Origin of the sequence: Halomonas sp. PAMB 3264 (genome assembly GCF_031954245.1) — a bacterium.
In the GTDB taxonomy this organism is placed as follows: domain Bacteria; phylum Pseudomonadota; class Gammaproteobacteria; order Pseudomonadales; family Halomonadaceae; genus Vreelandella.
Map to the genome: position 1 here is coordinate 171,541 of NZ_CP134866.1, position 56,533 is coordinate 228,073.

Sequence of the window (56,533 nt, forward strand, 5' to 3'; positions counted from 1 at the left end):
GGGCGGTGATTGGCACCCGTCTTGACCCGGTCAAGTCAGCGCGCTAGCCTCAAATTAAGCTATTTTTGAATAACGCATGGCGTGTGATCCGACCGTGCCCGCTTCAAACGTAGCGGGTAAGGCATCAACGCTGCGCTAGCCGTTATTTAAAAATGGATTTGTGCGCTTTATGTGACGCGCTTACCACTTCAAGGGGAACTCTGCATGAAAGCTTACAAGGCTTTATCGACGCGTTCGGTTACGTCCAAACTTCTTACCTCGGCAAGCGTTGGCGCGCTGCTGTTCGGCATGAGCGCCGCGGCCCAGGCAGATAACTGGCGTTACGCCCACGAAGAGTACGAAGGCGACGTTCAGGACGTGTTTGCCCAAGCGTTCAAGGGGTACATCGAAGAGAACTCCGATCATACCGTTCAGGTGTATCGCTTTGGCGAGCTGGGCGAGTCCGACGACATCATGGAGCAGACCCAGAACGGCATCCTGCAGTTCGTCAACCAGTCCCCCGGCTTCACCGGCGCCTTGATTCCCGAAGCGCAAATCTTCTTCATTCCCTATCTGCTGCCTACCGACGAAGAGACCGTTCTGACGTTCTTCGATGAAAGTGAGGCGATCAACGAGATGTTCCCCGAGCTCTACGCCGAGCAGGGGCTCGAACTTCTCCAGATGTATCCGGAAGGCGAAATGGTCATCACCACCGACGAGCCGATCAGCTCGCCGGAGGACATGGATAACAAGAAAATCCGTACCATGACCAATCCGCTGCTCTCCGAGACCTACAGCGCGTTTGGCGCAACGCCCACGCCGCTGCCCTGGGGCGAAGTGTACGGCGGCCTGCAGACCGGCATCATCGACGGCCAGGAAAACCCGATCTTCTGGATCGAGTCCGGCGGTCTTTATGAAGTGTCGCCCCACCTGACCTTCACCGGCCACGGCTGGTTCACCACCGCGATGATGGCCAACCAGGACTTCTACGACGGTCTGTCCGAAGAGGACCAGCAGCTGGTTCAAGACGCCACCGACGCCGCCTACGAACAAACCATGGAGCACGTTCAGGGCCTGGCCGAGGCGTCGCTGGAGAAAATTCAGGAGGCGTCCGACGAAGTCACCGTGACGCGTTTGGACGACGAGCAGATTGCAGCGTTTCGCGAGCGTGCCCCGCAGGTCGAGGAAGCCTTCCTCGAAATGACCGGCGAGCGCGGCAGCGAGCTACTCGAGCAGTTCAAGGCCGACCTTGAAAACGTTGAAAACGAGTAAGCGCGTCGTCGTCGGTGGGACGATGATCCCACCGGCCTCGCCGCACGCCTATCTCGAGTAACGCAAGGGGCAGCCACGGCTGCCCTTTTTAGTGCCCTTGGGGATGCGTTTTTTGCATGCACTTTATCCGCGCCTTTTGACCGCAATGCCGCTCGTTTTAGCGAGCGAAGCGCGGCGCTGACAGGAGAATAGCCATGACCGAAGAGGAAGCAGAAGCCAACTACCGCTCGGGGCTGCCCGGCGTTTTGGGGGTGGTCGACACCGCAATTAGCAAAGTCGAATCAGTGATTCTGGCGCTGGGGGTTTTGCTAATGGCGCTGAATACGGTCATCAACGTCGTTGCCCGATTCGTGTTCGGCAACAGCATCATGTTTTCCGGCGAGCTCAACCGGATTCTCATCATCATGATCACCTTCGCAGGGATCGGCTACGCCGCTCGCCACGGTCGACATATCCGCATGTCGGCCATTTACGATGCGCTGCCGGTGGGCGGGCGCCGCGTGCTAATGGTCGTGATTTCGCTGTTCACCTCGCTTGTGATGTTCTTTTTGCTCTACTACTCGGTGATCTACATCCTCGATCTCTACAGCAAGGGGCGGGTGCTGCCGGCGCTCAGCCTGCCGGTGTGGATGATCTATGTGTGGGTGCCGATGGGGTTTTTGATCACCGCCATTCAATACCTGCTGACCGCCATCAAGAACCTGACCAGCCACGATGTCTATCTCTCGACCGGCGTGGTGGATGGGTACAAGGATACGGAAACGGAAGTTTAACCAGGGCCACGCGAGCTTAGGGGAACACGATGACGACGATAATGGTAGTGACCATGATCGCCCTGCTGCTGCTGGGCTTTCCCATGATGATTCCGCTAATCACCGCCGCGGTGATTGGCTTTTACATGATGTTCAACGGCTTTGGCCAGATGGATACGCTGATTCAGCAGATGATGGCGGGTATCCGGCCAGCCTCGTTGATTGCGGTGCCGATGTTCATTCTCGCCGCCGATATCATGACCCGCGGCCAGTCCGCCAACCGCTTGATCGAAATGGTGATGTCCTTCATCGGCCATATCAAGGGCGGGCTTGCGGTCAGCACCGCGGCGTCGTGCACGCTGTTTGGCGCGGTGTCCGGCTCGACCCAGGCAACGGTCGTGGCGGTGGGCTCGCCGCTTCGCCCTAGGATGCTGAAAGCGGGCTACTCGGACTCGTTTACGCTGGCGCTGATCATCAACGCAAGCGATATCGCGTTTTTGATTCCGCCGAGTATCGGCATGATCATTTATGGCGTTATTTCCGGCACGTCGATCGGCGAGCTCTTCATCGCCGGTATCGGGCCAGGACTTTTGATTCTTTTCATGTTTTCGGCGTACTGCATCGTTTATGCCATCGTCAGGGACGTCCCCACCGAGCCGCGCTCGAGCTGGAAGGCTCGGGCGCTTGCGGTGAAGGATGCGCTCTGGCCGCTGGGCTTCCCGGTCATCATCGTCGGCGGTATCTACGGCGGCGTGTTCAGCCCCACGGAAGCGGCGGCGGCCTGCGTGCTTTATGCGGTGCTTCTGGAGTTCGTAGTGTTTCGCTCGCTGAAAATGAGCGATATCTACACCATCGCCAAGTCCACCGGGCTGATCACGGCGGTGGTGTTCATTCTGGTGGCGGTGGGCAACGGCTTCTCCTGGGTCATCTCGTTTGCCCAGATTCCCCAGGCCATTCTCGAGGCGGTGGGCGTCAACGACGCCGGGCCGACCGGCGTTCTGATCGCTATCTGCGTATCGTTTTTCGTCGCCTGCATGTTCGTCGATCCGATCGTCGTGATTCTGGTGCTTACGCCGATTTTCGCGCCGGCGGTAGCCGCGACCGGCCTCGACCCGGTGCTGGTAGGTATTCTGATCACGCTGCAGGTGGCGATCGGTTCGGCGACGCCACCGTTTGGCTGCGATATCTTTACCGCGATCGCGATCTTCAAGCGCCCATACTGGGACGTGATCAAGGGCACGCCGCCATTCATCCTGATTTTGATCCTCGCCGCGGCGCTTTTGATCATGTTCCCGCAGATCGCGCTGTTTCTGCGCGACGTGGCCTTTCGCTAGGTGACCGGGTCATAAAAAGGGGAAAAACCCATGTTTCATCGTATTCTGGTACCGGTGGATGGCTCGAAGGGCGCGGTCAAGGCGCTCGAGAAAGCGGTAAGCCTGCATTTGTTGACCGGCGCGGAGCTCTACATGCTCTGCGTCTTCAAACATCACAGTCTGCTCGAGGCGTCGCTTTCCATGGTGCGCCCGAGCAAGCTCGATATTCCCGACGACGCGCTCAAGGAGTACGCCACGGAAATCGCCGTCTACGCCAAGGCGCTCGCGGTGGAGCTTGGTGCCGACGCCACCCGAGTGCGCGCTTTCGTCAAGGGTGGGCGCCCATCGCGCACCATCGTGCGCTTTGCGCGAAAGCGCGAGTGCGATTTGACCGTGATTGGCGCCCAGGGCACCAACGGCGACAAGAACCTGCTGCTGGGCAGCGTGTCACAGCGCGTTGCCGGGGCATCGCACTGTCCCACCCTGGTGGTGTAATCTTGAACCTGCAGTCTTAAACCTTTGGCCCGCAACGGGGTCTTAGCCCGACAGGCGTCGCGTACGCGTTTGCGACCCAGAATTTTCCAGCCGGCGCACAGCGTCTTGAAGAAGGTTTACATATGAAAGCAATGGTCTCTACAACGTTCAAAACCGCGGCTTTGACCGGGCTTCTTTTGGTGGCGCCGTTCGCCGCCGCCGAGCCGGAAACCGACGAACAGCGCCTGGCCTACAGCCTTGGGGTGACGCTTGGCGAAAGCATGCAGGCGGATATCGAGGATCTCGATATCGATACCTTCACAAGCGGCATGCGCGACGTGTTCGAAGGCAACGAGCTGGCGCTTTCCGAAGAAGAGATGATGGAAACCCTGGTCGCCTTCCAGCAGCGCTCCATGCAGGAGCGTGAAGAGCAGGCGGCGGAAATTGCCGAGATGAACCAGCAGGAAGGCGAGGAGTACCTGGCCGAAAACGCCGAGCGTGACGATGTCGAAGTCACCGAGTCTGGCCTTCAGTACGAAGTGCTCGAGTCCGGCGACGGCGAATCGCCCGGCCCCGAGGACACCGTCGAGGTGAACTACGAAGGTATGTTGCTCGATGGCACCGTGTTCGATAGCTCCTTCGAGCGCGGCGAGTCGGTCACCTTCCAGGTCAACCAGGTCATCGAAGGTTGGCAGGAGGCACTGCAGATGATGAGCGTCGGCGATAAGTGGATGATCTACATCCCCTCCGAGCTCGCCTACGGCGAAAACGGCCAGGGTCCGATCGGTCCCAACGAAATGCTCACGTTCCGCGTCGAGCTTTTAGGCATCGAGTGATCCCTTCCGCGCCTTGACCGCACTGCGCCGCCCTCGGGCGGCGCTTTTATGGCTGAAGGCTCAGTCAACGCCGCAGGCTAACCCGTGCCCCGCTCGAGCTCGCGATCCAGTGCCGACACCAGCGCCGACGGCGTGGGTGAATAAAGCACTCGCTCAAGAATCACTCCCTCCCGATTGACGAGAAAGAGCCCGGCGGTGTGATCCACGGTGTAGGCCATGGTGGAATCAGTCGCCTCCCTTCGCTGCCACACCACGCCGTAGCGCTTGGCGACATCTTCAAGCTCGTCGGGCGTGCCGACCAGGCCAATGAACTCGTCGCCAAAGGCGCTGACGTACTCGCGCAGTCGTGCCAGCGTATCGCGCTCGAGATCCACAGTGATCATCACCGGAACGATACGCTCACGGATCGACTCGTCGAACTGCGCCAGCGCCTGACGCTTCATCGCCAGCGTAATGGGGCAGACATCGGGACAGGACGTGTAGCCAAACGACACCACGGCGATCTGATCCTCGGTCAGGTGCGAAAGCGAGAAGGCGCCATCGGTGGAGGCCATGGTGATCGGTCCGCCGCGCGGCGCCTCACTGTTTTGCCCGGCGCCTGTCAGTAGTAGCGCCAGCGCGCCAAGCCCGACAAGCGCCAAAAGCAGCGCCGCGATCACACCGCGGCGTCTGAGAAGTGCGTGCATGCTAACTCCGGGTAACCTCGAAATCGAACCAGCTGCCGATTTTGCCGCCAGGCGTGGTCACTACCACCCGCGCCCGCCAGGCCATGACGGCCTGAGTGCAGAGCCCGACCTGCCCCTGGCCGTGGAAGTGGCCCGGCGCGGTGGTGATCAGATCGAAATGGTGGCGCCCCATCGCCATGTCGCGGCCGATGAATTCAACGCTTGCCTGGCGCGCCGGCACGCCCTGGACGATCACCTCGAGCGGCAAAACGTTGAGCGCCTCGATGGGGCCGTCCACGTCCACCGCGAAGCTCAGCACACCGTCATTCAACTGCGCCGAGCAGGCGCTGGTGTGCAGCTCGCACCCAGGGTCGGGCGCGAACCAGGTAATCTCGCTGTCGTCGCGCAGCCAGCTGTTCAAGCCGTACGCCAGGCACGCCATCAGCGCCAGGGCGGTGACCAGCATGAGGACGTTGAGCAGCGGAAAAGCGCGAGAAGGTTCCGACGGGGTTGGCTTGTTCATGGCAGCGTTGGCTTGTTCATGGCAAAAGCGTCACGATACGACCACAGGGCAGAGAAGATACTGCATGGTAGCAGCTAAGCGTTGCCGGCGAGCGGTCAGGATGTCGCACGTCGTGCGTAAATTGAAGGAGCATCGATGAACAGCATTACCGGAGCGCTGGGGCCGCTCTTTCTCTTGATTCTTCTGGGCGGGGTCATCGGCTACCGGCGCTGGCCGAGCCTTGAGTTCTGGGCGCAGATGGAAAAACTCATCTATTTCGTGCTGTTCCCCGCCATGCTGGTGGCAACGCTTGCCACGGCGGACGTAAGCCAGGTACCCGTGGCAAGGCTTGCGGCGGTGCTGCTTGGGGCGATTGGGCTCATGACAGGGCTGCTCTGGGGGCTGCGCTCGTGGATTCGACTGGACGCACCGGCGTTCACGTCCGTGTTTCAGGGCGCGATTCGCTTCAACACCTACGTGGGGGTGGCCGGCGCCGGAGCCCTGCACGGAAGCGTCGGGGTGACCACCGCGGCGGTCGCGGTGGCGGTCATGGTACCGGTGGTCAATATTCTCTGCGTGGCGAGCTTTATCCGCGCCGGCACGCTAGGGCAGGCGAGCCTTGGCCAGAGCGCGCTGACGCTTTTGAAGAACCCGCTGATTCTGGCCTGCCTGGCGGGAATCTTTTTAAACATGAGCGGCATTGGCCTGCCCGGCTGGAGTGGCAGCGCCGCCGAGCTATTGGGCCGCGCTGCGCTGCCGCTGGGGCTGGTGGCGGTAGGCGTGGCGCTTCGCCCGGCGGCGCTGTGGCGCCTGGACCGCGGCACGTTGACCACCAACGTGGCCAAGCTGTTGCTCATGCCGCTGGTCGTGTTGCTGCTCGCCTGGGTTCTGGGCCTCGACCCCTTGAGTCGCGACGTGGCGCTTTTGTTTGCCGCGCTGCCCACGGCCACCTCGGCCTATATTCTGGCCCGCCAGCTGGGCGGCGACGCGGAGCTGATGGCCGCGATCATCACCGGACAAACGCTTTTAGCCATGCTGACGCTGCCGCTGTGGCTCAAACTGGCTGGCGTGTAAAAATAAATAAAAAGTATTCGCATTTGTGTTGACGGGGTAAATGAGAATTATTATATTGTCCTTGCTGGCGTTTGATGAGACGTCACAACCAGGACAGCGGGACTTTTTCTGTCATGGTTTCTCCCTCTCATTGCTAGTCACGGTCTTTTGCCACTCCTCGGGAGTGGCTTTCTTTTTTGGTGCCTCCCGAAAATTTTAAGCGCTGACTGCCCCGTCGGCGGGTGCAACGTGTCTAGACTGAGGCGACACCCCGTACGCGAGCCCGCTTTCTCATGGCCCATAAAAAGCCCCACCTTCCGACCAAGATCTGCCCCGTCTGCCAAAAACCCTTCACCTGGCGCAAGAAGTGGGCACGCGACTGGGACAACGTCGTCTACTGCTCCGAGCGCTGCCGGCGTCAGGGCGTTTAAACCCTTCCCGCCTCGATACCCGTTTTTTTCGAGTGGTGTGCTCACTCAAGAGTTATCTATCCATCAAACACTTGCGTGCTCATGGCGTTTTTAGCGCGCCTTGGGCGCAGGCGGCTACGGCGATATCGTTTGACGGTGTAAAATGATCGTTTTACATTGAGTGTGTGGTTCCATTCAAAGGAGACGCACAATGGACATAATGAGCAAACTCGTTGCCGCCTCGGAAGCGCTGTTCGACCGCCACGGTTTTACCGCCACCGGCATGGATAAGTTGACCAAAAGCGCGGGTATCTCGAGCCGCACGCTCTATAAACACGCGGGCAGCAAGAATGCGTTGATTGCCAGTGTGCTTGGCGAACGTGACAAGCGCTTTGCCCGTCGGCTGGAGGTCGATAGCATCGATGCGCTGTTCAAGGCGCTGGAAGATTGGGCGCGGGTGGAAGGGGTGCGCGGCTGCCTTTTCCTGCGCGCTTATGGAGAGACCGGCGGCGACTCCCCGGAAATCGTCGAGGCCGTGCTGGCTCATAAAGCCCGCGTGGCGGACAAGATCGCCGAGCTGGTCATCGTGGAAACGCGCCAGAGCGACAACGCTGATCTAGTCGAGCAGATCATCGTGCTTTTTGAGGGGGCGACGGCCGCTGCGATCTATCGCGGTGAGCAATCGGTAGTCGCCGCGCGGATGGCGGCCGTTACGCTGCTCGAGCGTCACCGCTTGTGAGCCCCGCACTGACGCTCGGCGCATGCGGCTTTGGCTTGATTGCGGTGTGCTACGGCTTTGCGCGCTTTGCTTTCGGGCTGTTTCTTCCGCAAATCGATGCCGAGCTTTCCCTTTCCACAAGCCTCAGCGGGTTCATTTCCGGCGGCGCTTTTCTTGGCTACTGTGTCGCCATCGTCGCGTCTGCCTACTTGACCGAGCGGCTGGGGCCTCGGCTTGTGGCCATCGGCGCGGCGCTGGTAGCAGGGATTGGCATGCTAGGAATTGTCATGGCGACGTCGGCCTGGTGGTTAGCCCTGGCGGTGATGCTGGCGGGCTCGAGTACCGGGCTTGCCTCGCCGCCCATGGCTGCGGCGGTGGACAGGGTCGTAGCGCCCAAACGTCAAAGCCTGACCAATACCGTGATCAACGCCGGCACCGGGGCGGGTGTGGTCCTGTCAGGCTCGATGGCACTCTGGATGGAGGATTGGCGTCTGGCCTTCGCGGGATTTGCCGCGACGGCGCTTCTGCTTTCGGTGGCGGTCGCGTTCAGCGTACCCGGTGGCAAGCACAAGGCCGGTGCGAAGGTGGGGAAGGTGTCGCTCAATGCGCTGCTAATCCGCTTGATCATGGCATCGTTTTTGATGGGAGCCGCCAGTACCGCGGTGTGGTCGTTCGGCGGCCAGCTTTTGGCGCTACGCCTCGATTGGGGCCATACCGGCAGCGGACTCTTGTGGATCGCGATCGGCGGTGCGGGAATGGCAGGCGCATTTGCGGGGGCGCTGATCACCCGATTCGGGATCAACCCGATACACCGGATCTTCCTAGCGGCGCTTGCGTTGGGAGTATTCATGGTGGGAATGGTCAACACGACGCCGGCGATGGCGCTCATCGGCGGGCTGCTCTTCGGCATGGCTTATATCATGCTGACCGGCGTCTATCTGGTATGGGGCATTAACGCGCTGCCCGAGCGCCCTGCCACTGGGCTGATGGTCGGTTTTCTGACCATCGCGGTCGGGCAAACGGCGGGCGCGCCGGTGTTCGGGATGATGATGGATCAACTGGGCGCCACCACCGCCGTTGTGGCATTTGCAGGTCTTACGCTGACCGCGGCTTGGGCGCGGGGCTAACGTTCAGGCCGCAGGCCCTGGCCACTCACTTTTGGTTCAAGGCGTTTTTCGGTAAATCAGATCCCACACGCCGTGGCCGAGCTTCTCGCCGCGCGCTTCGAACTTGGTCAGCGGGCGGAAATTGGGGCGTGGCACGAAAGGCGCGGTATCGGCGTTGGCGGTATTGGCATAGCCGGGCGCGGCTTCCATCACCTCGGCCATCCACTCGGCGTAGGCTTCCCAGTCCGTGGCCATGTGGAAAAAGCCGTTCGGCTTAAGCCGGGTGCGGATTAGCTCCACAAACGCGGGTTGAACGATGCGCCGCTTGTGATGCTTCTTCTTCGGCCAGGGGTCGGGGAAGAAGAGCTGCACGGTATTGATCGACCCCGCCGGCAGGCACTCTTCCAGCACGCGCAAAGCATCTTCGCGGTAGACGCGCAGGTTGGTGAGCCCCAGCTTGTCGGCTTCATCGAGCAGCTTGCCCACCCCCGGCGCGTGCACCTCGATACCGATAAAATCGGTGTCCGGGTGGGTTTTGGCCTGTTCGATCAGAGAGTTACCCATGCCAAAACCGATCTCGACCACGCAGGGGGCTTTCCTGCCGAACAGCGCATATAGATCCTGCGGGCCGTCTTCCAGCGCGAGGCCAAGGCGCGGCCAGACGTCTTCGAGGCCGCGGGTCTGGGCCGGCGTCATGCGCCCGGCGCGAATCACGTAGCTTTTAATGCCGCGGCGGTGAAGCGGCGCGTCCTGACTTTCGGGCCCGGTGGTGCCAGCGTTATCGGACGGGGTGGCGTTGTTCTCGGTCATGGGGTCTCGGCAAGGGTTCTCGAATAGGGCATCAAACTAGTTCTTGAAAATAAAGCGTCGAATCAGCCGTTGATACGGCCGGCAAAGGGCGTGGACGCCTCGGCGGCGCCTCGGCGTGCCATGCGACCGGCCAGAAAGGCGTCGCGGCCGGCCTCGACGGCAAGCTTCATGGCGCGGGCCATGCGCAGCGGCTCGCGGGCGTGGGCGATGGCGGAGTTGAGCAGCACGCCGTCGCAGCCAAGCTCCATGGCGATCGCCGCTTCCGAGGCGGTACCGATGCCGGCGTCCACCAGCACCGGCACGCTCGACTGCTCGACGATCAGGCGAACGTTGTAAGGGTTCTGGATGCCGTGGCCAGAGCCGATCAAGGACCCCAGCGGCATGATCGCGCAGCAGCCGATCGCCTCGAGCTCGCGGGCAACGATCGGGTCATCGCTGGTGTAAACCATGACGTCGAAGCCGTCGTCGATCAGCGTTCTGGCAGCGGCGAGCGTTTCCACCACGTTGGGGTAGAGCGTGGTGTCGTCACCAAGCACTTCAAGCTTGACCAGGTTGTGGCCGTCGAGCAGCTCGCGAGCGAGGCGGCAGGTGCGTACCGCGTCTTTCGCCGTGTAACAGCCGGCAGTGTTGGGCAAAAGCGTATAGCGGCTGGGCGGAATCACGTCCAACAGGTTCGGCGCATCGGCGTTTTGACCCAGGTTGGTACGGCGTACGGCGAAGGTGACGATCTCGGCGCCGCTTTCGGCGACGGCCTGGCCGGTTTCCGCCATGTCCTTGTACTTGCCGGTACCGACCAGAAGGCGCGAGCCAAACGTGCGCCCGGCGACGGTAAACGGCGTATCGTGGTGTGTAGTCATGGGTAATCCTTGAGCGCGAAAAAGAGCTAGCCGCCGCCGATGGCGTGGACGACTTCGATCTGATCGCCTTCGTTGAGCGCGGTGGCGTCGAGCTGGCTTTTGGGTACGATCTGCTCGTTGATCTCGACGGCGATGCGCCGCCCGGTCAAGCCCAGCTGAGCGATCAGATCCGCCGCCGTCTGCCCTTGATTAATGGCGTAAGGTTCGCCGTTGAGCCTAAGCTCTATGGGTGCATTAGGGGTAGACATGAACGATGAGTATCCCTTGATAAGCCAAATATCCCCTATTGTAGCGGTTTAGCGCCGTGCAAGGTATGTCACCTGTGATATGAAAGGGGTCGAACCGACAACGGTAAGGAGCGTTACGTGCAGCAAGCCGATAAAGCATGGTGGTGTTGGGTCGCAGTCTCCGGTGCGCTGATGGTGGCGCTCGGCGCTTACGCCGCCCACGGGCTGGCCGCGCGGGCCAGCAGCGACATGGTCAGCGCCGTGGAAACCGGCGTGCGCTACCAGGCCTGGCATACGCTGGCGATGCTGGCGGTGCTGGTGTGGCGCGCCCAGCGCCCGCGTGCGGGCCAGCGGCTGGTGCTCACGCTCTGGCTGCTGGGCACGCTCGGTTTTTGCGGCTCACTCTACGCCATGGCGCTTTTCGGCCTGAATGTGGGGGTCGTCACGCCCATTGGTGGAGTGGCGCTGATCGGCGGATGGCTGGCACTTTTGCTGGTGGTGGCGATCGCGCGGGATTAGCGCGCTTTTCAAATAACCCCAGGCCGGGCGGTACTTTGGCGCACGATCAGGCGGGTCTCCAGCACCTGTTGGCGCTCGACCGGCTCATCACGAATGAGCCCAAGCAGCAGCTGCATCGCCTTTTGCCCGATGTCGGGGCGCGGCTGGCTGATGGTAGTGAGTTCCGGGTCGCAGTACTCGCTCAGACGAATGTTGTCGAAGCCGACAATCGACAGATCTTTCGGTATCGCAAGACCGAGTTGGCGCGCCGCCTTGAGCACGCCGATGGCCATTTCATCGCTGTGGCAGAAAATCGCCGTGGGCCGGTGCCTGGACGGGGTCAGCAGTTCAAGGCCCTGGGCATAGCCCGAGTGGACGCCAAAATCTCCGGCCTGGGTGCGCGCCGTGTTCAACAGGTCGTGGGCGGTTAGCGTATCGCGGTAGCCACGTTCGCGCTCGAGGCAGATCGGATTGTTAGCGGGCCCGCTGATCGTCGCGATGTAGCGATGGCCCAGCGAAATCAGGTAGTCGATCGCCTGACAGGCGGCCCGGTAGTTATCCACCGTGACGGTGGGCAGATCGATATCGCTGAAAAATTCGCAGGCCATGACCAGCGGAAAGCGCGCCTGGCGGCAGGCACTTTCCACCAGTGTTCGAGGCACGTCAGCGGTGAGCAACAGCACGCCGTCGGCCTGGTTGGCGGGGAGCAGATCGAAGTAGGCCTCGGCGCGGCCAGGGTCGCGCTCGCAGTCGCCGATCAGAATCTGATACCCGGCCTGATGGGCGACCTCTTCGATGCCGTTGATGATCTCGGAGAAAAAGGGGTTCGAGATATCCGGCAGCAGCGTGACGATGGTTTTGGACTCCCGGCGGCGCAGGCTGCGCGCGGCGCCGTTGGGCGTATAGCCCACCTGAGCGATCGCGCGGGCAACACGGGCGCGCGTCGCCTCGCTGACCTTTTCCGGGGTGGCCAGCGCTCGCGACACCGTAGCGGTGGAGCAGCCGGCCACACTTGCGACTTCCTTGATCGTACTCATGGCAGGTATCTGGATAAAGGGGCGGTAGCTTAACGCAGCTGGGCGCCTGGCGGTAACGTCTGCTGTCACCTGGCCGCGCCTTTGCCCTTCAGCGCGCAAGCGCGAGCGTGTGTCACTGTAAACGATTGCACAAAAGCGCCAAGTGAGACAGCCGTTTTCAGGATAAAGACGAGCTGAAAACGGCTTTTTCCTTTTTAAAGCTCATACTTTGGTCGCTATGGCGTTTCGGGTTTTACTCGATTATTTGTTACTAATCATAAAGTTATAAATTAATTTCGCCATTCAACGAACAATGGTCTGACTTGACCGGTAAAAAGGCCTTTGCTGCAATGTAATCCATTACATCGAGTCGTCACATCGGACGTTTATAACGACAATAAGTCAGGAAGCCGCATGAAAACGATCAAGGGCCCCGCCCTCTTTTTGGCGCAGTACGTCAGCGACGAGCCGCCCTTCAATACGCTGGACGGTATCGCGGGCTGGGCGGCCTCCATGGGATTCAAGGCGGTGCAGGTTCCGAGTTGGGACACGCGGCTGATCGATCTTGCAAAAGCCGCCGGCGATCTCGGCTACTGTAACGAGATCAAGGCGACGCTAGCGCGTCACGGTCTGCACATCAGCGAGCTCTCCTGTCATCTGCAGGGCCAGCTGGTGGCGGTACATCCGGTGTACGACACGCTGTTTGACGGCTTCGCGCCTAAAGCGCTGCACGGTGACCCGGACGCTCGCCAGGCCTGGGCGGTAGAGCAGCTCAAGCTGGCCGCTCGCGCCAGCGCCAATCTTGGGCTCGACGCCGTCGGCACGTTTTCCGGCGCGCTCCTGTGGCCGTTTCTTTACCCCTGGCCGCAGCGCCCGCCGGGACTGGTCGAAGAGGGGTTTGATGAACTCGCCCGGCGCTGGCGTCCGATTCTCGATGTTTTCGATACCGAAGGGGTGGATCTTTGCTTCGAGATTCATCCGGGCGAAGATCTGCACGACGGCGCCACCTTCGAGCGCTTTCTCGAGGCCGTCGATCATCATCCGCGCTGCCATATTCTCTACGATCCTTCGCACCTTTTGCTTCAGCAGCTCGACTACCTCGCCTTTTTGGATCGCTACCACGCGCGCATTCGCATGTTTCACGTCAAGGATGCCGAGTTTAATGCGACGGCAAGCCAGGGTGTGTACGGCGGCTACACCTCCTGGGTCGAGCGCGCCGGGCGTTTTCGCTCGCTGGGTGACGGCCAGGTCGACTTCAAGGGCATTTTCACGAGGCTCGCCCAGTACGATTTCGAGGGCTGGGCGGTGATCGAGTGGGAGTGCGCGCTCAAGCATCCGGAGCAGGGGGCGCTGGAAGGGGCGCGGTTTGTGGCCGAACACATCATTCTCGTCACCGATCGGGCATTCGACGACTTCGCCGATGCCAAAACCGATCAAGGCGCCAACCGCGCGCTGCTCGGCCTCGGCGCCGTCCAGGCCGCCCGCCATGAGTGATTCAATGCCAGGACGCCTGCGCGTGGCCATGATGGGCGGTGGCCCGGGTGCGTTCATCGGCGCGGTGCACCGCTCGGCGCTGCGTCTGGACAATCGTTTCGAACTGCTCGCCGGCGTGTTTTCGTCGAACCATGAGCGCAACCGGCAAAGCGCTCGAGCGCTCTATATCGACCCGGCGCGCTGTTACGCCAACGTGAGCGCGCTGATTGCGGGCGAGGCGGCCAGAGAGGACGGCGTCGAGGCGCTCATCATCGTGACGCCCAATCATCTGCACTTCGACGCTGCGATGGCGGGCCTCGAGGCGGGGCTTCACGTGATATGTGAAAAGCCCATGACCATGACCGCCACCGAGGCTGTGGCGTTGAAAAAGGCGGCCTCGCAAAGCGCGGGGCACTTTCTGCTGACCCACACCTATGCGGGCTATCCGATGATACAGCACGCCCGCGAGCTGGTGGCGCGCGGCGAGTTGGGCGCGCTGCGTCACGTGCAGGTGGAGTACGTGCAGGAGTGGCTGAGCGAGGCCCAGGGGGAGGAGAACCGCCAGGCGAGCTGGCGAACGGACCCGGCAAAGGCCGGCGCGGCCGGGTGTCTGGGCGATATCGGCGTTCACGCCTTTCAGCTGGCGCAGTTCGTCAGCGGTCTGAAAGTAGCGGATGTAAGCGCCTCGCTCACCACCGCCGTGGCCGGACGCGCGCTCGACGACAGCGTGCAGGCGCTGCTGCGCTTTGAGTCCGGCATCAGCGGCATGCTCTGGGCCAGCCAGTGCGCCCCGGGTTTCGAGAACGAGCTGAGCATTCGCGTCGTGGGCGAGAAGGCGAGCCTTGCCTGGGCCCAGGAGAGTCCCAACGAACTCTGGCTCAAGCCACTCAATGCCCCGGGCCAACGCCTGACCCGCCGCGATGATGCGGTAAGCGAGCAGGTGGCGCGCAGCGTTCGCCTTCCCGGCGGCCATCCGGAGGGCTATATCGAAAGCTTCGCCAATCTCTACCAGCGCTTCGCCGACGGCATACAGGCAGGCGCCCCGCCGGAGTGGCTTCCGGGTATCGAGGACGGCGTCGACGGTATGCGCTTCATCGAGGCGACGATCGCCTCCAGTCGAAAGGACGGCGTGTGGACTGCGCTTGGCGGGGGTGAGAGCGATGGCTGAGCCGCTTTTGCGCCTTGAGGGAATCGGTAAGTCTTTCGGGCCCGTGACGGTGCTCGACGATATCAACCTCGACATTGCCCAGGGCGAAGTGCTGGGTATTCTGGGCGAGAACGGAGCCGGCAAGTCGACGCTACTGAAGATCATCAGCGGCATTTACACGCCAAGCGTGGGGCGTATTCACATGGGCGGAAACGCGTTCGACGCGCTGGATCCCATCAGTGCCCGACGCCTGGGCGTGGCGATGATTCCCCAGGAGTTCAATCTGGTGGCCACGCTCAAGGTGTACGAGAACGTGTTTCTGGGTCAGGAGCTTCGCCGCGGCGGTTTTCTGGACCACACCCGTATGCGCGCGCAAACGCGCGCGCTGCTCGACTCGCTCGAAGTACACCTGGACCCGAACCAGACCATCGAGCGCCTGAGCGTAGCGCAAAAGCAGATGGTCGAGGTGGCCCGGGTGCTCGTCAACGACGCGCGGGTGGTGATCCTTGACGAGCCCACCACGGTGCTCACGAGCCACGAAACCGCGGTGCTGTTTCGCGTGGTGAAGGCGCTGGTCGACAAGGGTGTGACGGTGCTGTTCATCTCCCACAAGCTGCGCGAAGTAAAGGCCCTTTGCGACCGCCTCTTGATTCTGCGCGATGGCCGCCAGGTCGAGCACTGCGCCGTGGCGTCCATGAACGAAGAGGATATGGCGCGCAAGATGGTGGGCCGCGAGCTGGCGCAAATCTTTCCCGACAAGCCGGCCGGCGACGTGCCCCACCAAGCGCCGGCGCTGGCCGTGCGCGGGCTCTGTGTGGAGGGTGTACTGCACGATATCGATTTCGAGGTGCACCGGGGCGAAATACTGGGCCTCGCCGGACTGGTCGGCGCCGGGCGCACCGAAATCGCCGAGACGATCATGGGGCTTCGTCGTAAAAGCGCAGGCGAGCTTCTCATCGATGGCGAGCCGGTCACGCTCAAATCCCCCCGCGACGCCCACGCCCGCGGGCTTGCCTATCTTTCCGAGGATCGCCAGGGCAAGGGCCTGCAGCTCTCCTTTAACGTGATGCAAAACGTGACCGACCTGAGCCTGGCGCGCTACGTACGCGGGTTGATTCGCCACGGCCAGGAGCGCAAGCGCGCCGAGGAGTATCAGGCACGGCTGTCGATCAAGGCGGCCCACCTGGCCGCTCCGGTGGGGCTTTTGAGCGGCGGCAACCAGCAGAAGGTGTATTTTGCCAAGCTGCTCGATATCGAGCCGGATATTTTACTGCTCGACGAGCCCACTCGCGGTATCGATATCAGTGCCAAACAGCAGATCTATCGCCTGATTCGCGAGCTCACCGCCCAGGGCAAGGCGGTGGTCGTGATCTCCTCCGAGCTCGAGGAGATCATTGGACTGGCCGACCGGGCGCTGGTGATTCGCCAGGGACGTGTGGCGGCCACGCTGGAAGGCGACGACATCAACGAGGAGCGCATCATGCTCTACGCCGCCGGCGCCTGGGAGGCGGACACCGAGCGCCGGGCAGATAACGCATTATCACAAGGAGTGCGCCCATGAATCCGCTACCCCAACGCACCACGCCGCTGGCCCAGCGGTTTCGGCGCCTCCCCTGGAACGCCGCGATTCTGGCGCCTTTGGTGGCGCTGATCGTTCTGTTCGTGGTCTCGTCCTTTGCCAGCGAGTACTTTCTCAATACGCGCAACCTCTCCAACGTGCTGCGCCAGGTCTCTTATACCGGGATCATCGCCATCGGCATGACCTTCGTCATCATTGCCGGCGGTATCGACCTTTCCGTGGGCTCGATGGTGGCGCTGGTCGGGGTGGCGGTACTTTATGTGCTCAATACCATCACCGACCCGCTACAAGCGGTGATTCTCGCCATGCTCGCCGCAGTGGTGGGTGGCGCGCTATTGGGGCTGTTCAACGGGCTTCTGGTGACGCGCGGGCGCATCGCCGCCTTCGTGGTGACGCTGGCCACCATGTCGATCTTTCGCTCGCTGGCGCTTTACTTCACCGACGCCGCCGAGGTCACCACGCGCAACCCGCTGTTCTCGGAGGTGGGCGGCGGCTTCGTACTCGGGATACCGATTCCGGTATGGACGTTTTTCCTGCTGGCAATGGTCTCGCACGTGCTGCTGTTTCATACCGCGTTTGGTCGCCACGTGTGCGCTGTAGGCGCCAACGCGCAGGTTGCGCGCTACTCGGGCATTCGCGTCGAGCGGATGGTGCTCTCGACGTTTTTGATCGCTGGGGTGTGCGTCGGGCTCTCTGCCATCATGCTGACCTCGCGGCTCAATTCGGTGAGCCCGAGCGACGCGGGCTATTTTTACGAGCTCGATGCGATCGCCGCGGTGGTGATCGGCGGCACTGCGCTTTCCGGCGGGCGGGGCACCGTGTGGGGCACAGTGATCGGTGCTTTGATTCTCGGCATCATCAACAACATGCTGAATCTCACCGGCGTTTCGCCCTACCTTCAGGGGTTGGTGAAAGGCGCGGTGATCCTGCTGGCGGTGCTTCTACAGTACAAGCGCGCGCCCTAGATCAGACCCGGCTTGGGCCGGTTTATAACGGGCAAGGCGGTGTCTTGCTCACTTCGCATGCAGACGGGGTTATAACAATGAAACTGACACGCGTACTACAAAAGACAGCGCTGGCAACGGCTTTGATGGGAACCGCACTCAGCGCCAGCGCTCAGGAGTACCACATCGGGGTGACCGTGCCCGCCGCCGAGCATGGCTGGACCGCCGGGCTTTCGTGGTGGGCCCAACAGGCCACCGAAGAGCTTGCCGAAAAGCATCCGGACGTGAGCTTCACCGTGCTGTCCGCCAACTCCGGTACGGCCCAGGTCGCCAACGTCGAGGATTTGATGATCCGCAACCTGGATGCGCTGGTGATCCTGCCCTACAACCCGGCCACGCTGCAGGCGGTGATTAGTGAGGCGTACGAGGAGGGGATCTACACGGTGGTAGTCGACCGTGAGCTTGAAACGCCGGCGCAGAACGTCTTTATCGCCGGTGACAACCCGGGCCTTGGTGAGCAGGCCGCGCGCTATATTGCCGAAGAGCTTGGCGGCGAGGGCAATCTTTTGGTGCTCGAAGGCCCGCCGATTCCCATCAATAGCCAGCGCGTCGATGCCTTCAACCAGGTCATGGAGAACTACCCGGGCATCAATATTCTGGCCTCACAAAATACCGACTGGAACGCTCAGCAGGCGCTCAGCGTGACCGAGGATCTGTTGGGCAGCAACCCGGAGGTCGATGCCATCTGGGCCGGTGACGACGATGTGCTGGTCGCCGCGCTTCAAGCCATCGAAGAGAACAGCCGCGACGATATCCAGCTCGTGGTAGGCGGCGGCGGCTCGCAGCGAGTGATCGAGATGATTCGCGACGACCATCCAATGGTCAAGGGCACCGTGACCTACCCGCCGAGCATGATTGCCTCGGCGATCGCGCTGGCCGTGCACGGCGTGAAGGGTGAGCGTTTGGGCGATATGTACCATGGCGTGCCGTCGCGCATGATTCTCGCCGCGGACTTGATCACCGCCGACAACGTCGAGGAGTATCTTGAACCCGACGCCGCCTATTGATTCGCGATAATGGTTGGTCGTCGCCCCGTTCGCCTTCGCGGATGGGGCGTACGCGTCATGAACGAGGCAAATCCGCCGGGCAGTCAATATCCATTGCAATGCCGGCATCATCGACCGGCAATACCCGATGATGCGCCGCGTTGGCTTGTAGCACGGCTCTCGCGCCCTCGCCGCCGGAAAGCCGGGCCAGCGCCGGCCAGAAGTCGCGACCGAACAGTACCGGGTGGCCCGATCTCTCGTTGAGGCTGGGGGAGACGATGATATTCGGCGCACTCATGTCCATCAGCGCGGTAAAGGTGCCGCGCTGGATATAGGGCATATCGCCGAGCAGCACGGCAGCGGCCTGGATGTCCGACACGGAAGGATCCTCGAGCAGCGCCCCGAACGCCTCGCCGATACTCGCCCCCAGGCCGTGACGGGCGCTTTTCACGCGAATCAGCGCGCACTCCTCGATGCCGGTGGGCGCATCCTCCTCGCGCACCACGACCCTAAGGCTTGAAAACGTGCCCCGAGCGTTGGCCAGGCTTGCGATCAGCAGCGAGCGGCCGTCACCGAGCACCGCGTCGCGTTTGTCCGCCGCGCCAAAGCGGCGCGAGTAACCCGCCGCCATCATCAGCGCCATGATCTTGTCTCGCTGCACGTTTCAAGGCTCCTTGATCAAAGCGCATCCATCGTTTTCCCATGCTGCACGCGCACGATATCCGCCATCACCGCCAGCGCGATCTCGGCAGGCGTCTTGCTGCCAAGTGCTAGCCCAATGGGCATATGGATACGGGCGATCTGCGCTTGACTCAAACCGCCGGAACGCGCCAAACGCTCGGCGCGGGCGTTGGAGGTGCGCTGTGAGCCCATCACGCCGATATAAAACGCTTGGGTGCGCACCGCTTCCATCATCGCCAGGTCGTCGATGCGCGGGTCGTGGGTGAGTGCCACCACCGCGGTAGCGCCGTGGCAGGTCTGGCTCGAGATATAGGTCGAGGGCAGGGTGGTTCTGACCTCGGCGCCGGGCACGTTGAACGCTTGGCAGGCGGCCTCATTCGGGTCGCAGACGATCACCTCGAAACCCAGCGTGACGGCAAAGGACGCGCAGGGCGCCGTAATCGGTGAAACCCCTGCGATCACTAGCCGGTGCGCCGGCGAGACACGCAGGTGGATGACGTCATCCTCGATTTCGACCCGCGGCCCGACCGGCGGGGCTGGGTGAAACGCGTGCTCACCGCGTTGAGTATCGACCCGGCGAATTAGCGGCTCGTGGCCCTGGAGCGCCTCCCGGAGCCTGACCAGGTGTGCGCGGGTGTCCGGCGTCGGCGCCAAGCGCTCGATGAGCACGTCCAGCGCCCCGCCGCAGGGCAGCGCCACGTTGGGCACGGCGTTTTCGCCGTCGCCGTAGCGGGTCAGGGTGATCGGGGCATCAAAAGCGCCGCGGCCCAGGCGTTCGAGAAAATCCTCCTCCACGCAGCCGCCGGAGAGCGAGCCTGCGTGCTCGCCGCGCCCGTTCGCACAAAGCCAGGACCCCGGCGACCGCGGGGAGGAGCCGAAGGTGTCGAGCACCGTGCAGAGCCATATCGTCTCGCCTTCATCGCACCACGCAAGCGCTTGCTCGATGACCTTCAGATCCAGATGTTGCATGAAAGGATGCGTTCCTCGTGAAGCGGCGCCGGGCCGCGCGGGTGGGAGTCGTTAGTGTAGCGTAGACCAGTCAACGATCCTTGATGTGGGTTATCGGATGCGTTGGGCCGAGCGCGCCGATTGTGACTATGCTTAACCGGTCATGACCGTGACCCGGCATCGGAACATAATTAAAGGCAATGAAAAATGACCTCTACGACGACGTTCGAGAAGCCACGTTTGAGCGCTCAAACGCGCTCAAACGTTGCTTTGACCATCAACGGCCAGCGCCACGCGCTAACGCTTGATAATCGCACCACGCTGCTGGACGCCCTGCGCGAGCATTTGAATCTCACCGGCTCCAAGAAAGGCTGCGATCACGGCCAGTGCGGCGCGTGTACGGTGAACATCAACGGCGAGCGGGTGAACGCCTGCCTGACACTGGCCGTCATGCACGAAGGTGACGAGATCACCACCATCGAAGGCGTCGGCGACGTCGAGCATCTGGACCCGATGCAGCAGGCGTTCATCGATAATGACGCCTTCCAGTGTGGCTACTGCACGCCGGGCCAGATCTGCTCGGCGAAAGCGACGCTCGAGGAAATTCGCGCGGGTATCCCGAGCCACGTCACCGATGACCTGGCGGGACCCATCGAGATCACCGACGACGAAATTCGCGAGCGCATGTCCGGTAATCTTTGCCGCTGCGGCGCCTACGCCAACATTCTCAAGGCCATTCAACAGGTTGCCAAGGAGCGCGCATGAAAGCCTTTTCCTTTGAGCGCATCGACGATGCCGCCCAGGCGGCGGCGCGCGCCTTCGAGGTGCCGGGCAGCAAATTCATCGCCGGCGGCACCAACCTGCTGGATCTGATGAAGCACGAAATCGAAGTGCCGCCGCACCTGATCGATATCACCCACGCGGGACTCGATGCCATCACCGCCACCGACGACGGCGGGCTCAAGATCGGCGCGATGGTCAGCAACACCGCGCTCGGGGCAGACGAGCGCATCAAGCGCGACTATCCGGTGCTCAGCCGCGCGCTCTTCGCCGGCGCCTCCAGCCAGCTGCGTAACAAGGCCTCGACCGGCGGCAACCTTCTGCAGCGTACTCGCTGCCCGTACTTTTTCGACCCAAAAATGCCCTGCAATAAGCGCGAGCCGGGCGCCGGCTGCGCCGCCCTCGACGAGGGCGCCGACACCCGCCAGCTTGGCGTGATTGGTACCTCGGATCACTGTATTGCCACCCACCCGTCGGACATGGCGGTCGCCCTTCGCGTACTCGACGCCGAGGTGGAAACCATCGACCCCGAGGGCCAGACTCGGCGGCTGAGTCTCGACGAGTTCTATCAGCTTCCTGGCGACACGCCGGAGGTGGAGAACGCGCTCACGCCCGGCGAGATCATCACCGGCGTGGTGCTGCCCGCCCCAGTCGGCGGCAAGCAGCGCTACTTCAAGGTGCGCGACCGCGCGTCTTATGCCTTTGCGCTGGTGTCGGTGGCGCTGATCGAGCAGGAAAACGGCGAAGGGCGCGTGGCGCTGGGTGGGGTGGCGCCCAAACCCTGGCGGCGCGAGAACGCCGATGCCGAGCTTGCCAACGGCGCCAAAGCCGTCATGGAGAAGCTGCTGGAAGGTGCCCGCCCAACCGAAGACAACGCCTACAAATTGACGCTTGCCGAACGCACGCTGGCGGCTCTGCTGGCCAAGGAGTGATGTATGGATTTTAACCAGTCAGTCGACGAGAACCTGTTCGACCGTGCGCGCATCATCGGCAAGCCCCACGCCCGCATCGACGGCGCGCTGAAGGTCACCGGCACCGCGCCCTACGCCTACGAGCGCAACGACGTGGTAGAGAATCACCTGGTGGGCTATCCGCTGGGCGCGAGCATCGCCAAGGGGCGCATTACCCGCATGGACGCCACGGCGGCGCGCAACGCCGACGGCGTGGCGGCGGTAATCACCGCGCTCGACATCGACGAGCTGCCCCGCCCGGCCAGCAACGACGCCAAGCTTTTTGGCGGCGATATCGTCGAGCACTACCACCAGGCGATCGCCGTGGTGGTCGCCGATACCCTTGAGCAGGCCCGCGCGGCGACGTCGCTCATCGAGGTGGAGTACGAACAGACCCCGGGCACCTTCGATCTGGACGATGCCTGGAAGCGGCTTCAGGATCGCGACGTGATTTCAGAAGTGGGTGACGTGGACGCCGCGTTCGAGCGCGCCGAGGTCACGATGGATGAGACCTACCACACCGCTTCTCAAAGCCACGCGATGATGGAGCCTCACGCGACCATCGCCGACTGGTCTGAGGGCAAGCACCTGACGCTCTGGACCTCGAACCAGATGATCGAGTGGTCCCGCCAGGGGCTTTCGAAGATTTTCGGCATCGACGCCGACACCATCCGCCTGGAGAGCCCGTTTGTCGGCGGCGGCTTCGGCGGCAAGCTCTGGGTGCGCGCCGACGCGGTGCTGGCCGCGCTCGCCTCCCGTGAGACCAAACGCCCGGTGAAGGTCGCGTTGCCGCGCCCGTTCATTTTCAACAACGCCACCCACCGCTCCGGCACCGTCCAGCGCCTGCGCATCGCCGCGAACAAGGACGGCCGCATCACCGCCTTCGATCACTCGGCGATCTCCCACACCCTGCCGGGCGGCGCCGGCGAGGACGCGGTGAACCAGACGCGCTGCTTCTACGCTGGCGAAAGCCGCCGCACCGCGCACCACGCCATCGACATGAACCTGCCGGAATCCGCCGACATGCGCGCGCCCGGTGAGGCCTCGGGGCTGGCAGTACTGGAAATCGCCATGGACGAGATGGCCGAGAAGCTCGGCATGGATCCGGTCGAGTTTCGCATCCTCAACGACACCCAGGTCAACCCGGAAGAGCCGCACAAGCGCTATAGCGACCGCCACTTCGTCGAGTGCCTGCAAAAAGGCGCCGAAGTGTTCGGCTGGAGCGAGCGCAACAAGACGCCGGGAAGCAAGCGCGAAGGGCAGTGGCTGATCGGCCAGGGCGTGGCCGGCGCCTACCGCGGCGCGATCACCATGGACTCCGGCGCCCGGGTGCGCGTGAGCGAGGGCAAGCTGGTCGTCGAGACCGACATGACCGATATCGGCACCGGCTCCTACACCATTCTCGCCCAAACCGTGGCGGAAACCATGGGCGTCACGATGGACGAAGTAGACGTACGTTTGGGTAACAGCGCTTACCCGGTGTCGTCCGGCTCCGGCGGCCAGTTCGGCGCGGCAAGCTCGACGGCGGGCGTCTACGCGGCGTGTTTGGCGCTGCAAAAAGAGATCGGCAAGCGCTTGAACGTCGAGTCGCCGCGCTTCGAGAACGGCCGCGTACTGGCAGGCGACCAGGACGTGGGGCTTTTCGAGCTCGACGGCGAAGAGCTCATCGGCGAGGACACGCTGCACTTCGGCGACTTCCAGGACGAGATGGAGCTGGGCACCTTCGGCGCACACTTCGTCGAGGTGGCGGTGCACGCCTACACCGGCGAGACGCGGCTTCGCCGGATGCTCTCGGTCTGTGACGCCGGGCGCATTCTCAACCCGACTACCGCGCGAAGTCAGGTGCTCGGCGGCATGGTGATGTCGATTGGGGCGGCGCTCTCGGAAAGCCTCAACATCGACACGACCCGCGGCTTTTTCACCAACCACGATCTGGCGGGCTACGAGATTGCGGTGCACGCGGATATCCCGGAGCAGGAGGTGGTCTTCCTCGATACGCTGGACGGCGCCGCGACGCCGCTCAAGGCCAAGGGGGTAGGCGAGCTCGGCATCTGCGGCGGCGCGGCGGCGGTGGCGAACGCCATGTACAACGCCACCGGCATCCGCCTGCGCGACTACCCGCTGACGCTGGATCGCATGCTCGACCGGCTGCCCGCGATCTAATCCTTGATCGGCAGGGCGTAGCTTGCGACGACGTGCGCCACCGGGCGCGCGTCGTCGCTGGCTGAAAATACCTGCACTTCCCCTACGCCCATGCGCCGGCCGAGCTTGATCAGCCGGGCGTGGGCAATGATGTCGTGCTCGCCGGAGGCAGCGCGCAGAAAGTGGCAGTTCAGATCGCTGGTCACCGCCATCGGCTCCGGGCCGATCTGGCCCAGGATCGCCACGTACAGCGCCACGTCGGCAAAGCCCATTATCGTCGGCCCGCTCACCCGCGGGCCGGGGCGCAGATGCTCGTGGCCAATCGTCAGGCGCATCGTCGCGCGCATCTCGCCGACGCTCTCCACCCGGCCCATGCGCTGGGGAAATACCTCGTCCAGAAACTGCTCGATCTCGTCGACGGTCATGGCGGTCATTGTTGTTGTCTCCGTGTTCGGTGAAGGATGGGTGCAACGATGCCACAAAAAAGCCCCGGGCACTTGCCCGGGGCTCTCATCGCTCGTTCCATTGAAGGCGCGATTTACTTCGCTTTATGCACCTGGCGCCACTCGTGCAAAAGCGGCTCGGTGTAGCCCGACGGCTGCTCGCGGCCCTTGAAGATCAGATCCGACGCTGCCTTGAAGGCCGTGGAGTCCTCGAAGTTGGCGCTCATCGCGGTGTAGTTCGCATCATGGGCGTTCTGCTCGTCGACCACCTTCGCCATGCGCTCCAGGGTCTCTTTCACCCGGGCTTCGTCGATGATGCCGTGGTGCAGCCAGTTGGCGATATGCTGGCTGGAGATGCGCAGCGTCGCGCGGTCTTCCATCAGGCCAACGTCGTGAATGTCCGGCACCTTCGAGCAGCCTACGCCGTGCTCGACCCAGCGCACCACGTAACCGAGGATGCCCTGGCAGTTGTTGTCGAGCTCCTGCTGGATCTCCTCATCGGACCAGTGGGCGTTCTCGGCGACCGGCACGGTGAGCAAATCCCCCAGCAGATCGGCTTCGCCGGCGCTTTGCATCTCGCGCTGAACGTCGGCGACCTTCACCTGGTGGTAGTGCAGCGCGTGCAGCGTGGCCGCAGTGGGCGAGGGCACCCAGGCGGTGTTGGCACCGGCTTTCGGATGGCCGATTTTTTGCTCGAGCATGGCGTGCATCAGATCCGGCATGGCCCACATGCCCTTGCCGATCTGGGCGCGGCCGCGCAGGCCACACGCCAGGCCCACCTGTACGTTGTTCTTCTCGTACGCGGTGATCCACTTGGCGGCTTTCATGTCGCCCTTGCGTACCATCGGACCCGCTTCCATGGCGGTGTGCATTTCGTCGCCGGTGCGGTCGAGGAAGCCGGTATTGATGAACACCACGCGCGAGGTCGCCTCATTGATGCACGCTTTCAGGTTGACCGTCGTGCGTCGCTCTTCGTCCATGATGCCCATTTTCAGGGTGTCGCGGCTCATGCCGAGGATGTCTTCCACGCGCGAGAAGAGTTCGTTGGCAAACGCCACCTCTTTCGGGCCGTGCATCTTCGGCTTGACGATGTAAACGGAGCCGGCGCGCGAGTTGCGCGGCTGGTCGGCGTCCTTTTTCAAGTCATACAGCGCGATCAGCGAGGTCATCACGGCGTCGAGAATGCCTTCCGGCAATTCATTGCCGTTCTCGTCGAGAATCGCCGGCGTGGTCATCAAATGGCCCACGTTACGCACGAACATCAGCGAACGGCCGGGCACGGTCACGTTGCCGCCCTCGGTGGTTTTCCAGGTACGGTCGGCGTTGAGCTTGCGCGTGGTGGTCTTGCCACCTTTCTCGATCTTCTCTTCCAGATCGCCGCGCATCAGGCCCAGCCAGTTGCCGTAGACGCCGACCTTGTCCTCGGCGTCCACCGCGGCCACGGAGTCTTCGCAGTCCATGATGGTGGTCAGCGCCGCCTCGACGACCACGTCCTTCACGCCCGCCGGGTCCGTCTTGCCGATGGCATCGTTGGCGTCGATCTGGATTTCGAGGTGCAAGTCGTTGTTCGAGAGCAGAATCGAGCTCGGCGCGCTTTCGTCGCCGTCAAAGCCGATCAGTTTGCCCGGATCTTGCAGGCCGGTTTCACGGCCGCCGGCCAGGCGCACCACCAGGTGGCCGTCGCGCAGCGTATAGCTCTGCGCATCGGCATGGGAGCCGGTGGCCAGGGGCGCTGCGCGGTCCAGCACGCCGCGGGCGTAGGCCACGACTTTCTCGCCGCGTTTGGGGTTGAAGCTCGTGCCTTTCTCGGCGCCGCCTTCTTCGGAGATGACGTCGGTGCCGTAGAGCGCGTCATAAAGGCTGCCCCAGCGGGCGTTGGCGGCGTTGAGCGCGTAGCGGGCGTTGCTGACCGGCACCACCAGTTGGGGCCCCGCCTGAACGGCGACTTCACGGTCGACGTTGGCCGTTGTAACGTTGACCGTCGACGGCGCGTCGACCAGGTAGCCCTGCTCTTTTAGGAAGCGCTGGTAGGCAGCCATGTCGGTCACCGCACCCGGGTGCTCCTTGTGCCAGCCGTCGAGCGCTTTTTGTAGCGTTTCACGCTCTTCCAGCAGGCGCTGGTTTTTCGGGGTAAGATCATGAAACAGGGCATCGACGCCGGACCAGAAAGCGTCTTCATCGACACCGGTCCCCGGTAGCGCCTGTTCGGTGATGAAGCGGTCCAGTTCAGCCGCCACCTGTAGGCGGTGACGCGTAATACGCTCGCTCATGGGTCTCTCCTCTGAAAGTGCCCGTGGGGATGAAAGATGGCCACGGCCAGTATCGATATGATGTCAGGACAATAATTCAAGAACGCAATAGTTCCAGAACGATAATGTCAGGGTAATGATCTCAAGACAGTTATTTATGGAAAATAGTTCCATAAACGCTTTGGCCTGTAAACAGCGTAGACGCGAAAGCGCAGTCATGCTCGACTAAATGATAATAAAGCGCGCAACGGTCATGGCGGCATCATGATCGCTCAGGGAGAGACGCCATGCATGAGTTCGATCATCTGTCAGCGGTGTTTCGCCAGGCACCCAGCGCCCCGGCGCTTCACTATTTGGCCCCCGGCTCACCGCTGACCCGCGCGGTCCAGGACTATTTTCATCACTACCGGCTCAGCGAGCTTTTCGAAAGTACGCCGTCGGTCTACGCCGGGTTCATCGATACCGGCCGCTTCAATCTCTGGTGTCAGGTGTGGAGCCCCATGGCGCCCCGGGGCACAGTCTTTGTGGTGCACGGCTATTTCGATCATCTCGGGCTTTATCGTCATCTGCTCGAAAGCCTGCTGGAGAACGGCTGGCTGGTGGTGCTATGGGATCTGCCCGGCCACGGGCTTTCCAGCGGCCCGCGAGCAGAGATCGACGAGTTCGAGGACTACCAGCACTGTTTCAGCCACGTCAAACACACCCTGGAGGCGGCGGATTTGGCCCCGGCGCCGTGGATCGGCATCGGCCAGAGCACCGGCGCGGCGATTCTGGCGACCGACGCGCTGGAACACCGTGAGGCGGCACACTGGGCGGCCATCGTACTGCTGGCACCGCTGGTGCGCCCCTGGCGCTGGGGCCAGGCCAGCTGGGTGCACCTCATTGCCAGCCCCTTCGTCAAGGAGCTGCCGCGCAAGTACCGGCCAAACTCCACTGACGAAGCCTTCACCACCTTTTTGCGCGAGCACGACCCGCTGCAGCCCGAGCGCCTGAGCGTGGTCTGGGTGTCCGCCATGCGCCGCTGGATTCCCAGGGTGCTGGCTTTCGAGCCCCTCGCGTTGCCGACGCTGATTCTTCAGGGCGAGCAGGACACCACGGTGGACTGGGAGCGAAACCTCGACATCCTGGCCGAGAAGCTGCCGCAGGCGTCGGTGTTTCGCCACCCCGAGGCGAAACACCACTTGGTGAACGAGTCCATCGCCATTCGCCAGGCACTGTTCGAGCGGCTCGAAGCGTTTCTCGATGACGTGGAGGCCGGGTCTGACGGCGGCATCGACGATACCGCCGCGGCGTCCCGCGCGCTGACGCACTCGACGGGCTTGTAAGCCCAGGCGCCGCGCTCGGCTCTTCACGGCCAACACTTCATCCATCACTTCGTCGGGAGGCTGCGGGTGGCACAACGACCCTTTTCGTATCCACCGAGCGTGCTGGCCCGCCGGCCGGTCGCCGTCATCGCGCTAGCGCAGCTGCTGGGCACCTCGCTCTGGTTCAGCGCCAACAGCGCGTTTGAAGAACTGACCCGCGTCTGGAGCGTCAGCGCCGCCGAAATCGGCTGGCTGACCGGCGCGGTGCAGAGCGGCTTCATTCTCGGCACGCTCACGCTGGCATTGACCGGGCTTGCCGACCGCTTTCGCGCAAGCCACCTGTTCGTGGCCAGCGCTCTGCTGGGGGCGCTTTGCAACGCGCTATTCGCCTGGAGCGCTCAAGGGTTGACCGAGGCGCTACTCTGGCGCTTTCTGGTCGGGCTCAGCCTGGCCGGTATCTATCCCGTGGGCATGAAGCTGGTGGTCAGCTGGGCCCCGGAACGCACCGGCCAGGCGCTGGCCCAACTGGTGGCGATGCTGACCCTGGGCACGGCCTTGCCCCACGGGCTCAAAGAGCTGGGCGCCGATCTTCCCTGGCAGGTCGTGATCAGCGCGTCATCCGTGCTGGCGCTGGCGGGCGCGGGGCTGATTTTCATGCTGGGTGACGGCGCGCATCTGCCGGCGCGCCAGGCGGATTCGAGCTCGCCGCTGCAAGTCAGCGAGGCGTTCAAGGCGCCCGGTTTTCGCGCGGCGGCCTGGGGGTATTTCGGCCACATGTGGGAGCTTTATGCCTTCTGGACGGTGGTGCCGCTGCTAGTGGCGAACTCGGTGCTGGCCAGTGACGCGTCCGGTATTGGCGTATCGGGCATGGCCTTTGGCGTGATCGGCGTCGGGGCGCTGGGGTGCCTTGTCGGCGGGGCGCTGTCGCGCCGATTTGGCAGCGCCGCCGTGGCGTTATCCATGCTGACGCTCTCGTGCCTCTGCGCCGTGCTGTTCGCGCTTTTCTGGCGCACGCTGTCGCCGGTGGGGCTTGGCCTGTTGCTGCTCGTCTGGGGCGCGGCGGTGGTGGCGGACTCGCCGCAGTTCTCGGCGCTGGCGGCAAAGGCCTGCCCGCCGGCGATCGTCGGGGCATCGCTTGCCATTTTGAACGCCATCGGCTTTGCCATCACCGTGGTCTCCATCGGCCTCGTCACCGCGCTGTTTGAACGTGTCCAGCTGGACGCGGCCTGGCTTTTGGTACCGGGGCCGGTGGTGGGGCTGCTGGGCTACGGTTTGACGCGAAAACGCGCCCGCTGTTAGCGGCTTGAAAAGCCTTGGGGCGCCCTAACGTCTACACTAGTAAATAGCACGCTCAATAGTTTCAGCGAGGTGAATGATGGCAACGACCACACGCGGTACCGCCCGGGTCTATCGCATGAACATGACCAAACACCGCTGCCCCTTCGGCGTGAAAACGGTGGATCTTTTGAAGCGCAAGGGGTTCGAGGTGGAGGACCACTGGCTGACCTCCCGCGAGGAGATCGATGCCTTCAAGGCGCGAGAAAACGTCAAGACCACGCCCCAGACCTATATTGGGGATGAGCGCATCGGCGGCTATGAGGAGGTGCGCAAGCACCTTGGTCTTCGCGTGCGCGACCCCAACGCCACGACCTACCGCCCGGTACTGGCGATTTTTGCCGTGGCGCTGTTGATCGGCCTGGCGGTGAGCTGGACAGCCACCGGTTCGCTTATGGCGCCTCGTATGCCGGAGTACGCTATCGCCACCGCCATGGTGCTGCTGGGCCTGCAAAAGCTGCAGGACGTACAAAGCTTTAGCACCATGTTCATCAACTACGACTTGCTCGCCCAGCGCTACGTGCCCTACGCCTACGCGTATCCCTTCATCGAAACCCTGGCAGGGCTTTTGATGTTGGCAGGCGCCTTGATCTGGCTGGCGGCGCCGCTTGCTCTACTCGCCGGCGGCGTAGGGGCGGTCTCGGTATTTAAGGCGGTTTACATCGATAAACGCGAGCTCAAGTGCGCCTGCGTGGGCGGCGGCAAGAACGTGCCACTGGGCTTCGTGTCGCTGACCGAGAATCTGGTGATGATTGGCATGGGGCTCTGGATGGGGCTGCGTCTGTTGGCAGGCTGAGTGTGCATCGCGCTTAAAAGCCCGGGGTGACGTCATGAGAATGCCACCATTCCCGGACTACCAGGAGTTTCATCCCATGTCTGATATCCTCATTTCCGCACTTGATCTTAACGAGCGTTTAAAGCGCGTCAATCCGCCCAGGGTGCTGGACGCCTCGCTGCCCAACAGTCCCATCGCTTCCTTTGTACCGGAGGATGGTTGCACGCTGCCGGGTGCGCTCGAATTCGATATCGAGCGAGTCTTTTCTGATCAGAGTGCGCCTTTTCCTCACACGCTGCCGGCGCTGGACGCCTTGCAACAGGCGTGCGGGCAGTTGGGTCTCTCGATCGATGACGAGATCGTCGTCTTCGACAACCGCGGCGTTTTCTCCGCCCCGCGCGCCTACTGGCTGCTGACCCAGGCGGGCTTTACCAACGTCCGGCTGCTCGACGGTGGCCTGCCGGGGTGGCTTGCGCAGTCGCTTCCGGTGCAGCAGGGCTATAGCGAGCCAACACCGCTTGCGACGCCCCCGGTACTCAAGGCCAACCCGAGCGTGGTCAGCGTGGATGACGTTCAGGCCAACATCGCCGCACCGCGCTTCACGCTGGTGGATGCCAGAAGCGCCGGGCGCTTTTCCGGACAGGCGCCGGAGCCGCGCCCGGAGTTTCCAGGCGGGCATGTGCCCGGCGCCTGCAACCTGCCGTTTGGTGACGTGCTGGAAAACGGCTACTTCAAAAGCGCTGAGGAGATTGCGCGACTATTGCGTGACAGGGGGTTATCGCCGGCGGATCACGTGGCGTTTAGCTGCGGCTCGGGCATTACCGCCTGCATCCTGTGGGTGGCCGCCGAGCTTGCCGGCTTTGAGCACCTTTCGCTGTTCGACGGCTCCTGGACGGCGTGGGTGATGAGTGGACGTTATCAGGGGTAAGGCACTGCTCAGCCTTTTCCCAGCAGACGATCCAGCTGCCGATAGCCAATGGCCTCGATCAGGTGCGTCTGCCCCGGCTTGGGTTCGCCCTGTAGATCAGAAAGCGTCAGCGCCACCCGCAACACGCGGTGATATGCCCGCGCCGAGAGCTTGAGTTTTCCAGCACCTCGGCAAGCCAGGCGCGCTCCTCGTCGTTCAAGTCACAGGCGGCTTTCAGCGCCTTGCCGCTTAGCTGGCTGTTGAGCGCACCGCGCTCCATCTGACGCGCTCTTGCGGCCATCACGCGCTCGCGTACCGCGTCGGACGATTCGCCCTGGGTCTGGGCGGTGAGCTGCTCCGGCGGCAGGGCGGGGACTTCCACCTGAAGGTCGATACGGTCCAGTAGCGGGCCGGAGAGCCGCGCCTGATAGCGCTGGATCTGGCTGGCCGTGCACTGGCAGCGGCTTCGCGGGTCGCCCAGGTGGCCGCAGGGGCAAGGGTTCATGGCGGCGACGAGCTGAAAACGCGCCGGGTAGCGGCGCTCGTGGCTCGCCCGCGACAGATGGATTTCGCCGGTTTCCAGCGGCTGGCGAAGGACCTCCAGCACGCTTCTGGAAAACTCCGGCAGCTCGTCGAGAAACAGCACGCCCATGTGGGCCAGCGAAATCTCGCCGGGCTTGGGTTTCGAGCCGCCGCCCACGAGTGCCGCGGCGCTGGCGCTATGATAAAGCCAGTGGATCAGGCCGGCGAGCGCCGGCTGCTTCAGCCCTCGGCGAATCAAACCTTTCTTGCTTTTCTAATCTGCCTTGTATTTATCACAACGGTCAAATCGATACCGTAAATACTTGATAGAAATATTATTCATTTAAAGAATATATTTTTTTCTCTAACATGATTTTTATCAAATGCGCTGGCTTGTTTAACCGTCAAGTTTATGAACAGCTATTGAATCAGTTGCACCACTAAAAAATAATTTGGAGCCAACATGGTATATCAACTTTTAGTACCGTCCACAAAACGTCGACAACCGGCTCAATTCTTGAGTGCCACTCATGCTGATCAATAAGTTATAAAGCTAAGTAAAAAGTTCCTACAAGAATATTCATGAAATCACAAACAGAAGCTATCGGTTGAGTGCTGTATAGCGACTTTAATGTGACTGTTTTTTCTAATAAATAAATATAAAAGAGAAACGTATGAAAAAAATCGCCATCACACTATGCATTTTATCGCCTATCAATTACGCGAGCGCCAATTTCATCGACTTCGTAAAAGAAAGTGATCATACGCTTGGTCTTATTAACTTTTATGACAATGTCCAAAGCGGTCGCTACGATAGGGCCGGAAACTCAGATATATTGAACTGGGTGCAGTCAGCTTCGTATGATTTTGATTCGGTCTACGTAGACGATCACTATGGCTTTAACTTTGGGTTACTTGCCGTTGAGCCGATTGATTATGGTGAGACGTTTTTTGCAAAAAGTATTTTACAGTCTGAAGTGGGCGATGATGGCCAGCGAAGTGCTCAAGGCTTTGATAAGGTCTCAGAGGCATTTCTAAAACAGACGTTTTCAACGGATAACGGTACTAATGTCTATTTCTATGAAGGGCTACGTGTACTAGAAGATTTTGGTGCCGTATCACGCGACGGTAGTGTTACTTCCAGCGCTTATTATGGTATTACAACAGAAGTGGAATCAGAAAATTGGAATTTTAAAGCGGGCTATTTAACAGATTACTCTGCCCCCAATGTCTCTGGTAGAGAAAGTCTGCTGACAAAAGATAATGAAGATGTTGATTTTATTTATACCTTGGCAGCCGATTATAACACAGATGGTCACTCTTTCCATTACTATATCGGCGAAGGTCAGGACTACTTAAGAAGCCAGTCCTTTAGTTATAGTAATATTCAAGAAAGTAGGAAGTTCTCCGCCAAACTTATTTATGTAGATGCACTATCCAACTATAGATCGCTGTCTGATCAAAATCGGTTCTTTGATGACGATGCTTATATTGCAGAAATAAAGGCCGACTTCTTCTTGTCCTCGGGCATTTTTTCTCTAGGCTATGCTTATGTGTCAGCAGAAAGAGAGAGTAGCTTGGGTCGATTTGAAAACAATCTTTCAAATAATTCATATGGCGAAGATAGCAACATCGCTAATGGCTTGTCTAAAGACTTTTATAATGATCAAGAAAGCGTTATAGCAATGAGTTACCTACACCGGTACAGTCCGGAAGTAAGACTGGGATTTATCTCTCGTTATGGTTTCAATTTCGAATATGCGGGGCAGGATTTATACGAATATGAAGTTGGTGGAGCGATTTTCTATACCCCTACTGCGGTTCCTGGGCTTGAGCTCAGTCTCAAGGGCGGGCCAAACTCCTCTTTCCGCCGCGGCAGAAGCGATAATACGCCTTACCTGGATAGTAACGGGCAAACAGATAACTTCGATGGTACAACCATTATGGCAAAAGCCATTTACGTATTCTGAAATGTTGATAACAAGTGTTTAAATCCTGAACTCCTGAATTCAAGCAATATGCGCAGCACCTGCGGTATCCAGGGCTGTTTCACTTTGGTCGGTAAAGCAGGGAGGGCACCGGCGCTGACCCTCCTGCCTCTACCGTGTGGCCCACAGTGTTGCGGTTATGCTATGAATCCAGGATTACAACTTTGGCTTAAATTACTTAAGTAAAACATGGATGAATAAAGGTGGTTCTTTATGCCGCCAGATCGAAGAACTGGCCGAGCGCGCCGGGGTCTCGCTGGCCGGCGCGCTCGGTGTTCCTGATAGCGCGGCGATGACTGGCTTCACTGTGGCCAGGATCGGGGTCGCGATCGTGCCCAGGAATGTGATCATGGGCGTTGTTGGCGCCGCGACAATACCGCTGGCTGACGAAGGTGCCTCGAGCCTGCTCTCGTGGTCGGCATCAGGAGGCGTGGCTCAGCCTTTTCCCAGCAGGCGATCCAGCTGCCGGTAACCAATGGCCTCGATCAGGTGCGGCTGCCCCGGCTTGGGTGCGCCCTGCAAATCCGAAAGCGTGAGCGCCACGCGCAGCACGCGGTGATACGCCCGCGCCGAGAGCTTGAGTTTTTCAAGCACCTCGGCAAGCCAGGTGCGCTCCTCATCGTTCAAGTCGCAGGCGGCTTCCAGCGCCTTGCCGCTGAGCTGGCTGTTGAGCGCGCCGCGCTCCATTTGGCGTGCTCGGGCGGCCATCACGCGCTCGCGTACCGCGTCGGACGATTCGCCCTGGGTCTGGGCGGTGAGCTGCTCCGGCGGCAGGGCGGGGACTTCCACCTGAAGGTCGATACGGTCCAGCAGCGGGCCGGAGAGCCGCGCCTGATAGCGCTGGATCTGGCTGGCCGTACACTGGCAGCGGCTTCGCGGGTCGCCCAGGTGGCCGCAGGGGCAGGGATTCATGGCGGCGACGAGCTGAAAACGCGCCGGGTAGCGGCGTTCGTGGCTGGCGCGCGACAAGTGGATTTCGCCGGTTTCCAGCGGCTGGCGAAGGACCTCCAGCACGCTTCTGGAAAACTCCGGCAGCTCATCGAGAAACAGCACGCCCATGTGGGCGAGCGAAATCTCGCCGGGTTTGGGTTTCGAGCCGCCGCCCACCAGTGCGGCGGCGCTGGCGCTGTGATGAGGCTGGCGAAACGGGCGCTGGCCCCAATCCGATTCGAGGGCCAGCCCGCACACCGAGCGTACCGCGGCAACCTGCAGGGCGTCATCCTCGTCAAGCGGCGGCAGAATGCCCGGCAGGCGGCTGGCCAGCATGGTTTTGCCGGTGCCCGGTGGGCCTGCCAGCAGGAGGTTATGCCCACCGGCGGCGGCCACTTCCAGCGCCCGGCGCGCCTGGTGCTGGCCGCGTACATCGGCAAGGTCTGGCGCGGGGTTCTGCGCTTTCGGTGGGGCGGGCAGCACGTGGGGCGCGATGCGGGTCTGATCCAGAAGGTGGGCCACGATGTCCCAGAGTGATTCGGCCGGCAGGACTTCCAGACCGTTACCCGCAAGCGCGGCTTCGTCCGCGCAAGCCCTGGGCACCATCAGCCTGCGCCCGGCGCTTTTGGTGGCCAGCGCAAACGGCAGCATGCCGGGCACCGGACGCAGCTTGCCGTCGAGGGCCAGCTCGCCCGCGCACTCGATGCCTTCAAGCGCCTCCACCGGCAGCTGGCCGGAGGCGGCGAGAATGCCCAGCGCAATGGGCAGATCGAAACGCCCGCCCTCCTTGGGCAGATCCGCCGGGGCCAGGTTCAGGGTGATGCGCCGGGTGTTGGGAAAGTCAAAGCCTGCGTTGACCAGCGCACTGCGCACCCGCTCGCGGCTCTCCTTCACGGCGGCTTCCGGCAGGCCGACCAGCGTCAATCCCGGCAGGCCGTTGGCCAGATGCACCTCGACCTGCACTGCCGGAGCGTCGAGCCCTACGCCGGCACGCGTGTTCACGATGGCAAGTGTCATCACCGTTCCCCTGTTGGCGGTCTAATTTTTCTTTTGCCAATTAAACCTGGCACATTTGCTCGACGTTGGGCAATGCGCCTGATCAACGGGGATCAGGAATCAACAGGTGACGAGGCGTCGTTCAGTGCCCGGGTCAGCTCGCGGGCAAAGCGCTGAGCGGAGGGCAGTGCGCCGAAGCTCCAGACCGGCGCCAGACGAATCACGCGGTGCTCTTCGATGGCGGGCAGGCGCTGCCAGAGCCCGCTGCGGGCAAGCTCTTCCTCGACGCCGGTGGGCACGGGGTCGACGATGACCAGGGTAGCGTCGGGATAGTGTGCCAGCGTCTCGACGCCGGTCAGCGCAAAGCCCCAGGCGTTGGTGGCTTCCTGCCAGGCGTTATCGATGCCCAGCCGCGAGAGCACAGCGTTGTAGAGGCTGTTGTCGCCAAACACGCGCACGTGGCGCGCATCCATGAACTGAATCATCAAAAGCGGCGATGTGGCGCGCGTCTGTTCGCTCAGGCGCTCCATCAGTGAGTCGGTCTCGATGATCAGCGCTTCGGCCTGGGCCTCGCGGTGGGTCTTTTCGCCGAGCTGGCGGGTGAAGCTCAGCAGCTCCGGCCAGGTCTCTTCGCCTGGCGTGTAGAGCGCAAACGAGCTTACCGGCGCAAGGCGCGATAGCTTCGGCGTGAGCCCTTCGAACATCGGCGAAATCAGAAAGCCTTCCGGCGGGTTTTGGGCCATCAGCTCGAAGTTGGGCTGCTGGCGCAGGCCCAGATCAACCACCGAATCCGGAAGGCGCGGCTCGCCGACCCAGTCATGGTAGGCGGGAATTTGCGCCACGCCTTCGATCGGCGCGTCGATGGCCAGCAGCGTCTCGGCGATGGTCCAATCAAGCGTCGCCCACTGCGCCTGGGCACCGGCCGGCAGAAGGCTGGCGGCCAGCAGCAGGCCGCGGGCAATAAGAGGGGAAAGGCGCATGCAGGGCATCACTCGAGAAGTCAGCCGGTATTTAAACGATAATATTTATTGTTTGCAAACCCGAAACGATGGACGCCCGAGCGCGATGGCCCGGGCGCTGCGCGTGGCGCTTGATCAGAAGCGGTAGTGGACGCTGGCGGTCACGCTGCGCTCGGCGCCGAAGTAGCAGTAGTCCAGCGAGTTGCAGGTCGCGACGTACTCCTTGTCCAGCACGTTGTTGACGTTGAGGCGGGTTTCGACGCCTTCAAAACCCTGCTGGCTCCAGTCGTAGCCTACCGTGGCGTCGACCAGGGTGTAGTCGGGCACCTTCTCTGTGTTGGCACGGTCAGCGGCAATGTCGGCGTAGTGGCGAATGCCCAGGCCCATGTCGACACCGCTGAGCCCGCCATCCACCGGCGCGTAGTGTCCCCAGGCCTGAAGCTGGTGGCGCGGCGCATAGATGGCGTTGTTGCCTTCGTTGCCGTCATCGCTTTTGGCGTAGGTAATATCGGTGAAGCTGTAGCCCGCCTGTAGCGACAGCGTGTCGGTGAGCCGAGTCTGCGCTTCGAGCTCCAGACCCTGAGATTCGATCTCGCCGACGGCCCGGTAGGGGTCGGTCGGCTGCTCCTTGGTGGCCACGTTCTCCTGGCTGATGTGGAAAACAGCGGCGCTGAACTGGCTTTGGCTACCCTCGGGCGTGACCTTGACGCCGGCCTCCCACTGCTCGCCCTCCATGGGGGCGAGCAGGTCGCCGCGCTCGTCGACGAAACTGGTCGGCGTGAAGGCAGTGGAATAGCTCACGTAGGGCGCTACGCCGTTGTCGAACAGATACACCGCTCCGGCGCGACCGCTGAACTGGGTGTCGCTGAGTGAGCTTGCATCCTGTGAGTCGCGGTTGACGTTGTCGATGTTCACCCAATCGTAGCGCCCGCCGAGGGTAAAGCGCCAGTTCTCGACGCTGACCTGATCCTGCAGGTAGGTACCGGTCTGTTCGATCTCGTGATGCTCGCGCGTCGGGTCGTAGAACACCGCCTCATCCAGGTTGACGCCGTAGACCGGATCAAACGCATCGAGCGGCGGAAAGGCGCCGGAGGGCCAGGAGACTTCGTTTTCACGGTGCTGGTAGTCCACGCCGAACAGAAACTGGTGGGCCACGGCGCCGGTATCGAGCGCCGCTTCCAGCTGGTTGTCCACCGTCCAGGCGGTGAGCGACTCGTCGCTGCCCGAGTAGTAGCGGGTCAGCTCATTGGAATCCGGCGCGCTCCAGCCGAAGCCGTAGACCTGGTTGAGCACCACGTCGGAATTCAGGTAGCGCAACAGCTGGCGCCCGGTGACGTCCTCGTTGAAACGGTGCTCCAGGGTGTAGCCGACCATCCGCTGGGTGCGCTCATAGGTATCGAAGGCCTCTTCGCCGTCGAAGAAGGTGTTGCTGATCCTGCGCCCGTTGTGGGGCACCACCGAGCCCTCGAACGGCACGCCGGAGTGGTAGCCGCCTTCGGGCTCGTCCTGCAGGTAGGCTTCGAGCGTCAGGCTGGTGGCGTCGGTCATGTCCCAGGTCAAACGTGGGGCGATAGCGTAGCGCTCCTCCTTGGCGGGGTCGAACTGGGTGTCGGAGGCGCTGGCGATACCGGTCAGGCGAAACGCCACGCGCTGCTCGTCGCCCAGCGGCCCGGTCAGGTCGAACGCGGCGCTGCGCTGCTGATTATTGCCCAGGCGAAAGCGCAGCTCGCCGCTTTGGTCGAACTCGGGGCGTTTGCTGTTGAGCGCGACCACCCCGCCGGGGGAGGCGCGCCCGTAAAGTACCGATGCCGGGCCGCGCACCACCTCGATGCTTTCCAAAAACCAGGGATCGACGCGCATGGAGCTATGCGAGTTGGCGTCGCCCATCAGCTTCAGGCCGTCGAGAAACGTATTGCTCAGACTGCCGTCGGAGAAGCCGCGCAGCACCAGGTAGTCGAAACGGTTGGAGGCGCCGACCTGGTTGGTGTACACGCCGGGGGTGTAGTCGGCGGCGCGCTGAACGGTCGTTACGCCGCGGCGCTCCATCTGTTCGTCGGTGATGGTCGAAACGCTCTGCGGGGTTTCCAGAAAGGGGGTGGCGACCTTGGTGGCGGCCTGCTGGGCGGTGACCGTCACGGTGTCGAGCCGGGTGGCCGTGGTCTGGGCGCTGGCCTGAAATGAGGCCAGCATCAAAGCGGCAGCGACAGGAGCGAGGGTGAACGTGCGGGTCGGCAGCATGATAGGTCCTGGAATCGAACGCGAAAATTTTAGGTAATGAGAATTATTACCTTTTATGGGACGGAAAAGGTATGCCGCTCGCTAGAAGGGCTATGCCCGATGACAAATATGCGGAAGATCGTGAACGCTCAGGCGCGGCGCTTTGAGCGGCTATCGAGGCGAACGGACGTCGTGGGGCGTGACGCCGAAGGCGCGCTTGAAGGCGGTCGCGAAGTTGGTCGCGTGCTTGAAGCCGCAGGCGTGGGCCGTTTGCTGAACGCTAACGCCCTGCTCGAGATAGCGCCGTGCCTGATCGAGCCGGCAGCGGCGAACGTGCGTAAAGAGGGTGTCGCCGTAAAGCTGACGGAATTTTTGACGCAGGCTGCTGGTACTCATGGCGGCGTCGCGGGCCAGCGCCGATAGGCAATACTCGGCGCCCGGGTCGCGGCGGATGCGCTCATGAAGCGCACTCAGGCAGTCGCGGTCGCGCCTGGATAGCCGAGGCGTGGCGGTTTCATCGGATTCGGGAAGAGCGTTGCCCAAAAGCTGCAGCGCCAGCCCCTGCCAAACGAGCCGCTGGCGCCAGGCGCTTGCGGGCTCGCAGGCCGCCTGTACCAGCGTGCGGTAAAGCGATGGCGGCAGCGACCAGCGGTGGAGCGCGCTTTTGGACATCGGCGCCGGCAGCGCGAACGGCGCGGTCGCCAGCACCGCGAGATTCACCGTTTTCAAACGGCGCTGGCGGGGTTGATGGACGATGAGCGGCTGGGCGGCGTCGAAGTGGGCGCAAAACCCGTCGCCAGCGCCCAGGGTCAGCGTTTGCTGGCCCAGCGTCGGCGATACCTCGCCTTCCAGCACCACGCTGACGAACCAGGGCACGCCCTGCATCGAGGAGGAGGTGTAGCCACGCTCGACCTCGAGATCGGACAGCGTCAGGTGCAGCGAATCGAACAGGCGCACGTCGTGCACCTCGCCTCTGGCCACCGGGGTGGCGGCTCCCGGGGCAGCGGCCCCCGGGGCAGCGGCCCCCGGGGCGTCATCGATGCGATAACGAATGCCGAACCGCTGGCCCCACTGCGCCAGGGTGTGCGGCGTAATGGCGTTCAAGGCGGCGCGTGGCATGCGATCACCTCCGAAAACCGTGGCGCTTTTTGATGCGCGCTAGTACTCGAGCGACCAGCCGAGCGTAAAGGTGCGCCCGCGGGCCTGGTAGTCGTAAAGATACTCCGGGCCATAGGTAGGCGAATAGAAGCCCACGGCGCGCTGCCCCCAGGGAGTGGAGTACTGCTTGTCGGTCAGGTTACTGACGCCCAGGCTCAGCGTGCCGAAATCGGTCTTTTGGCTTCCGATCAGGTCAAACGTGGTGAAGCCATCGATGCGTTCGCCGGCGGCGTCCTCGTACTCGCGGGCGTGGCTGCCCTGAAGGCGAACCGTACGCGTTTGATCCTGCCAGCCCACGTGGGCGGTCAGGCTATCCTGGGAGGGGTAGGGCGACACGGTAATGCCGCGATCCTGCCAGTCACCGTCCACCTTCTGCTCGGAGACCAGCGCGTGGAGCGTCGTGCCCACTTCCCAGTGGTTGCCGATGTAGCGCGTGAGTGACGCCTCCAGCCCGTAGTCGCGGCGGTCGTCGTCAACCTGAGCGATGTTGAGATCCTCGTCCAGCTCGATCGCGGTATCCGACCAGGCGTAGTAAACCGCTGCCTGGGCCAACCAGTCGCCGCCCTGGTAGCGCCAGCCGAGTTCGACCTGGCGGGTCTTGATGCCGTCGAGCGGGTTGTCCGCCACGGTCTGGCCGGCGCGGCCGTAATACTTGGACGGGTCGGGCAGCTCGAAGCCCTCGGAATAGCCCAGCCAGCTTTGATGGCCATTGTCGAAATCGTACAAGGCGCTTGAATTGAACAGCGTCACGTCGTAGTCGCTCGAGCCGCCGGGCACGCCGTTGAAGTCGTCGATGTCCACGTCCATGCGCTGGTGGCGAACGCCGCCGCTGAGCTGGAGTTGGTCCGTGGCCCACCACTCGCCCTGGGTAAACAGCGCCAGCGTGTCGACCTCGAAGCTCGGGTAGCGCGGGGTGACGCTGTCACGGCGCTGCACGAGTCCGCCCGTGGCGTCGCTGGCGGCGCGATCAAAGCGCATTTGCGAGGCATCGAACGACTCCCGGTCGATATCCGCGCCGTAGCTCAGGTTGAAGCTGTCGGTCAGATCTGCCGAGAATAGCCCCTTCAATCCGCTTAGCGTGGTGTTCTGCTGGGAAGCGGCAAAGTAGTAGCCGCCGCCCTGGGCGCGATAGGGGAAGGGATGAAAGCTCGACTCTTCCTCCCGGTGAAACGCCTGCAGGTAGAAATCCTGGTTCAGCAGATCGGCGTGGTGGTAGCTGGCGCTGATCATCTTGCGGTCGGTGCGCGGCTCGCGATCGGCGGTAAAGCCATCGCGGATGTCGGCGTCGTTCAGGTTCGGCGCGGGCGCGGCCAGGTTGGGGTAGAAAACACCGCGCTCGTTTGCCTTGCCGGAGTCATACAGCTGCCCGGTCAGTTGAAGCGTCTGATTCGCGTCGAGCTCGACGCTCAGGTTGCCCAGCACGTCCAGGCTACGGTTGCCCTGTAAGTCGCTCTGGGCGATATCGGGAAAGATCTCATCACCGCCGGCATCATACTGGCGGCCATTCTCATTGAGCGACACACCGATGCGCCCGTATACGGTATCGCTGCCGCCGCTGGCGGACTGGGAAAGCCGCCGGTCCAGATCATGGTCGGTGTTGAAGCCGGTGGTAAGGCTCGCCTGAGTCTCGAAGTGTGGACGCCCGGATTCGCCCTGCCTGGTGATGATATTGATCAAGCCCCCCGTGGCGCCGCCGCCGTAAAGGCTGGTGGTGCCCGACAGCACTTCGACGCGCTCGATGTTGAACGGGTCGATGGCGTCGAACTGGCGCGACAGGCCGCGGGAATTGTTCAGTGAAACGCCGTCGATGAGCACCTGAACGCTACGCCCGCGCATGTTTTGCCCCGCATTGGTGCGCCCCTGGGGGCCAAAATCGAGCCCAGGCACTAGCCGGCCCAACGCCGTTTTCAAATCGCCGCCGGCGTTGATCTGTTGGGTAAGCTCGGCGCCTTCGACCACGTGCACCGCGCCGGGAATCTGGCTGATCTGGGTGGGGGTACGCGACCCCACGACGACCATGGTGTCCTGGGCGGCAGCTTCGTCCCCGGTGGTCGGTTGGGCCTGGGCAAACGTCATCAAGGGAAAAGCGCCGCTCAAGAAGGCGACGCTTAGGGGAGCAAGGCGAGTCATGAGCTATCCGAAAAGCAGATTGTTATTGAGAGAACGCCAATCAGGGGCGCTGTAAAGCGCAATGATAGGTGTTCTCATTTTTTATATCAATCTGCTGAGCCCGCGGTTTTTTTGGGTGGGAACGCTAAAGGCCTATTCGCCCAGGTCGTCGACTGCGCCGGTAGCGCCTTTCGAGTCTTTGGCCGGCTTGGCGGTCGAGGCGCGCGGTTTGGCGGCTTTTTGGGCCGGCTCGTTTGGCGCCGGAGTGGTCTGGGCCTCGGCTTCCATGGGAGTTGCCTTATCGGCCTGGCTTGCGTCGATCGAGGCTTCCAGGTTCGCCACCTGGCGCTCCAGCGCTTCTACCCGCGAGCGGGTGCGCTGCAGCACGTCCATCAGAATGTCGAAATCCTCGCGGGAGACCAGCTCCATACGATCAAACGCACCGCGCATGACCTGTTGCACGCCTTTTTGAATGTCTTCCGGCGCATGGGAAGCGTTTTGTAAACGATCGCCGATTTGCTGGGCGAGGCGGCTAATACGGTCTTGGGTCGCCATGACTCTCTCCTGATGAGGAACGCATGAAGGTAAACGACGTGTCGCTGTACGTCTTTGCAGTAAGGATACGCAACCGTAGCGAAATACGCATGTTTCGCAGACGAGAAAGCAGTGACTTTTTCAATGCATCAAAAGAAGGCAAGGCGCTTTTCTATTCGCACTTATATGGTGCGGTGAATTATCTCTGCACCGCCTTGGCGCGCTGGGCAACGGCCTCGTTACGTTAAGGCGTCGCTTAAAGTTATGATTTTTTAGTTAATTTTAGTGAATGGCACGGTATGAGCATTAACGAGGCATCGCATTAATGTCGGCGGCAGTGCCGCTACTTATTCCAGCGCCGCTCATTTTAGCGCTACTTACCCAGCAGGGAGATCCGGGATGAAACTCATCACCGCTATCATCAAGCCGTTCAAGCTCGACGACGTTCGTGAAGCACTGGCCGACAACGGCGTGCAGGGGATCACGGTGACCGAGGTCAAGGGCTTCGGGCGTCAGAAGGGCCATACCGAACTCTACCGGGGCGCCGAGTACGTCGTCGATTTTCTGCCCAAGGTGAAGGTGGAAGTCGCGGTCGACGACTCGCGCTTGGACGGTGTGCTCGATGCCATCTGCAGCGCGGCGAACAGCGGCAAGATCGGCGACGGTAAGGTCTTCGTCACGCCGCTCGAGGACGTCATCCGTATTCGTACCGGCGAGCGCGGCGCCGACGCGGTATAGCCTGCAGGATTTGGATACGTCTTGATCGAATCACTATAACGCCAGGAACACGGGGAACGATTCATGAACGAAGTCACCGATCTGAGCTACGCGCTCGATACCTTTTACTTTTTGATCTGCGGCGTGCTGGTCATGTGGATGGCCGCCGGCTTCTCGATGCTCGAGGCCGGCATGGTACGTGCCAAGAACACTGCAGAAATCCTGACCAAGAACATTGCGCTGTTCGCCATCGCTTGCACCATGTATCTACTGGTGGGCTACTACATCATGTACTCCAGTGGTGAAGGCGGCTTCTTGCCAAGCCTTGGCATGCTGCTGGGCGCTGAAAATAGCGTGGACGCGGTGCTTGGCGGCGGTGAAGACGCGCCTTACTACTCCATGCGCTCCGACTTCTTCTTCCAGGTGGTCTTTGTGGCAACGGCCATGTCGATCGTCTCCGGTGCGGTGGCCGAGCGCATGAAGCTCTGGGCGTTTCTGGCCTTCGCCGTGGTGATGACAGGCTTCATCTATCCGGTGTCCGGCTACTGGACCTGGGGCGGCGGTTGGCTCGCCGAGGTGGGCTACTCCGACTACGCCGGTTCCGGCATCGTGCACATGGCGGGTGCGGCGGCGGCGCTTGCAGGCGTGCTGATTCTTGGTCCGCGTAAGGGCAAGTACGGTAAGGACGGTGCCATTCACGCCATTCCCGGCGCCAACATGCCGCTGGCCACCCTGGGTACCTTCATCCTGTGGATGGGCTGGTTCGGTTTCAACGGCGGCTCGGAGCTCAAGATGTCCGACGTGGCCTCGGCCAATAACGTCGCTCAGGTATTCGTCAACACCAATGCTGCTGCCGCCGGTGGCGTGATCGCCGCGCTGATCCTGGCCAAGCTGTGGTTTCGTAAGGCGGATCTCACCATGGCGCTCAACGGGGCGCTTGCCGGGCTCGTCGCCATCACCGCCGATCCGCTGTCGCCCACGGCGCTGGGTGCGGCCATCATCGGCGCGGTGGGTGGTTTGATCGTCGTCGCCGCCATCGTTACGCTGGATAAAGTGAAGCTGGACGACCCGGTCGGTGCGATCTCGGTACACGGCGCCGTTGGGGTCTGGGGCGTACTGGCGGTGCCCTTCACCAACGCGGAGGCCTCCTTCGGCGCGCAGCTGATCGGTATCGTGGGCATCTTCGGTTGGGTGTTCGTGGCAAGCCTGGTCGTGTGGCTGGTGCTGAAAGCCATCATGGGGATTCGCGTCAGCGAAGAGGAAGAGTACGAAGGCGTGGATATCGCCGAGTGCGGCCTCGAAGCTTATCCGGAGTTCAGCGTCAAGAAGTAAGCACGCTTGACCCGGATCAGCGACCCAAGCCTCCCCTTCGTGGGAGGCTTTTTTATTCTCTGGCAAGAGCGGTGTATGCTTAAGGGGAGCGGGCGCGTGGGGCCCATGATGACCTTCGCTTACCCGGATAATAACGGGCCACCCAGTTAAAGGATGTCGCAATGAAACTTATCTCAGCCATTATCAAGCCGTTCAAGCTTGATGACGTACGCGAATCCCTCTCGGACATCGGCGTGCAGGGGATTACCGTGACGGAAGTGAAGGGCTTTGGCCGCCAGAAGGGGCACACCGAGCTGTATCGCGGCGCCGAGTATGTGGTGGACTTTCTGCCCAAGGTGAAGCTCGAAGTGGCCGTGGACGACGAGCTGGTCGAGCAGGTGATCGAGGCGATCACCCAGGTGGCGAACACCGGCAAGATCGGTGACGGCAAAATCTTCGTTATGCCGCTCGAGCAGGTGATTCGTATCCGTACCGGCGAAACCGGTAAAGACGCAGTTTAAGCTCGCCAGGCGCTTGCAAAAAGCCCCGCCAACCGGAAGGTTGGCGGGGCTTTTTAGTGGCCTTATCGGGGTATTACTTCTCGACGAAGGCGCGCTCGATCACGTAGTCGCCGGGCTCGCCCATGCGCGGTGAGATGTTCATGCCGAGCTCGTCGAGCAGGGCGCTGGTATCGTCGAGCATGGCCGGGCTTCCGCAGATCATCGCGCGGTCCTGGCGCGGGTCGATCGGCGCAAGTCCCGTATCCTCGAAAATCTTGCCGCTGCGAATATGATCGGTCAGGCGGCCCATGGTGTGAAACTCTTCGCGCGTCACCGTCGGGTAGTAGACGAGCTTTTCGGCAACTTCCTCGCCCAGGTATTCGTGGGCGGGAAGCTCTTTGGTGATGAAGTCGGCGTAGGCCAATTCGGAGACTTCGCGCACGCCGTGTACCAACACAATTTTCTCATAGCGCTCGTACACTTCCGGGTCCTGAATCAGGCTCATGAAGGGCGCAAGGCCGGTGCCGGTAGAGAGCATATAGAGGTTGCGCCCGGGCAGCAGGTCGTCGCACACGAGTGTCCCGGTCGGCTTACGGCTGACCATGATCTGATCGCCCACCTTGAGGTGCTGCAGGCGCGAGGTGAGCGGGCCATCCGGCACCTTGATGCTGAAAAACTCGAGGTGATCCTCGTAGTTGGGGCTGGCGATGGAGTAGGCGCGCATCAAGGGCTTGCCGTTGACCTCCAAGCCAATCATCACGAACTGGCCGGTTTTGAAGCGCAGGCTGCGCTCGCGCGTGGTGCGAAAGCTAAAAAGCGTATCGTTCCAGTGATGAACGCTCAGCACGTCTTCCAGGGCAAACTTGCTCATGATGACTCCTTGGACGCAAATGCCGGGCAATGGATAGGCATTCGCATTGAATATTCGATAAAAGAATAAAAGCGATGAATGATGATGCCGCAAAGTCTAGTCGGTGGCGGCATATCTGTTAAGTCAATTATACTGATAAACATTATCTGCAAAATCGATATAGGTGGGTCATGCACTACACGTTGCGCCAGCTCGAGGTGTTTGTGGCCGTCGCCCAGCACGAAAGCGTCTCCCAGGCGGCGCGCGCGCTCGCCATGTCGCAATCCGCCACCAGCACGGCGCTGACCGAGCTCGAGCGCCAGTTCGACTGCCAGCTGCTCGACCGACTCGGCAAGCGGCTCAAGCTCAACGCGTTAGGGTTTCAGCTGTTGCCCAAGGCGGTCGCGCTGCTTGACCGCGCCGAGGAGGTCGAGGAGCTGCTGCGCGGCCAGAAGGGCGTAGGCGCGCTCGAGGTGGGGGCGACGCTGACCATCGGCAACTATCTGGCCACGCTTTTGATCAGCGATTTCATGCAGCGCTATCCGGGCAGTCGAGTACGGCTAGCGGTGCGCAATACGCGCCATATCATCGAGGGCGTGCGCCAGCACTCACTGGATTTGGGCCTGATCGAAGGCCAGTGCGACGACGAGATGATCGTCAGCCAACCCTGGGTCGAGGATGAGCTTTGTGTGTTCTGCTCGCCGCGCCACCCATTGGCCGGGCGCAAGCATCTGGAACTCGAGCAGCTTTTACGCGAGGACTGGATCATGCGCGAGGAGGGCTCCGGTACGCGCATGACGCTCGAACACGCGGCCCGTCATCGCCGAAGCCGCTTCAATACGCTTTTGGAGCTGGAGCACACCGAAGGCATCAAACGCGCGGTGGAGTCGGGCCTTGGCATTGGCTGTGTCTCACGCCTTGCCCTGCGCGACGCCTTCCGGCGTGGCAGCCTGGTCGCGCTGCCCACCCCGGAATTGGATCTCAAGCGCCAGTTCACCTTCATCTGGCATCGGCACAAGTACCTGACCACCGGCGTGCGCGAGTTTCTGCGCCTGTGTCGTGAGATGACCGCCGGCGCCAGCCGAAGTGACGATATCGAACTGCCGCCGGTGCCGTAAGGCCGCCTTAAAACTCGTCCCAGTCACCCTGGGTGGAGGAGGTCGTCGCCAGGCGCGGTGTCGATGCCACCGGCTGCGGCGCTTTGGTCAAAGCGGGCGCTCGGGCCGGGGCGCTGGAGCTGGAGACCTTGAAACTTCCAATCACCGTGGCCAGCTGGCCGGACTGCTCCTTCAACTGCTCGGCGGCGGTGGTGGACTCCTCGACCAGCGCGGCGTTCTCCTGGGTCATGCGATCCAGATCCGCTACCGCGACGTTGACCTGCTTGATGCCTTCGCTTTGCTCGCTGGTGGCCGCCTCGATCTCCTCGAGCACGTCGGTGACGCGGGTGATGTGCGAAACGATCTCCGCCATGGTGTGGCCGGCGCTTTGCACCAGGGAGGTGCCGCTATTGACCTTGCCCTGGGAATCCTCGATCAGCGTCTGAATGTCGTTGGCCGCGTCGCTGCTGCGCCGGGCCAGGTTGCGCACCTCTTCGGCCACCACCGCAAAGCCGCGGCCGTGCTCGCCGGCCCGTGCCGCTTCCACCGAGGCGTTGAGTGCCAGCAAATTGGTCTGAAACGAGATGCTGTTCATCAAGTTGACGATCTCGCCGATCTTCTCCGAGGCCTGAGTGATCTCCTCCATGGTGGTGACCACGCTGCCCATTACTTCGCCACCGTGACCCGCCACTTCCGAGGCGTTCCGGGAAAGCTGGCTGGCCTCCTGGGCCGAAGACGCCGTGTGCTGGACGGTACTGGTGATCTCCTCGATGGAGGCGGAGGTTTGCTGCAGGCTCGCCGCGGTATTGTCAGTGCGCCGTGAAAGGTCCTGGCCGCCGGAGGCGATTTCGTTGGCGGCATGATGCACCGCATCGCTGCTGGCGCGCACGTCGATCAGCACGTGCTCCATCTTGTCGACGAAGCGGTTGAAGGCGTCGCTGATCTGAGCGACTTCATCCTTGCCGGCGACGGTCAGGCGCCGAGTCAAATCGCCTTCGCCGCTGGCGATATCGTTCAAGGCATCGCGGGCGCGCTCGAGCCCTGCCAGCGTGCGCTTGAGCCATAGTCCGACCAAAAGCGCCGTCACGCCCAGCACGATCAGCAGCGTCAGAAGCGCAGAGTGAAGCGTTGCGCGCAGTCCGGCGGTGGCCTCGTGCTCGTCGAGCGCCACGCCAAGCTCCCAGTCGGTGCCGGCGATGGGGGTAACAACGATGCGCTTGGTATCGCCCTGCACCTCGACGCCTTCCCAACGGTTTTGAGTCTCGCTCAGGCGGCCGATCAGTGCCGGGGTCAGCGCCGGGCTTACGCGCTCGAGCGGCGCTAGCGCCAGCGCCTGGTCTGGGTGGGCAATGAGGGTCTCGCCGGCGCTACTGAGAAAGGCGAAGCTCGACGGTGTGGGCTGGATCGCGTTAACACGGCTGACGAGCTGATCGATTGGAACGTCGCCGCCGATCACGCCGAACAGCCGACCGTTTTGTTTGACCGGCGTTGCGAAAGCAACCACGAGTTGGCCGCTGTTGGAGTCCTGGTAGGGAAGCGAGACGATAGTGGTGTCCTGGGCGACGGCGCTTTGATACCAGCCGCGCTGGCGCGCGTCGAAGTCATCCCCGGGAATCCAGCCATCCGATGAGATCAGGCCACCGTCGGGAAGGCCCATATAGGCGCTTAAAAAGCCACCGGAGTCGGCGAGCTGAATGAGCGAGGTGGTAGGGTCTGGCGCAACAACCTGCGAGCGCGCCGCTTCCATCATGGCAATGCGGGCGCTCACCCACTCTTCGATGACCGATGCGTTGTCGCTGGAAGTCGCTGTCAGTTGCTCGCTTATTTGGCGATCACCGTGCGTTTTCAGAGTAACGTAGCTGACTGCTGCGTTGATCAGCAGCGCCAGGGTAATAATCGTCAGCGTGACGAGCAAAATGCGCATGCGCAGGGACGTAAGCATCCAATTCTCACTTTAAGGGGAGGCAGTCTGTGTCGTGAGCCAAGTCATTCATGGCTGCTCCACTATCGGCCCTGGAGAGTAAGACTTTAGTGGCAATGGAGGTTCTGGAGGGGAGGAGTAAGCGCCGAGACCGGGCGGTTTGAACACGTGCGCCGGCGAGCCTCAAGGATGCTGGCCGGCGCATGTCAGGGCGTGATGCGAGTGATTAGCCTCGCGGCGGGGAGGGCAGGCGATTGGAGGGCGCAGCGGAAGTGTCGAGTGTGAACCCGCCCACCAGCTCGGCCAGCCGCTCCGCCTGCTCCTTCAGCTGCTCGGCGGCGGTGGTGGACTCCTCGACCAGCGCGGCGTTTTGCTGGGTCATCTGATCCAGGTCGTTGACCGCGATACTGACCTGACCGATGCCGTCGTTCTGCTCGCCGGCGGCGGTGCTGATGTCGCCCAGCATCTGGTTGACGCGAGAGACGCTCTCGGCCAGTTCGTGCATGGCGCTTTCGGCCTCGCGCACGAGCTGCGTGCCGCTTTCGACCTTGTCCACCGAGGCGCCGATACGCTGGCGAATATCCGCCGCCGCCTCGCTGCTGCGCCGGGCGAGCATGCGCACCTCTTCGGCCACGACGGCAAAGCCGCGGCCATGCTCGCCGGCCCGCGCCGCCTCGACCGAGGCGTTCAGCGCCAGCAGGTTGGTCTGAAAGGCGATGCCGTCGATCACCTTGACGATGCTCTGGATCTCATCGGAGGTCGTGCGAATCTCGTCCATCGTCGTCACTACCTGGCTGAAGGCGCCGTTGGTGCGCGTGGCGAGTTCGGCGGCGGTGTGCGACAGTCCGCTGGCCTCTTTCGAGGCGCTGGTGGTATGGCCCACGGTGCTGCTGATCTCTTCCATGGCGGTCGAGGTCTGCTGCAGGCTGGACGCCGCCTGATCGGTGCGTCGGGAAAGATCCTGCCCGCCTTGGGTGATCTCGTTGGCGGCGTGGTGGACCGATTCGCTGCTGGCGCGCACATCCACCAGCACGTCGTGAATCTTGTCGGCGAAGGCGTTGAACTGGATCGCGAGCTCAGCGCTTTCGTTGCGTCCGCGCACCGGCAAGCGCTGGGTCAAATCCCCGTTACCGGAAGCGATGTCGCGCATCCGGTCGGCCAGGTAGCGCAGCGGCCGGGCGATGCGGCTGCCCAACAGCCAACTGGCCAGCAGGCCCGCCAGGGCAATCAAAAGGCCGACGAGGAGCATGCCCCACATGGAGGCCTGGCCTCGGTCGGCAAGCTGTGACTGTAAGTTCTCAAGTCCCGCCATGACCGCGCTCTGCGGTAGACGAATCACCATCACCCAGGGGCGGCCGCTGCCATCGACGCTGAAGGGCGTATAGAGCTCGAACATGCCCTCGTCGGTGTTGGTCTGGTTGATGCGCTCGCCCTGCTGGGCTTGAGCGATAGCGCCCTGAAGCGAGGCGGGCAGTGTGTCGACGCCGCGGCCCAAAAGCTCTGCCGCGCCGGTGTGGGCGGCCAAAGCCCCTTGGCCTGCCACCAGCAGCATTTCACCTGCACCATCGTAAAGCGATTGATTGGCCTCTTCCAGCAGGCCTTGAATGAACGCGACCGACAGATCGACGCCGGCGCTGCCACGGAACTCGCCATCGACCATGATGGGCGCGTTGAAGGAGGTCACCAGCAGGTTGTCGCCGTTGTAATCGTACCAGTGCGGGTCGACCACGCAGGTGCGCTGCGTTTCCCGCGTGCAGAGGTAATACTCGCCTCGGCGAATCCCGTCGTCGCCAAGCGCTTCGTTTTCCATATCCTGGCCCAGCGCGAGCACCTCGATGGCGCCGCTTTCGGTGCGATACCACCAGGGCGTGAAGCGGCCGTCCGGTCCGAACCCCTGATCCTCGCGACCGATAAAGCGCGCATCGAGACCAAAGGCGTCCGGCTCCCAGCCAACGAAGGCATCGAGCAGTTCGGGGTTGTCGACCACCGTTTGGCGAATCAGCACCGAAAACTCCCGGCGGCTGAGATACAAAAGCGGCCGGCCAGCCTCATCCACTTCCCCCAGCATGGCGTTGAGATTGGCAAGATTCGTTGCCAGCGTCAGCGCATGATCGAGCTCGCGCTTGATCTCTTCGGTATGCGCCGAGGCGAGCGCCTCGAGCCGCGCTGCGGCGTTTTGTTCGAGCAGCGTTTCGGTTTGCTCCTCCACCAGCGCCTGGGTGCGTGCGTTGGCGATCAGCGAATACACCACCAGCGCCGCCACGACCAGCAAAATAGCGCTACCGGCCAGGGTCGCGATCAGCGTGCGAAGCGATTTGAAGTGCATGTTCGAGTCCTTATGCCTGATGGAAAAGCCACTACGCGCGCGGCGCCATTAAAAAGCGACGTCAACGAAACAGTCGGGCGTTAACAGGAATATCGGCGTGAAAAGCATCTTCTTGACATACCGACGTGGCTTCGCGGCAAAAAAGCGCACGGCTGTCGCGGCCGGCGCTTGGGGCGTCGTCTTTGGATCAAATGCGGCGCTCACCGACCGTCAGGGTCGAGAGCGCCGCGGGCAAGCCGGGAGCGGCGTTTTTTAGAACGCGGGCTGTGACGGAGCAGCGGGGAGGGCGGCGGTCTGGCGCGTCGAGCCGAGGGCCGGCGTGGTGGCCGAGAGGGTGAAGCTTGCGATCGTGCGGGCCAGGTGATCGGCCTGCTCTTTTAGCTGCTCGGCGGCGGTGGTCGACTCCTCGACCATGGCGGCGTTCTCCTGGGTCATGCGGTCGAGATCGTTCACCGCGATATTGACCTGCTGAATACCATCGCTTTGCTCGCTGGTGGCGGCGGTGATTTCAGCAAGGACGTCGGTGATGCGCGCGCTGTTGGTCACGATCTCCTGCATGGTGTCGCCGGCGTTGCGAACCAGCGTTGTACCGCTATGCACCCTGGCCTGGGAGTCCTCGATGACGCGTTTGATATCGTTGGCCGCGTCGCTGCTACGTCGGGCCAGCTGGCGAACCTCTTCGGCGACCACCGCGAAACCGCGGCCGTGCTCGCCGGCCCGCGCCGCCTCGACCGAGGCGTTGAGTGCGAGCAGGTTGGTCTGGAAGGCGATGCCGTCCATCAGTGTCACGATTTCACCGATGCGGTCAGACGCGCGGGTGATCTCCTCCATGGTCGAGACGACCCGGGAGACATCCTCATGGCCCCGATGGGCGACCTCGGAGGCGGCCTGGGAGAGCGCGTTGGCCTCCTTTGACGAGGCGGCGGTTTGGCCGACGGTGCTGTTGATCTGCTCGATGGAGGCCGAGGTCTGCTGCAGGCTCGCGGCGGTCTGGTCGGTGCGCCGTGAAAGATCCTGTCCGCCCAGAGCGATCTCGCTGGCGGCGTGGTGCACGGTTTCACTGCTGGTGCGCACGTCGATCAGCACCGTTTCCATCTTGTCCGCAAAACGGTTGAAGGCGCCGGCGATGCGGGCGATCTCGTCCTTGCCCGTGGCCGGCAGGCGCTGGGTCAGATCGCCGTCGCCGGAGGCGATGTTGTCCATCGCGTGGCCGACGCCCTTGAGCGGGCGCAGCAACAGCGAAAGCAGCACGCCAAGGCCGAGCGCGGTCAGCACCGCCACGATGATGAGCGTGGTCAGTGACGAGAAGGCGATGGCGCGAAGGCCCGCGGTCGCTTCCTGCTCATCCATGGCGACCACCAGCTCCCAACCGCTGCCAAGCCCGACGTCGCGCCCCATCAGCAGTTTTTCGCGCTGGTCGAGCACTAGCGGCGTCGGCGTGTTGTTGCTCTCCAGGTTCTTTAGAAAGGCGCGGTCGAGCTGCTCGCTCAGTACGGTCGAAGGCTCGAGCGCCAGCGCGCTGTCCGGATGCGCCGCGATGGTGCCGTCGTCGGTGACCAAAAAGGCGAAGCTCGACGGCGTCGGCTGAATGCCGGTAACGATACCCACCACGTCTTCGATACCGATATCGCCGCCGATGACGCCCAGCAGTCGACCGCTATCGCCGTCGGCGTAGTAGGGGTGAATGAAGGAAACCACCAGCTCGCCGGAGATCATGTCCAGATAGGGGGACGTCACGATGGTGGTGCCGGCCTCGACGGCCTGCTGGTACCAGGGGCGCTGGCGCGGGTCGTAATCCGCCGGCGGCTGCCAGCCGTCGGAAAAGACCGGCGGTTTCGACGACGCGTAGGCAACGTAGGTGGTCATGAAGTCGCCAGCGGTCTGAAGCTGCTGGAGTGCCGCCAGCGGGTCGGCGCTTTCAACGACGGTGGGCAGTGAGGCAACCAGACGATTACGGGCGGCCACCCACTCTCTCAGTGCTTGGGCGTTGCCCTTCAGGGCGGCATCGAGATGGCGATGGATCTGCTCGTCGTTGTGGCCCTTGACGGTCCAGTAACTGGCAAAGCCATTGAGGGTCAATGCCGCGATGATCGCTGCCAACGCGGCGAGCAGAATACGGGTTCGTAGGGAGGATAGCATGGCCGCTCTCTTGATCGATGAACAGATGACACTACTTTTTCCAATAAAAGCAGCGCATTGGTTATCGGCAGGAGCGGCCTTAACATGAGTTGATTTTTAACTGGGGCGACGCCCGGCAGGATCAGAGCTTCTTGATCGCCTCTTCGATCTCATCGCTCGAAGCCTTGGTGTAATCCTTGGAGAGCGTATGCGTCACCAGCTTCTGCGTCGGCTTGTCGAGCTTGTCGCGCAGAAGACCCAGAAACTTCGGCGCGGCGATCAGGATCAGCTCGTCCATCTTGTTGCTCGTGCGGGCGTCGAACAGGTATTGCACGACCTGCTTGGCGAACATCTCGTTTTCGTGCTCGAGCGCCTCGCCGCCTTCGGCGGAAGAGCGGGCAGAGCCTTGTGAGCCAGTATGTACGTCCGCCCCGGGGCTATCGGTCACCAGGTCGCCTTCGTGCATTTGCCCTTCGGCGTGCACCAGGCTCTCTTTCTCGGTGAGCTTGTTCGCGGCATGGGTGAAGATGCGCGCGCGTCCTGCGTCGGCCACCACAATGTAAGTTGGCATGATCAAACGTCCTCCGTGTCGTTAGTGGTTGATTAAACATGGCAAGCGATCGACGTTCGGTCAACCGCTGGCCGCGTTAAAGCACCTTGCGCCTCAAGATACTCGTAAGCGCCTCCCCAATCAGCACGAGCACGATGATCGCCAGCAGAATCGTTGCAACCGTCGGCCAGGCGAAGGTATCGATCGCGCCCTGGAGGATCACGCCGATGCCGCCGGCGCCCACCAGCCCCAGCACGGTGGATTCTCGAATATTGATATCCCAGCGCAGAATGACGATGGCGAAAAACGCCGGCATTACCTGGGGCACGATAGCGTAGGCGATCACCTTGGCTTTCGAGGCGCCGGTCGCCTCCATCGCCTCGACCGGGCGCCGGTCGATTTCCTCGATCGCCTCGCCCATCAGCTTGCCGATGAAGCCGATCGAGCGAAACACGATGGCGAGAATGCCCGCCAGCACCCCGGGGCCGAAAATGGCCACGAACAGCAGCGCCCAGATGATCGTATTCACCGAGCGGCTCGAGACCAGAATGAAGCGCCCAAGCCACAGGCACGCCCGATTGGGTGTGGTGTTCTGCGCGGCGATATAGGCCACCGGCAGCGCGAGAAAGATGGTGAGGAAAGTGGCGAGCGTGGCGATGTGCACGGTTTCGAGCAAAGCGCTTACGATGTTGGCAAAGCCCGCCGGGCTCGGCGGCCACATGCGCGCCGCCAGCCCGGAGATCTGATTGGGCGCGTCCCACACCCAGGGCCAGAAGATATCGATGTCGCTCAGCGCCCAGACCACGAGCATCAAGGTGGCGAGCAGCACCGCGTAGCGAATCAGGCGCTCCTTGCGATCGAAACGTTGCCAGACGCGGTCGGCGAGTTGTTCGGCGTGATCTACCATATCTTTTTCCTCACCCAGCCGCTGATACCTTCACTCAACAGGATCACCGCGATGATCACTAAAAGAATCGCGAAGGCGAAGTCGTAGTCGTAGCGTCCGAAGGCGTTCATCAGCGTGCCACCGATACCGCCGGCGCCGACGATACCGACCACGGCGGAGGCGCGCAGGTTGCTGTCGAGCTGATACATGGAAAGCCCGATCTGGCGCGGCAGTATTTGCGGGAACACGGCGTAGAAGAGCGTGGCCAGGTAGCCCGCCCCCGCGGCGCGCATTGCCTCGACCTGGCCCCAGTCGATCTCTTCGATCTCTTCGGCCAACAGCTTGCCGACGAAGCCGATCGAGTAGAGCGTCAGCGTCAAAATGCCCGCCAGCGGCCCAAAGCCCACCGCGGCGACGAACAGAATCGCCACGATCACCGGGTGAAAACTGCGGGATACGATGATGATCGCGCGCCCGACCAGATAGATCGGCATCGGAGCGATATTGCGCGCCGCCATCACGGCGAAAGGAATCGAGAGCAAAACGCCCAGCAGCGTGGCCAGAATCGCGATCTGGAAGCTCTCCTTGAAGCCGGTCACCAGCAGCTCGAAGCGGTCGAAGTTGGGCGGAAAGCCACCGCTGAAGATGCGCGCTGCCCGCGGTACGCCTTCGCTGATGCGCGCCCAGTTGAACGGCAGCGAACCAAACGCCCATATCAGATACGCGGCGGCGACGATCAAAAGGCCGTAGCGTACCAACGGGTTAGCGATGAACGGCGGTTTTTTCCACCGGCGTGGTGGCGAGGACTCAGTGGGCGTCATGCGTCGCCTCCGGGGCCTCGGAATCTGCGGTGATATCGCCGTCCGGCGCCTCGATGCCGCCATAGATCTCGTCGAGTGCGTCCTTGTCGAACGCCGCCGGAGCCCCATCGAAGATCATCTTGCCGTGGCGAAGCCCCACGATACGCTCGGTATAGGTTTTGGCCTGGGCGACATTGTGGATGTTGATCAGCACCGGCAGCGAAAGCTCACTCGCCAGGCTTTGCAACAGCACCATGATCTGTTCGGACGTACGCGGGTCGAGTGAGGCGGTCGGTTCGTCTGCCAGCAGCACGTCCGGTTCCTGCATCAGTGCACGCACCACGCCGACGCGCTGACGCTCGCCGCCGGAGAGCTCGTCGGCGCGCTTGTTGGCGTAGTGGGCGATCCCCACGCGCTCCATCAGATGAAAGGCGCGGTCGATATCCCCCTGCGGGTAGCGTCTGGAGATGGCCTGAAACAGATTGACGTAGCCAAGCCGCCCGGCCAGCACGTTCTCCATCACCGTTAGCCGGTCGAGAAGGTTGAAGCCCTGAAAGACCATACCGATTTTGCGCCGGGCACGTCTGAGCTCGGCGCCCTTGAGGTGGACGAGCTCGACCCCGTTGAGCGTGATGGACCCCGACGTCGGCTCCACCAGGCGGTTGATACAGCGCAGCATCGTGCTTTTGCCCGCGCCCGAGGCGCCCACGATGGACACCACGCTGTTACCTTCGACCTTGAGATCGAGCCCCTTGAGCACGGGCTCGCTGTGGCCATAGCGTTTGACCAGATTCTTGATTTCCAGCATGTTGTCGCTTCCATCGGCAGCCAGCAAACCGCGCCTTGAGGCGCG

At 62.2% G+C, this 56,533-nt stretch carries 53 protein-coding genes and 1 pseudogene (1 of these 54 cut by a window edge); 29 read left to right on the forward strand and 25 right to left on the reverse strand.

All coding sequences use genetic code 11. The annotated features are described in order from the left end of the window. The 6 genes from RN347_RS00765 to RN347_RS00790 all read left to right on the forward strand — a co-directional run. Positions 1-47 carry the final stretch of a TIGR02444 family protein gene (locus RN347_RS00765; RefSeq protein WP_311959346.1) on the forward strand. It extends 526 nt beyond the left edge of the window, so 47 of the gene's 573 nt are visible here — the last part of the coding sequence; its start codon lies off the left edge, out of view; the stop codon is at positions 45-47. 157 nt (positions 48-204) lie between these two features. Next, positions 205-1,251: a TRAP transporter substrate-binding protein DctP gene (gene dctP / locus RN347_RS00770; RefSeq protein ID WP_263585521.1), complete on the forward strand. Its 1,047-nt coding sequence runs from the start codon at positions 205-207 to the stop codon at positions 1,249-1,251. A 194-nt stretch (positions 1,252-1,445) separates the two neighbouring features. Continuing rightward, positions 1,446-2,024 (forward strand): TRAP transporter small permease, encoded by a 579-nt coding sequence (locus RN347_RS00775; protein WP_263585520.1) that lies wholly within the window; start codon positions 1,446-1,448, stop codon positions 2,022-2,024. Positions 2,025-2,053: 29 nt separating this feature from the next. After that, the gene (locus RN347_RS00780) at positions 2,054-3,337 is read left to right on the forward strand and encodes a TRAP transporter large permease (RefSeq protein WP_311959350.1); all 1,284 of its coding nucleotides are present in this window, start codon (positions 2,054-2,056) and stop codon (positions 3,335-3,337) included. A 30-nt stretch (positions 3,338-3,367) separates the two neighbouring features. Beyond that, positions 3,368-3,811, forward strand: a complete 444-nt coding sequence (locus tag RN347_RS00785) for a universal stress protein (protein WP_263585518.1) — start codon at positions 3,368-3,370, stop codon at positions 3,809-3,811. 122 nt (positions 3,812-3,933) lie between these two features. Continuing rightward, positions 3,934-4,626, forward strand: coding sequence for an FKBP-type peptidyl-prolyl cis-trans isomerase (locus RN347_RS00790; RefSeq protein WP_263585517.1), 693 nt, complete (start codon positions 3,934-3,936; stop codon positions 4,624-4,626). A 77-nt stretch (positions 4,627-4,703) separates the two neighbouring features. Here RN347_RS00790 and RN347_RS00795 read toward each other — a convergent pair whose 3' ends face one another. Further along, entirely contained in the window at positions 4,704-5,312 is a 609-nt protein-coding gene (locus RN347_RS00795; RefSeq protein WP_311959354.1) for an SCO family protein, read from the reverse strand. A gap of 1 nt (position 5,313) precedes the next feature. Then, entirely contained in the window at positions 5,314-5,814 is a 501-nt protein-coding gene (locus RN347_RS00800; protein WP_311959357.1) for a hypothetical protein, read from the reverse strand. Between the two features lie 135 nt (positions 5,815-5,949). Between RN347_RS00800 and RN347_RS00805 the strand changes: the two genes are divergently transcribed. The 4 genes from RN347_RS00805 (at position 5,950) to RN347_RS00820 (ending at position 9,101) form a co-directional block, all read left to right on the forward strand. Then, complete coding sequence (locus tag RN347_RS00805) at positions 5,950-6,867, forward strand: AEC family transporter (protein ID WP_311959360.1); 918 nt, start codon at positions 5,950-5,952, stop codon at positions 6,865-6,867. Between the two features lie 272 nt (positions 6,868-7,139). After that, a complete protein-coding gene (locus RN347_RS00810) occupies positions 7,140-7,277 on the forward strand; it encodes a DUF2256 domain-containing protein (RefSeq protein ID WP_311959363.1) in 138 nt (45 codons plus the stop codon). A gap of 190 nt (positions 7,278-7,467) precedes the next feature. Beyond that, positions 7,468-7,995, forward strand: a complete 528-nt coding sequence (locus RN347_RS00815) for a helix-turn-helix domain-containing protein (RefSeq protein ID WP_311959365.1) — start codon at positions 7,468-7,470, stop codon at positions 7,993-7,995. Continuing rightward, positions 7,992-9,101 carry an MFS transporter gene (locus RN347_RS00820; protein ID WP_311959367.1) on the forward strand — a complete coding sequence of 370 codons (1,110 nt, stop codon included), beginning with the start codon at positions 7,992-7,994 and terminating at the stop codon, positions 9,099-9,101. Before RN347_RS00815 ends, RN347_RS00820 begins: the two co-directional genes overlap by 4 nt. A 36-nt stretch (positions 9,102-9,137) precedes the next feature. On the opposite strand, the gene trmB is transcribed toward RN347_RS00820, so the two are convergent. From trmB to thiS, 3 genes are all read right to left on the reverse strand, one after another. Beyond that, a complete protein-coding gene (trmB, locus tag RN347_RS00825) occupies positions 9,138-9,890 on the reverse strand; it encodes a tRNA (guanosine(46)-N7)-methyltransferase TrmB (RefSeq protein ID WP_311959369.1) in 753 nt (250 codons plus the stop codon). A gap of 62 nt (positions 9,891-9,952) precedes the next feature. Further along, positions 9,953-10,747 (reverse strand): thiazole synthase, encoded by a 795-nt coding sequence (locus RN347_RS00830; RefSeq protein ID WP_263585510.1) that lies wholly within the window; start codon positions 10,745-10,747, stop codon positions 9,953-9,955. Between the two features lie 26 nt (positions 10,748-10,773). Further along, complete coding sequence (gene thiS / locus RN347_RS00835; protein WP_252108149.1) at positions 10,774-10,995, reverse strand: sulfur carrier protein ThiS; 222 nt, start codon at positions 10,993-10,995, stop codon at positions 10,774-10,776. A gap of 117 nt (positions 10,996-11,112) precedes the next feature. Here thiS and RN347_RS00840 point away from each other — a divergent pair, with 117 nt between their 5' ends. Beyond that, positions 11,113-11,493, forward strand: a complete 381-nt coding sequence (locus RN347_RS00840) for a DUF423 domain-containing protein (RefSeq protein WP_263585509.1) — start codon at positions 11,113-11,115, stop codon at positions 11,491-11,493. Between the two features lie 8 nt (positions 11,494-11,501). On the opposite strand, the gene RN347_RS00845 is transcribed toward RN347_RS00840, so the two are convergent. Next, entirely contained in the window at positions 11,502-12,509 is a 1,008-nt protein-coding gene (locus RN347_RS00845) for a LacI family DNA-binding transcriptional regulator (protein WP_311959371.1), read from the reverse strand. A 393-nt stretch (positions 12,510-12,902) separates the two neighbouring features. On the opposite strand from RN347_RS00845, the gene RN347_RS00850 reads away from it, so the two are divergent. The 5 genes from RN347_RS00850 to RN347_RS00870 all read left to right on the forward strand — a co-directional run bounded on the left by RN347_RS00850 (position 12,903) and on the right by RN347_RS00870 (position 18,698). Beyond that, positions 12,903-13,982, forward strand: a complete 1,080-nt coding sequence (locus RN347_RS00850) for a sugar phosphate isomerase/epimerase family protein (protein WP_311959373.1) — start codon at positions 12,903-12,905, stop codon at positions 13,980-13,982. Beyond that, positions 13,975-15,129, forward strand: coding sequence for a Gfo/Idh/MocA family oxidoreductase (locus RN347_RS00855; RefSeq protein WP_311959375.1), 1,155 nt, complete (start codon positions 13,975-13,977; stop codon positions 15,127-15,129). The genes RN347_RS00850 and RN347_RS00855 overlap by 8 nt, the downstream gene beginning before the upstream one ends. Further along, positions 15,122-16,669 carry a sugar ABC transporter ATP-binding protein gene (locus tag RN347_RS00860; RefSeq protein ID WP_263585505.1) on the forward strand — a complete coding sequence of 516 codons (1,548 nt, stop codon included), beginning with the start codon at positions 15,122-15,124 and terminating at the stop codon, positions 16,667-16,669. Before RN347_RS00855 ends, RN347_RS00860 begins: the two co-directional genes overlap by 8 nt. After that, a complete protein-coding gene (locus RN347_RS00865) occupies positions 16,666-17,652 on the forward strand; it encodes an ABC transporter permease (RefSeq protein ID WP_263585504.1) in 987 nt (328 codons plus the stop codon). The genes RN347_RS00860 and RN347_RS00865 overlap by 4 nt, the downstream gene beginning before the upstream one ends. A gap of 77 nt (positions 17,653-17,729) precedes the next feature. Next, the gene (locus tag RN347_RS00870; protein ID WP_263585503.1) at positions 17,730-18,698 is read left to right on the forward strand and encodes a substrate-binding domain-containing protein; all 969 of its coding nucleotides are present in this window, start codon (positions 17,730-17,732) and stop codon (positions 18,696-18,698) included. Positions 18,699-18,753: 55 nt separating this feature from the next. Here RN347_RS00870 and RN347_RS00875 read toward each other — a convergent pair whose 3' ends face one another. Both RN347_RS00875 and RN347_RS00880 read right to left on the reverse strand, forming a co-directional pair. After that, a complete protein-coding gene (locus tag RN347_RS00875; protein WP_311959379.1) occupies positions 18,754-19,338 on the reverse strand; it encodes a nucleotidyltransferase family protein in 585 nt (194 codons plus the stop codon). A 17-nt stretch (positions 19,339-19,355) separates the two neighbouring features. After that, complete coding sequence (locus RN347_RS00880) at positions 19,356-20,327, reverse strand: XdhC family protein (RefSeq protein ID WP_311959381.1); 972 nt, start codon at positions 20,325-20,327, stop codon at positions 19,356-19,358. 186 nt (positions 20,328-20,513) lie between these two features. On the opposite strand from RN347_RS00880, the gene RN347_RS00885 reads away from it, so the two are divergent. The 3 genes from RN347_RS00885 to paoC are packed head-to-tail and all read left to right on the forward strand — an operon-like array spanning position 20,514 to position 24,199. Beyond that, the gene (locus tag RN347_RS00885) at positions 20,514-21,071 is read left to right on the forward strand and encodes a 2Fe-2S iron-sulfur cluster-binding protein (RefSeq protein ID WP_311959383.1); all 558 of its coding nucleotides are present in this window, start codon (positions 20,514-20,516) and stop codon (positions 21,069-21,071) included. Then, positions 21,068-22,018: a xanthine dehydrogenase family protein subunit M gene (locus RN347_RS00890; RefSeq protein ID WP_311959385.1), complete on the forward strand. Its 951-nt coding sequence runs from the start codon at positions 21,068-21,070 to the stop codon at positions 22,016-22,018. The genes RN347_RS00885 and RN347_RS00890 overlap by 4 nt, the downstream gene beginning before the upstream one ends. 3 nt (positions 22,019-22,021) lie before the next feature. Next, positions 22,022-24,199, forward strand: coding sequence for an aldehyde oxidoreductase molybdenum-binding subunit PaoC (gene paoC / locus RN347_RS00895; RefSeq protein ID WP_311959387.1), 2,178 nt, complete (start codon positions 22,022-22,024; stop codon positions 24,197-24,199). On the opposite strand, the gene RN347_RS00900 is transcribed toward paoC, so the two are convergent. Then, positions 24,196-24,612: a PaaI family thioesterase gene (locus RN347_RS00900; RefSeq protein WP_263585492.1), complete on the reverse strand. Its 417-nt coding sequence runs from the start codon at positions 24,610-24,612 to the stop codon at positions 24,196-24,198. The genes paoC and RN347_RS00900 overlap by 4 nt on opposite strands. Positions 24,613-24,716: 104 nt before the next feature. Further along, positions 24,717-26,891 (reverse strand): malate synthase G, encoded by a 2,175-nt coding sequence (locus tag RN347_RS00905; RefSeq protein WP_311959391.1) that lies wholly within the window; start codon positions 26,889-26,891, stop codon positions 24,717-24,719. A 266-nt stretch (positions 26,892-27,157) separates the two neighbouring features. Between RN347_RS00905 and RN347_RS00910 the strand changes: the two genes are divergently transcribed. From RN347_RS00910 to RN347_RS00925, 4 genes are all read left to right on the forward strand, one after another. After that, positions 27,158-28,195, forward strand: coding sequence for an alpha/beta hydrolase (locus RN347_RS00910; protein WP_311959392.1), 1,038 nt, complete (start codon positions 27,158-27,160; stop codon positions 28,193-28,195). Positions 28,196-28,261: 66 nt separating this feature from the next. Beyond that, positions 28,262-29,473 (forward strand): MFS transporter, encoded by a 1,212-nt coding sequence (locus RN347_RS00915; RefSeq protein ID WP_311959393.1) that lies wholly within the window; start codon positions 28,262-28,264, stop codon positions 29,471-29,473. A gap of 76 nt (positions 29,474-29,549) precedes the next feature. Then, positions 29,550-30,305 (forward strand): glutaredoxin, encoded by a 756-nt coding sequence (locus RN347_RS00920; RefSeq protein ID WP_311959395.1) that lies wholly within the window; start codon positions 29,550-29,552, stop codon positions 30,303-30,305. A gap of 76 nt (positions 30,306-30,381) precedes the next feature. Beyond that, positions 30,382-31,212, forward strand: coding sequence for a sulfurtransferase (locus tag RN347_RS00925; RefSeq protein WP_311959397.1), 831 nt, complete (start codon positions 30,382-30,384; stop codon positions 31,210-31,212). Between the two features lie 8 nt (positions 31,213-31,220). Here the strand turns inward: RN347_RS00925 and RN347_RS00930 are convergent. Beyond that, a pseudogene (locus tag RN347_RS00930) lies at positions 31,221-31,918 on the reverse strand (ATP-binding protein); the annotation flags it as partial. Between the two features lie 469 nt (positions 31,919-32,387). On the opposite strand from RN347_RS00930, the gene RN347_RS00935 reads away from it, so the two are divergent. After that, positions 32,388-33,683 (forward strand): hypothetical protein, encoded by a 1,296-nt coding sequence (locus RN347_RS00935; protein ID WP_311959399.1) that lies wholly within the window; start codon positions 32,388-32,390, stop codon positions 33,681-33,683. A 453-nt stretch (positions 33,684-34,136) separates the two neighbouring features. Here RN347_RS00935 and RN347_RS00940 read toward each other — a convergent pair whose 3' ends face one another. From RN347_RS00940 to RN347_RS00965, 6 genes are all read right to left on the reverse strand, one after another. Further along, on the reverse strand, positions 34,137-35,648 hold the full coding sequence (locus RN347_RS00940) for a YifB family Mg chelatase-like AAA ATPase (RefSeq protein WP_311959401.1): 1,512 nt from the start codon (positions 35,646-35,648) through the stop codon (positions 34,137-34,139). Between the two features lie 92 nt (positions 35,649-35,740). Then, positions 35,741-36,607: an ABC transporter substrate-binding protein gene (locus RN347_RS00945; RefSeq protein WP_311959403.1), complete on the reverse strand. Its 867-nt coding sequence runs from the start codon at positions 36,605-36,607 to the stop codon at positions 35,741-35,743. Between the two features lie 114 nt (positions 36,608-36,721). Further along, a complete protein-coding gene (locus RN347_RS00950) occupies positions 36,722-38,824 on the reverse strand; it encodes a TonB-dependent siderophore receptor (protein ID WP_311959405.1) in 2,103 nt (700 codons plus the stop codon). 150 nt (positions 38,825-38,974) lie between these two features. After that, positions 38,975-39,922, reverse strand: a complete 948-nt coding sequence (locus RN347_RS00955; RefSeq protein WP_311959407.1) for an AraC family transcriptional regulator — start codon at positions 39,920-39,922, stop codon at positions 38,975-38,977. Between the two features lie 39 nt (positions 39,923-39,961). Then, positions 39,962-42,091 (reverse strand): TonB-dependent receptor, encoded by a 2,130-nt coding sequence (locus RN347_RS00960; RefSeq protein WP_311959408.1) that lies wholly within the window; start codon positions 42,089-42,091, stop codon positions 39,962-39,964. Between the two features lie 132 nt (positions 42,092-42,223). Then, entirely contained in the window at positions 42,224-42,625 is a 402-nt protein-coding gene (locus tag RN347_RS00965) for an accessory factor UbiK family protein (protein WP_311959410.1), read from the reverse strand. Between the two features lie 23 nt (positions 42,626-42,648). On the opposite strand from RN347_RS00965, the gene RN347_RS00970 reads away from it, so the two are divergent. From RN347_RS00970 to glnK, 4 genes are all read left to right on the forward strand, one after another. Next, positions 42,649-42,852: a hypothetical protein gene (locus RN347_RS00970; RefSeq protein ID WP_263585478.1), complete on the forward strand. Its 204-nt coding sequence runs from the start codon at positions 42,649-42,651 to the stop codon at positions 42,850-42,852. A gap of 151 nt (positions 42,853-43,003) precedes the next feature. Beyond that, on the forward strand, positions 43,004-43,342 hold the full coding sequence (locus RN347_RS00975; RefSeq protein ID WP_227389981.1) for a P-II family nitrogen regulator: 339 nt from the start codon (positions 43,004-43,006) through the stop codon (positions 43,340-43,342). Positions 43,343-43,405: 63 nt separating this feature from the next. Continuing rightward, complete coding sequence (locus RN347_RS00980) at positions 43,406-44,653, forward strand: ammonium transporter (RefSeq protein WP_311959414.1); 1,248 nt, start codon at positions 43,406-43,408, stop codon at positions 44,651-44,653. A 161-nt stretch (positions 44,654-44,814) separates the two neighbouring features. After that, complete coding sequence (gene glnK, locus RN347_RS00985) at positions 44,815-45,153, forward strand: P-II family nitrogen regulator (protein WP_252108177.1); 339 nt, start codon at positions 44,815-44,817, stop codon at positions 45,151-45,153. Positions 45,154-45,226: 73 nt separating this feature from the next. Here glnK and RN347_RS00990 read toward each other — a convergent pair whose 3' ends face one another. After that, positions 45,227-46,003, reverse strand: coding sequence for a ferredoxin--NADP reductase (locus RN347_RS00990; protein WP_263585476.1), 777 nt, complete (start codon positions 46,001-46,003; stop codon positions 45,227-45,229). A gap of 170 nt (positions 46,004-46,173) precedes the next feature. Between RN347_RS00990 and RN347_RS00995 the strand changes: the two genes are divergently transcribed. After that, the gene (locus RN347_RS00995; RefSeq protein ID WP_263585475.1) at positions 46,174-47,100 is read left to right on the forward strand and encodes a LysR family transcriptional regulator; all 927 of its coding nucleotides are present in this window, start codon (positions 46,174-46,176) and stop codon (positions 47,098-47,100) included. A gap of 7 nt (positions 47,101-47,107) precedes the next feature. Here the strand turns inward: RN347_RS00995 and RN347_RS01000 are convergent, their stop codons facing one another. From RN347_RS01000 to phnC, 7 genes are all read right to left on the reverse strand, one after another. Further along, positions 47,108-49,021 carry a methyl-accepting chemotaxis protein gene (locus RN347_RS01000; protein ID WP_311959417.1) on the reverse strand — a complete coding sequence of 638 codons (1,914 nt, stop codon included), beginning with the start codon at positions 49,019-49,021 and terminating at the stop codon, positions 47,108-47,110. A gap of 205 nt (positions 49,022-49,226) precedes the next feature. Further along, a complete protein-coding gene (locus tag RN347_RS01005; RefSeq protein ID WP_311959419.1) occupies positions 49,227-51,326 on the reverse strand; it encodes a methyl-accepting chemotaxis protein in 2,100 nt (699 codons plus the stop codon). A gap of 252 nt (positions 51,327-51,578) precedes the next feature. Beyond that, the gene (locus tag RN347_RS01010) at positions 51,579-53,465 is read right to left on the reverse strand and encodes a methyl-accepting chemotaxis protein (protein WP_311959421.1); all 1,887 of its coding nucleotides are present in this window, start codon (positions 53,463-53,465) and stop codon (positions 51,579-51,581) included. A gap of 121 nt (positions 53,466-53,586) precedes the next feature. Next, positions 53,587-54,015 carry a host attachment protein gene (locus RN347_RS01015; RefSeq protein WP_263585470.1) on the reverse strand — a complete coding sequence of 143 codons (429 nt, stop codon included), beginning with the start codon at positions 54,013-54,015 and terminating at the stop codon, positions 53,587-53,589. A gap of 76 nt (positions 54,016-54,091) precedes the next feature. Further along, complete coding sequence (phnE, locus tag RN347_RS01020; RefSeq protein ID WP_263585469.1) at positions 54,092-54,901, reverse strand: phosphonate ABC transporter, permease protein PhnE; 810 nt, start codon at positions 54,899-54,901, stop codon at positions 54,092-54,094. Continuing rightward, on the reverse strand, positions 54,895-55,701 hold the full coding sequence (phnE, locus tag RN347_RS01025) for a phosphonate ABC transporter, permease protein PhnE (RefSeq protein WP_263585468.1): 807 nt from the start codon (positions 55,699-55,701) through the stop codon (positions 54,895-54,897). The genes phnE (RN347_RS01020) and phnE (RN347_RS01025) overlap by 7 nt, the downstream gene beginning before the upstream one ends. Further along, positions 55,688-56,488, reverse strand: coding sequence for a phosphonate ABC transporter ATP-binding protein (gene phnC, locus RN347_RS01030; protein WP_263585467.1), 801 nt, complete (start codon positions 56,486-56,488; stop codon positions 55,688-55,690). Before phnC ends, phnE (RN347_RS01025) begins: the two co-directional genes overlap by 14 nt. Between the last annotated feature and the right edge of the window lie 45 nt (positions 56,489-56,533).

Bases quoted from the DNA above. Each gene is read 5' to 3' on its own strand.
- RN347_RS00945 (WP_311959403.1), bottom strand. From the start codon at position 36,607: ATGCGCCTTTCCCCTCTTATTGCCCGCGGCCTGCTGCTGGCCGCCAGC.
- trmB (WP_311959369.1), bottom strand. From the start codon at position 9,890: ATGACCGAGAACAACGCCACCCCGTCCGATAACGCTGGCACCACCGGG.
- RN347_RS00885 (WP_311959383.1), top strand. From the start codon at position 20,514: ATGACCTCTACGACGACGTTCGAGAAGCCACGTTTGAGCGCTCAAACG.
- RN347_RS00795 (WP_311959354.1), bottom strand. From the start codon at position 5,312: ATGCACGCACTTCTCAGACGCCGCGGTGTGATCGCGGCGCTGCTTTTG.
- RN347_RS00940 (WP_311959401.1), bottom strand. From the start codon at position 35,648: ATGACACTTGCCATCGTGAACACGCGTGCCGGCGTAGGGCTCGACGCT.
- RN347_RS00810 (WP_311959363.1), top strand. From the start codon at position 7,140: ATGGCCCATAAAAAGCCCCACCTTCCGACCAAGATCTGCCCCGTCTGC.
- RN347_RS00790 (WP_263585517.1), top strand. From the start codon at position 3,934: ATGAAAGCAATGGTCTCTACAACGTTCAAAACCGCGGCTTTGACCGGG.
- RN347_RS01005 (WP_311959419.1), bottom strand. From the start codon at position 51,326: ATGCACTTCAAATCGCTTCGCACGCTGATCGCGACCCTGGCCGGTAGC.
- RN347_RS00955 (WP_311959407.1), bottom strand. From the start codon at position 39,922: ATGCCACGCGCCGCCTTGAACGCCATTACGCCGCACACCCTGGCGCAG.
- thiS (WP_252108149.1), bottom strand. From the start codon at position 10,995: ATGTCTACCCCTAATGCACCCATAGAGCTTAGGCTCAACGGCGAACCT.
- glnK (WP_252108177.1), top strand. From the start codon at position 44,815: ATGAAACTTATCTCAGCCATTATCAAGCCGTTCAAGCTTGATGACGTA.
- RN347_RS00925 (WP_311959397.1), top strand. From the start codon at position 30,382: ATGTCTGATATCCTCATTTCCGCACTTGATCTTAACGAGCGTTTAAAG.
- paoC (WP_311959387.1), top strand. From the start codon at position 22,022: ATGGATTTTAACCAGTCAGTCGACGAGAACCTGTTCGACCGTGCGCGC.
- RN347_RS00980 (WP_311959414.1), top strand. From the start codon at position 43,406: ATGAACGAAGTCACCGATCTGAGCTACGCGCTCGATACCTTTTACTTT.
- RN347_RS00855 (WP_311959375.1), top strand. From the start codon at position 13,975: ATGAGTGATTCAATGCCAGGACGCCTGCGCGTGGCCATGATGGGCGGT.
- RN347_RS00920 (WP_311959395.1), top strand. From the start codon at position 29,550: ATGGCAACGACCACACGCGGTACCGCCCGGGTCTATCGCATGAACATG.
- RN347_RS00900 (WP_263585492.1), bottom strand. From the start codon at position 24,612: ATGACCGCCATGACCGTCGACGAGATCGAGCAGTTTCTGGACGAGGTA.
- RN347_RS00990 (WP_263585476.1), bottom strand. From the start codon at position 46,003: ATGAGCAAGTTTGCCCTGGAAGACGTGCTGAGCGTTCATCACTGGAAC.
- RN347_RS00960 (WP_311959408.1), bottom strand. From the start codon at position 42,091: ATGACTCGCCTTGCTCCCCTAAGCGTCGCCTTCTTGAGCGGCGCTTTT.
- RN347_RS00865 (WP_263585504.1), top strand. From the start codon at position 16,666: ATGAATCCGCTACCCCAACGCACCACGCCGCTGGCCCAGCGGTTTCGG.
- RN347_RS00950 (WP_311959405.1), bottom strand. From the start codon at position 38,824: ATGCTGCCGACCCGCACGTTCACCCTCGCTCCTGTCGCTGCCGCTTTG.
- RN347_RS00805 (WP_311959360.1), top strand. From the start codon at position 5,950: ATGAACAGCATTACCGGAGCGCTGGGGCCGCTCTTTCTCTTGATTCTT.
- RN347_RS00905 (WP_311959391.1), bottom strand. From the start codon at position 26,891: ATGAGCGAGCGTATTACGCGTCACCGCCTACAGGTGGCGGCTGAACTG.
- RN347_RS00975 (WP_227389981.1), top strand. From the start codon at position 43,004: ATGAAACTCATCACCGCTATCATCAAGCCGTTCAAGCTCGACGACGTT.
- RN347_RS00860 (WP_263585505.1), top strand. From the start codon at position 15,122: ATGGCTGAGCCGCTTTTGCGCCTTGAGGGAATCGGTAAGTCTTTCGGG.
- RN347_RS00910 (WP_311959392.1), top strand. From the start codon at position 27,158: ATGCATGAGTTCGATCATCTGTCAGCGGTGTTTCGCCAGGCACCCAGC.
- RN347_RS00780 (WP_311959350.1), top strand. From the start codon at position 2,054: ATGACGACGATAATGGTAGTGACCATGATCGCCCTGCTGCTGCTGGGC.
- RN347_RS00995 (WP_263585475.1), top strand. From the start codon at position 46,174: ATGCACTACACGTTGCGCCAGCTCGAGGTGTTTGTGGCCGTCGCCCAG.
- RN347_RS00965 (WP_311959410.1), bottom strand. From the start codon at position 42,625: ATGGCGACCCAAGACCGTATTAGCCGCCTCGCCCAGCAAATCGGCGAT.
- RN347_RS00880 (WP_311959381.1), bottom strand. From the start codon at position 20,327: ATGCAACATCTGGATCTGAAGGTCATCGAGCAAGCGCTTGCGTGGTGC.
- RN347_RS00970 (WP_263585478.1), top strand. From the start codon at position 42,649: ATGAAGGTAAACGACGTGTCGCTGTACGTCTTTGCAGTAAGGATACGC.
- RN347_RS00935 (WP_311959399.1), top strand. From the start codon at position 32,388: ATGAAAAAAATCGCCATCACACTATGCATTTTATCGCCTATCAATTAC.
- RN347_RS00830 (WP_263585510.1), bottom strand. From the start codon at position 10,747: ATGACTACACACCACGATACGCCGTTTACCGTCGCCGGGCGCACGTTT.
- RN347_RS01015 (WP_263585470.1), bottom strand. From the start codon at position 54,015: ATGCCAACTTACATTGTGGTGGCCGACGCAGGACGCGCGCGCATCTTC.
- RN347_RS01000 (WP_311959417.1), bottom strand. From the start codon at position 49,021: ATGCTTACGTCCCTGCGCATGCGCATTTTGCTCGTCACGCTGACGATT.
- RN347_RS00845 (WP_311959371.1), bottom strand. From the start codon at position 12,509: ATGAGTACGATCAAGGAAGTCGCAAGTGTGGCCGGCTGCTCCACCGCT.
- phnE (WP_263585468.1), bottom strand. From the start codon at position 55,701: ATGACGCCCACTGAGTCCTCGCCACCACGCCGGTGGAAAAAACCGCCG.
- RN347_RS01010 (WP_311959421.1), bottom strand. From the start codon at position 53,465: ATGCTATCCTCCCTACGAACCCGTATTCTGCTCGCCGCGTTGGCAGCG.
- phnC (WP_263585467.1), bottom strand. From the start codon at position 56,488: ATGCTGGAAATCAAGAATCTGGTCAAACGCTATGGCCACAGCGAGCCC.
- RN347_RS00800 (WP_311959357.1), bottom strand. From the start codon at position 5,814: ATGAACAAGCCAACCCCGTCGGAACCTTCTCGCGCTTTTCCGCTGCTC.
- dctP (WP_263585521.1), top strand. From the start codon at position 205: ATGAAAGCTTACAAGGCTTTATCGACGCGTTCGGTTACGTCCAAACTT.
- RN347_RS00850 (WP_311959373.1), top strand. From the start codon at position 12,903: ATGAAAACGATCAAGGGCCCCGCCCTCTTTTTGGCGCAGTACGTCAGC.
- RN347_RS00785 (WP_263585518.1), top strand. From the start codon at position 3,368: ATGTTTCATCGTATTCTGGTACCGGTGGATGGCTCGAAGGGCGCGGTC.
- RN347_RS00775 (WP_263585520.1), top strand. From the start codon at position 1,446: ATGACCGAAGAGGAAGCAGAAGCCAACTACCGCTCGGGGCTGCCCGGC.
- RN347_RS00870 (WP_263585503.1), top strand. From the start codon at position 17,730: ATGAAACTGACACGCGTACTACAAAAGACAGCGCTGGCAACGGCTTTG.
- phnE (WP_263585469.1), bottom strand. From the start codon at position 54,901: ATGGTAGATCACGCCGAACAACTCGCCGACCGCGTCTGGCAACGTTTC.
- RN347_RS00815 (WP_311959365.1), top strand. From the start codon at position 7,468: ATGGACATAATGAGCAAACTCGTTGCCGCCTCGGAAGCGCTGTTCGAC.
- RN347_RS00890 (WP_311959385.1), top strand. From the start codon at position 21,068: ATGAAAGCCTTTTCCTTTGAGCGCATCGACGATGCCGCCCAGGCGGCG.